Here is a 54,496-nt window from a genome sequence, read left to right as displayed (position 1 = left end):
CCGATCGAGAACTCGGCGTGCGTGTGCGGGGCGTAGACATGCTTGTCGAAGCTGGCCGTCAGCATGTCGACCGGCGGGCCGCAGTGGCCCAGTCGTGCTCTTGTCCACCGTGCCTGTTCGGCCACGTTCGCACCCCCTTGCGCTAAGGGTGCAACGTCCGCAGGCCCCGTTTCCATGCCGCGTCCAGGTCGGCGTCCTCGGGAAAGCGGCCGTGGATCTCCAGGATCACCATGCCGTGCGCGAATGCCCAGGTGGCGCGGGCCAGGTCGAGGTCCCCGCCGCAGGCCCGCAGGAGGGGGAGAGCAGCCCTGTCCTCCAGGCCGGGCGGCAGAGCAGCGCGCGGGAGGGGACGTTCCGTGGCCAGGCAGTACAGGTGAGGGTGGGCCAGGGCATATGTGCGGTACGCCTCGGTCAGCGCCCCCAGTGAGCCGGAGGAGCCGGAGGAGTCGGGGGTGCGGGACTCCGTCGCCTCCAGTGCCTCGGCCGACTCCTCCAGCATCTGCGCGATGAGTTCGACCTCCACGGCGTGCTTGTCGGGGAAGTGCTTGTAGAGCGAGGGGGCCTTGATGCCCAGGCGGTCGGCGAGGGTGCGCATGGTGAGGACGGCGGGGCCGGACTCCTCCAGCAGGTCCCGGGCCGCCGCCGCGATCTCCCGCGCCCTCGGCGTCAGCCGGTCGGTCGCCCGAGTCATGTCGGTCGCTTCGGTCGTGTCGGTCGCTTCGGTCGTGTCGGTCGCGTCAGTCACGCTGGAAGCCCTCCTTCGTCCGCAGTCCGTAGCCGAAGGCGCGATCGTACGAGATGTGCGCCAGCCAGCCGCAGAGGGCGGCGAACGCCGGAGGCCAGGAGAAATAGGGCTGCGCCGCGTACGCCACCAGCAGGACCAGCGGCGCCTGCACCCGGTGCATCGCGTTGTAGTACGGCACCGCGCGCGGCGCCAGCTGCCCCTTCGCCATCCGGGGCGCCTCGTCCAGGGCCACCAGGAAGGTGAGGTCCGGGAGGATCAGGAAGAGCAGGGCGAGGGCGCCGGCGAGCCAGCCGTGGTTCACGCCCTCCAGGACCGCGAACGCCGTCCAGAACAGGGCGGCGGCCAGCCAGGCGGTGCGGCGCGCCACCGTGGTGACGGTACGGCCAGCGGGGGTGACGTTCGTGGTGCCGGTCATGGCTGCCTCCCGAGGGCAATTCAGCTAACACCGTTAGCCACGACGGTAAGGCTAACGGCGTTAGCCGTCAAGGGGGTGCGGTGCGGTCACGACACCATCCGCTCCAGCGCGTCGAACGCCGCCCCCATCCGCTCCCGGTGGTCCTCGACGATCTCCGCGAACCGGTCCCCCGCCAGCTGGCGGCGCACCGAGGTGACGCACACCGAGCGGTACGCGGCGACGGTCACGGCCGCCACCAGTTCCGGGTCGGCGAGCCCGGCCTCGGCCAGCGCGGCGGCCAGCGCCTGCTCCACCTCCTCCACCGCCTCACGGGCCCGGGCCCGCAGCGCCGGGGAGTCGGCGACGACCGGCCAGAAGCCCGCGAAGTTCTCGCCGACGCCGCCCAGCGGATGGCGTGCGTCGATGAACCGGAAGGCCAGACGGCGCAGCGCCGCGAGCGGGGGCTCGCCCGGCGCGCGGTCCCGTACCGCCCCGGCGAAGGCCGCCACGGCCTCCGGGATGCGGTCGAGGAACAGGTCCTCCTTGCGCGGGAAGTAGTTGAAGACGGTCATCGCCGAGACCCCGGCCGCCCGCGCGACCTCCACGACCGTCACCTGCTCGAAGCCGCGCTCCCGGAACATCACCGTCGCGACGTTCGAGATCCGCTGCCGCGTCTCCCGCTTCTTGCGCTCCCGCAGGGACTCCCCCGGCCTGCCCGGCCTGTTCTCATCGATCACGAGAAAACTATAGCCGCTCGAAAGTTTTAGTGACTACAGTGAAGTCATGAGCGAAAGCATGAGGACTGCACACGAGAACGACTACGACGTGGTGGTGGCCGGGGGCGGGCCCGTCGGGCTCTTCCTCGCCTGCGAGCTGCGGCTCGGCGGCGCGGACGTACTGGTCGTGGAGCGGCTCGCCGAGGTGGACGAGACCATCAAGGCGGGCGGGATGAACACGGCCGGCGCCGTGACCCTCTACCGGCGCGGGCTGCTGCCCGACCTCACGGCGGCCTGGGAGCGCAACCGGTGGCGGATGCGGGCCTTCCTCGGGGACCGGGAGCAGGGGCGGGGGCAGGGCGCCGACGCGCCCCGGACTCCCCCGAAGTTCGCCGGGCACTTCGCCGGGATCATGATGCGCGGGGAGCTGTTCGACGACTCCGACCCGGCGTTCGCCGACATCGGCCCCGCCGACGGCGTCGGACTCGGCGTCCCGCAGGTGGAGCTGGAGCGGATCCTGGGCGCCCGCGCCGAGCGGCTCGGCGTCGAGATCCGCCGGGGCGTGGAGCTGACCGGTTTCGACGCCGACGAGGACGCCGACGGCGGCGCCGACGGGGTGGTCGTACACCTCGGTAGCGGCGAAGACGTCCGGACCGGGTGGCTCGTGGGGTGCGACGGCGGGCGGAGCACCGTCCGCAAGCTCGCCGGGTTCGACTTCCCGGGGACCGAGCCGGAGATCACCGGCTATCAGGCGGTCGTCGAGATGAGCGGGGGCGAGCGGCTGGGGGCCGGGTGGAACACCACCGGCGTGGGGACGTACGTCAACGGGCCCTTCCCCGGCCGGATCCTCACCGTCGAGTTCGACGGGCCGCCCGCCGACCGCTCCGCGCCCGTCACCGCCGAGGAGCTGCAAGCCGCCCTGCGCCGGGTGTCGGGGGTGGCCGAGGTGACCATCCACGAGGTGCACTCCTCGACCCGGTTCACCGACAACGCCCGGCAGGCGAGCAGCTATCGCAAGGGGCGGGTGCTGCTCGCCGGGGACGCGGCGCACGTGCACTCGCCGTTCGGCGGGCAGGGGCTCAACCTCGGGCTCGGCGACGCCATGAACCTCGGCTGGAAGCTCGCCGCCGTGGTGCGCGGGACCGCGCCCGAGACCCTGCTCGACAGCTACACGGCCGAACGGCACCCGATCGGCGCCTGGGTGCTCGACTGGACCCGCGCCCAGATCGCCGTGATGCGCCCCGACCGGCACGCCCGCGCCCTGCGCCGGGTGGTCACCGATCTCGCGCTGACGACGACCGGGACGACGTACCTCGTCAAGCAGATCTCCGGCGTCTGGCAGCACTACGACCTCCCCGGCGGCCACCCGCTGACCGGGCAGAGCGCCCCGGACCTGGAACTCTCCGACGGCACCCGGCTCGGCGACCACCTGCACGACGGCCGTGCCGTGCTTCTCGACCTCGCCGACGACCCGAAGCTGCGGGCCCGCGCGGAGGGGTACGGCGACCGGCTGGACGTCGTCACCGCGGCCTGTCCGGGGCGGCCGGGACTGACCGGTCTCCTCGTACGGCCCGACGGGTTCGTGGCCTGGGCCGCGGACGAGAACGACCAAGGGGACGACCTCGACGACGCCCTGACCCGCTGGTTCGTCGCCGCGTGACCGGCACCGCCGCTTGACCCTGCCGCGACGTCAACGTCTCTACTGGTCACATGCGGATCGGAGAACTCGCCGCCACCGTCGGCGTCACCACACGCGCGGTGCGGCACTACCACCACCAGGGCCTGCTGCCCGAGCCCGAGCGGCTCTCCAACGGCTACCGGGACTACACCCTCCGGCACGCCGTCGTCCTCGCCCGGATCCGGCGGCTGACCGAACTGGGGCTCGGCCTCGCCGAGGTGCGGGACGTGCTCGCGGACGACGCCGGCAAGGACCTCGTCGAGGTGCTCACCGAACTCGACGGGGACCTCGCCCGGCAGGAGGCGGAGATCAGGGAGCGGCGGCAGCGGCTGCGGGCCCTGCTGGACACCGGCGAGCTGCCCGCCGAGGGGCCCGTCTCGCCCGAACTGGCCGCCCTGTTCGCCGAGACGGCCCCGCGGCTCGCCGGCTCCCCGATGGCCGCCAAGGACCGTGAGGTGTTCGCCCTGATGGAGACGATCGCCGATCCGGCGGCCCGGGAACGGCTGATGTCCCTCGCCGGTGCCATCGCCGGGTCACCGCAGGCGACGGCGCGGGCGGCGGAGGCCTACGCCCTGCTCGACGCGCTCGCCGACGCGGACCCCGGTGACCCCCGGGTGGCCGAGGCCGCCCGGGTCCTCGCCGGCTGCATCCCCCACGAGGTGCTTCCCGACGACGTCATCGACCACGAGGACGGCTTCCTGCGCGCCCTCTACGCCGACGTCGCCCCGGCCCAGGCCGCGGCGATCCGCCGGGCACTGGACATCGTCGTGACCGGGAAGGCCGGGGAACGGCCGTGAAGGCGGTGTACGCCGTGCTCCGGCACGAGGTGCGACTGCTGGTGAGCGTGGTGCTGTGGGCCGCCCGGCGGACCAGAGGCGCGGGGGTGCGCTTCGGGTACGCCCGGGGTCAGGGCGCCATGATGTTCGGGCTCGCCTTCGTGTGCGTGATCGAGACGATCGGGGTGTCGGTGCTGCTGCGCCACTGGCCGGCCGTGCACCTCGTCGTCCTCGTCCTGGACGTCTACACCGTCCTCTTCGTCGTCGGCCTGCACGCCGCCTCCGTGGTCCACCCCCACCTGCTGACCCCGGACGCGCTGCACGTCCGCAGCGGCGTCCGGCTCGACCTGCGCATACCGCTGGACGCGATCACGGCCGTCCGGCGCGAGACGCGCTACCTGCACGAGAAGAAGGCCGGCGAACTCGACCTGCCAGTCGGCTCCCAGACCTCGGTGACCCTCGAACTCGCAGAGCCGGTCGCCCACCTGAGTCTGCTGGGCCGCCGACGGGAGGTGGGCGTCGTCCGGTTCCACGCCGACGACGCCACCGGTCTCGTACAACAGCTCACGCGGGCGCGAAGCGTACCTTCGTCGTCCCCGGATCGGCCTCCGTCAGCCGGACCGGCAGCCGCTCGCCCAGCGGGAGAGGTTCGGCGGCCTCGATCCGGCCTATGACGGCGGGCTGCTGCAACAGCACCTTCCCCACGGTCGGCTGCCGTGCCTCGACCTCCACCACGCAGCCGTCGAAGACCTCCCCGACCCGGTCCTTGAGCAGCGCCGCCTCGACGATGTCGACGCACTCCCGCTCCACCGTGCCGGCCCGCCGCGCGCCCTCGGCCATCTGCTTCGGGAGCGTGTCCAGCGCCATCAGCACCCAGTCGGGCGGGGCCTCGCCCGCGGCCGCCGCCAGGCACAGTTCCGAGGCGTAGCGGTCGGCCAGGCGGCGCAGCGGGGCGGTGCAGTGGGCGTAGGGGGCGGCGACGGCCGCGTGGGTGGTGACCGCGGGGAGGACGCCGTCGCGGAAGACCGTGTAGCCGGCGCCGCGCAGCAGCGTGGTGCACTCCTGGAGGAAGGCCGCGTGGCGGGGGCGGCGCGGGTTCAGGGAGCGGATCAGCGCGGCGTAGGAGACATGGTGCGGCCACTCGATGCGCAGCGCGTGCGCGGTACGGCGCAGGCGGGCGACCGCGCCGTCGGGAGCGACCGGGAGGGTGCGCAGCACACCGGTGCCGCAGGCCAGCATCAGGTCGGCGGCGGCCATGCCGGTGAGCAGGGAGATCTGGGCGTTCCAGGCGTCGGCGGGCAGCGGGGCGCGGTAGCTGAGCTCGTAGGTGTGGTCGTACTCGACGATCTCCTGCTCCGGCACGCCCAGGGAGATGCCGCCGCGCTCCACCTCGAGGCGTTCGCGGGCCTCGCCGATCTCCCTGAGCAGCGCGAGGGGCTCCTCGGCGGTGCCCTCGTCGATCCGCTTCTGCACGCCCGCGTAGTCGAGCTTGGCCCGGCTGCGGACCAGGGCCCGGCGGACGTCGGCGGTCCGCGTCCGTCCGTCTCCGTCCAGGTCGATGGTCCACAGGACGGCCGGGCAGGTCTGGCCGGGGAGCAGGCTGGCCGCGCCCTCGCTGAGGACGGCGGGGTGCAGCGGGACCTTCTCGTCGGGGAAGTAGAGGGTGTTCACGCGGTGGTGCGCCTCGGAGTCAAGGGCGCCGCCGGGGACCACGAAGGCGGCGACGTCGGCGATGGCGTACCGGACCCGGTAGCCGCCGTCGTGCCGGGACAGGTGCATCGCCTGGTCCAGGTCCTCGGCGGTGGGCGGGTCGACCGTGAAGAAGGGGATGTCGGTCGCGTCGTGGCCGGGCACGGCCGGGAGCCTTGCGACGCCCTCGGCCTCCGCGAGGACCTCGGGCGGGAAGTTCTCGGGGATGTGCAGGTCGGCCCGGAGCGCGGCGAGCGCGGCCCGGAGGGGGGCCTCGGGGGCACCCTTGACGCGGATGTGGCGGCGGGGCATAGGACGAGCGTAGTCACAGCACGCCGGTCCGGCGCTTTACGCTGGCGCGAGGCGTTGATGATGAGACGCCGGTCGTGAACGTCGATGGTGAAGTCGTCGGTGAAGAGGAGTACCTGTGCTGGTCCTGCTGCCGCCCTCGGAGGGCAAGGCGTCCTCGGGGCGCGGTGCCCCGCTGAAGCCGGAGTCGCTGTCCCTGCCGGGGCTCGCGGCGGCGCGCGAGGCCGTGCTCGCCGAACTGGTCGACCTGTGCTCCGGTGACGAGGAGAAGGCCCGCGAGGTGCTCGGGCTGAGCGAGGGACTGCGCGGCGAGGTCGCCAAGAACACGGCGCTGCGGACGGCGGGCGCGCGGCCGGCCGGGGAGATCTACACGGGGGTGCTGTACGACGCCCTCGGCCTGGCCTCCCTGGACGCGGCCGCGAAGAAGCGGGCCGCGCGGTCGCTGCTGGTCTTCTCGGGGCTGTGGGGCGCGGTCCGGGTGACGGACCGGATCCCGTCGTACCGCTGCTCGATGGGTGTGAAGCTGCCGGGGCTGGGTGCGCTGGGTGCGCACTGGCGGGGGCCGATGGCCGAGGTGCTGCCGGCGGCGGCCGGGACGGGGCTGGTGCTGGATCTGCGGTCGGCGGCGTACGCGGCGGCGTGGAAGCCGAAGGGTGAGGTGGCCTCGCGGACGGCGACCGTGCGGGTGCTGCACGCGCCGACGCGGAAGGTGGTCAGCCACTTCAACAAGGCGACGAAGGGGCGGATCGTACGGAGTCTGCTGACCGCCGGGACCGCGCCGGGCGGTCCGGGCGAACTGGTGGAGGCGTTGCGGGAGCTGGGGTACGAGGTGGAGGTGGCGGCGCCCGCGAAGGCGGGGCAGGCGTGGTCGCTGGACGTGCTGGTGACAGAGGTGCACTGAGGCCTCGCACTGAGGCCGCGCACTGAGGCCGCACCGTACGGCGTTGCAGCATACGCAATGGCCTTTGCGTGCTCTGCATCGCCTCGGCAGGATGGCGCCATGCCCACCTCGCTGCTGGACCTCGCGCCCGTCGTGCCCGTCGTCGTCATCGAGGACGCCGCCGATGCCGTGCCGCTGGCGCGGGCGCTGGTGGCGGGCGGGCTGCCCGTCATCGAGGTGACCCTGCGGACGCCGGCCGCGCTCGACGCCGTCCGGGCCGTCGCCGGTGCGGTGCCGGAGGCGGTGGTCGGTGCGGGGACCGTGCTGACGCCGGATCAGGTGACGGAGTGCGTGGCGGCCGGGGCGCGGTTCCTGGTCAGCCCGGGGTGGACGGACGGGCTGCTGGCGGCGATGGCCGCGTCCGGGGTGCCGTACCTGCCGGGGGTGTCCACCGCCTCGGAGGTGGTGGCGCTGCTCGAACGCGGGGTGCGGGAGATGAAGTTCTTCCCGGCGCAGGCGGCGGGCGGCACGGCGTATCTGAGGTCGCTCGCCGGTCCGCTGCCGCAGGCCCGTTTCTGCCCGACGGGAGGGATCGGGCCGGACAACGCGCCGGAGTACCTCGCCCTCCCCAACGTCGGCTGCGTCGGCGGTACCTGGATGGTCCCGGCGGACGCCGTCGCCGCCGGGGACTGGGCCCGGGTCCGGGAGCTGGCCCGGGCGGCGGCGGGGCTCGGGTCCGGGCGATCCGGGCGGCCCGGAGTCAGGGACGCAGGTGGGACGTGTCGTTGAAGAGCCGTACGCTCGCGTTGCCGTCCGCGTAGTACGCCACCGCGGACAGCGAGGCCGCCGACAGTTCCATGCGGAACAGGGACTGGAGCGGGGCGCCGAGGGCGAGTTGCACGAACGTCTTGATGGGCGTGACGTGGGTGACGAGCAGGACCGTGCGGCCCGCGTAGGCCGCGATCAGCTTGTCGCGGGTGGCGGCGATCCGGGTGGCCGTCTCGGCGAAGCTCTCGCCGCCGCCGGTGGGGTGGGCCGACGGGTCGGCCAGCCAGGTGGTCAGGTCGTCGGGGTAGCGCTCGCGGACCTCGCCGAAGGTGAGGCCCTCCCAGGCGCCGAAGTGCGTCTCCTTGATGCCCTCCTCGATCGTGACGTCGAGGCCGAGGCGCTCGGCGACGGCCGCGGCGGTCTGCCGGGTGCGGGTGAGGGGGGAGGCGAGGATCGTCTCGATCGTGCCGCGGCGGGCGAGGGCGTCGGCGGCGCGCTGCGCCTGCTCCAGGCCGACGGGAGACAGTTCCGGATTGGTGCCGCCGCTGCCGGAGAAGCGTTTCTGGGGGGTGAGGGGGGTTTCGCCGTGGCGGAGCAGCACGAAAGTGGCGGGGGCGCCGAGGTCGGGGGCCGAACTCCAGCCGGGGCTCGCTACGGTACGGGCGGCGCGGGTGTCGGCGGGGGTGGTGTCGGTGGTCGTCGCAGTGCCGGCCGGTGGGGGCTGGTCGCGCCCACGCGGCGGAGCCGCACATGTCTCAGCCCCGCGCCCCTTACGGGGCGCTGTGGCGCGGGCGTCGAATTCCGCAGTAGACGCCGAAGCCGACCACTGCTCGCCCCGCTTGCCCGCGTCCATCGCCTCGTTCGCCAATCTGTCCGCGTGTTTGTTGCTCTCGCGTGGGATCCACTCGTACGTCACCTGCGTCGCCGGGAACACCCGGGCCGCCTCCGCCGCGAGGGGCTTCATGTCGGGGTGTTTGATCTTCCAGCGGCCGGACATCTGCTCGATGACCAGCTTGGAGTCCATGCGGACGTGGACCGTGGCGGTCGGGTCCAGGGCGTGGGCCGCGCGCAGGCCCGCCAGCAGGCCGCGGTACTCGGCGACGTTGTTGGTGACGACGCCGAGGTACTCGGCCGCCTCCGTCAGCGTCTCGCCGGTCGCCGCGTCGACGACCACCGCGCCGTAGCCGGCCGGTCCCGGGTTGCCCCGGGATCCGCCGTCCGCCTCGACGATGAACTCCCTTGCCACGTACGCCCCTTAAGTGTTCCTACAGACCCGACTCGGAGGTGCGCACCAGGATGCGGCGGCAGTTCTCGCAGCGCACCACGGTGTCCGGTGCGGCCGAGCGGATCTCGCTCAGCTCGGTGATGGCGAGCTCCTGGCGGCAGCCCTGGCAGGTGCGGGCGTACAGCTTGGCCGCGCCGATGCCGCCCTGCTGCTCGCGCAGCTTGTCGTAGAGCTTGAGGAGGTCCGCCGGGACCGAGGCCGCGATGACCTCGCGCTCCTTGGTCACCGTCGCCACCTCGGCGTCGATCCCCTCGGACGCGGCGTCCCGGCGGGCGGTGGCCTCGTCGATCCGGCCCTGGACCGCGCCGACCCGCTCGGTCAGCTCGGCGACCCGCTCCTGCACGGACTCGCGGCGCTCCATGACCTCCAGGACGACGTCCTCCAGATCGCCCTGGCGCTTGGCGAGGGAGACGATCTCCTTCTGGAGGTTCTCCAGGTCCTTCGGGGAGGTGACCGCGCCGGAGTCCAGGCGCTGCTGGTCGCGGGCGGCGCGCTGGCGCACCTGGTCCACGTCCTGCTCGGCCTTGGTCTGCTCGCGGGCGGTGTCGCTCTCCTCGGTCTGCGCGGCCACGAGCAGGTCGCGCAGCTGGGTGAGGTCCTTGGTCAGCGACTCGATCTCGGCGTGCTCGGGCAGCGACCTGCGCCGGTGCGCCAGCTGCTGGAGACGCACGTCCAGGGCCTGGACGTCGAGGAGTCGGATCTGGTCGGCGGGCGCGGCGTTCAGTTGGGGGCTCCAAGGGACGGTGAGTGGCTGGTCCAGGGGTCGGTGACCGTCCTGGAGACGTGCACGCGCAGGTCCCAGCCGTGGCGGTCGGAGATTTCGTCGAGCTGGGTGGCGGCCAGCTCGCACCAGGGCCATTCGGTGGCCCAGTGCGCCGCGTCGAGCAGCGCGAGGGGGCTGTGGGCGACCGCTTCCGACGCCGGGTGGTGGCGCAGGTCGGCGGTGAGGAAGGCGTCCGCCCCGGCGGCGCGTACGACGTCGAAGAGGCTGTCGCCGGAGCCGCCGCTGACGGCGACCGTGCGGACGAGGGCCTCGGGGTCGCCGGCGACGCGGATGCCCTGTGCGGTGGCGGGGAGGCGGGCGGCGGCCCGCTCGGCGAGCTCGCGGACGGTCACCGGGTGGTCCAGCTCGCAGACCCGGCCGAGGCCCCGGCGGCCCTCCGGGTCGGTCGGGTCCGGGACCAGGGGTCGTACGACGCGCAGGTCCAGGGCGCCGGCGAGGGCGTCGGAGACGCCCGGGTCGGCGGTGTCGGCGTTGGTGTGGGCGACGTGCAGCGCGATGTCGTTCTTGATCAGGGTGTGCACGGCCCGACCCTTGAAGTGGGAGGCCGCGACCGTCGTCGTACCGCGCAGGTAGAGGGGGTGGTGGGTGACGAGCAGGTCGGCGCCGAGCTTCACCGCCTCGTCGACGATGTCCTGGACCGGGTCGACGGCGAAGAGGACGCGCGTGACCTCCTGGCCGGGGTCGCCCACGACCGTACCGACCGCGTCCCAGGACTCGGCCCGCTCGGCGGGCCACAGGTTGTCCAGCGCGGCGATGACTTCTGACAGACGGGGCACGGGGAAAGGCTACCTGCCTGTTCCGCGGGGCCGTACCTGCTCGCCCACGGGAGGCGACGCGCAGCACACCCGTCCCCGTTTCCTCAGGCGAATCGCCGGGCGTGCACCCGTATGTGTGAAGCCATGGGTAGCCGGTCCCCCGCCTGTGCGTACGAAAACTAGCTTCGTGGCCGGAGGTGACCGAACGATGACGGCCTGTGCGATCGAGCCCCCGTCCGCGGACGAGGACGACAGCGCGCCGGGGGCGGGCTGCACCATCACGGTGGACGGGGCGTACGCGGCCCGGCTGGCCCAGCGGGAAGGTTCCTGGTACCCCGAGCGGTGGACGCTGGACGGCCCCGAGCCGTACGCCGTTCCGCTCCCCGGCAACCAGCCGGAGGAGCCGGGCACGGAGGTGCAGCCGATGGGGGACGGGCGGGTGCTCATCCGCCGGCTGGTGGACGGGCGGCACCACTTCGCCCTGCTCTATCCGACCGGGCCGGGCACCGGCGAGCTGCCGCTGGGTGCGGTGGAGTGCCCGGACGAGGGCACGTCGCTATGGCTGCTGCCGCCGGCGCCGGGGGGTGCGCGGGCGTACGCGCTCGCCGTGGGGCCGCGCTCCTCCACCGTCTGGCTGGTGGCGGGCGGCGCCTTCGGGCCGGAACAGCTCGCGATGGTGCCGGGGCGCTGCTCGGGCGGGGTCTGGCTGGACCGGGCCGGGCGGATGCTGGCCCTGGACCGGGAGCTGGGCGGTCGGACCAAGGCGGTCGTGGTCGATCTGGAGCGGGGCGGCGAGGTGTCGCCGCTGCTCCAGATCGCGGCGGACAGCGACGACCGGCTGCTGCTCGCCGACCCGGACAGCGGGCTGATCCTGGTCGGCTCGGACGCGCCCAGCCCCGGGCAGGAACGGTTGGGCTGGGGTGTCCTCGGCAGCACGCTGCCGGTGCGCTTCCCGGAGAGCCTGCGGGTGCCGGAGTGCCCGGACTGCGTGGTGACACCGTTCGCCGTCCAGCCGGAGCAGGTGCTGGTGCCGGAGAGCTGCGGGGTGGCGCTGCGGATCGAGGGTCCGCTCGGCAGCTGGGTGGGGGCCTGGCGGCCCAGAGCGCGCAGGATGTGTCATCTCCCGCCGCCCGAGGGGTGGTTGACGGGCGCCGGGGTGTGGACGCAGAACGGGGTGCTGCGGCTGCCGTACGCCACGGGGGAGGTCCCGTGCGGCGTGGCGGCGGTCGCGGTGCCCTGGGGGGAGACGGGGGAGTACGGGGGGCCGGGGGACGCGGGCCTGGGGGATCCGGTTCATGACGGCGCGGCTGCCGGGGCGTCGGGTACGCCCGGGAAGCCGGCGGAACCGGATCCTCCGGGGCCTGTCGTGGCCCGTCCGGTGCCCTTGCAACAGGCGCCGCTGGCCCGGCTTGTAACGAACTAGCACCGGTCGGCGTGCCCGCCTGGAAGCGCCCCGTGGTGGGCCCGATAAACTCACCGCGCTGTAGAAAGATCATGTTGACGGGGTGAATTCTTCCGATGAGCGACGCCAGCACGTCCCAGCCGCTGTCCGCCGACCTTCAGGAAACGGACGGCCACGGCAAGCACCGCGGTCACGTCTCGGGGCAGGACAGCGAGACGGCCCCCAGCGGCCGGCACCGCAAGCCGGAGCCGGCCGAGACGGTGGCCTGACGGGGTACGCGGGGAGGAGGGGCCCATCAGGTGACTGGTGGGCCCCTTTTCTGTGCCGTCACGGAAGGAGCCGGCACGGTCGCGGCAGACGATCTGCACCTCGATGTGATGCGCGCGGCCACGCGGCGAAGGAAGAACCACTCTTTCTGCCGCCACCCCGACCTTCGGAAGGAGAAGGTCGGCGGGGCGAACCACATCCCCACGGAGACCAGTTCATCTGAGACACGGAGACGCCTGGATGTCCGGCGCGCCGGTGCGTATCGGCGATCACTCGCCCAACGGCATGATGCAACGTCACTTCGTCCCTGCCGTTGGGCCACCAGGGCACGGCGTTGCGTGATTCATCGGCGGTGGCCCACATATCCGCGTTTGGCCCAGCACCGTCATCGAGCCAGGGCAGCGGCTGGCCACCGCTCGTTCCGCGGACTCCGCCCAGGAAAACATGATCGAGTAAACGATATTCATCTTTTTCACCCGGCCTCCGACTATTCTCCGAAGGATTGCCCAGGGCTGTGCACGGCCCGCCGGGCGGAATCCGGTGTTCTCCTTCCCGTCCGCCGATCGTGCCCGACGGCCTTCCCGGATTCTCGAAGGAGCATGAATTGCGAGTGAATGTGCGTGTTCGACGGCGCCCGCAACTGACGGGGTTACGCGCAGTAGCAATGGTTGCGGTGTCCGCAGCCCTCGTCGTGCCCCTCGCTGCGGCCCCGTCGAGTGCGAACACCGTCCGCGAGAGTGCGGCGGTCCGACAGGACGGCACTGCGCAGACACGCGCTCACCTGCGGGAGCTGGCGCGGAAGTTGGTGGAGGAAGGAGTGCCCGGGGTGACCGTGCGGGTGGACGACGGTCACGGCAGGCCCATCGAGATCTCCGAGCAGGCCGCCTGGACGAAGAAGGACCATCGGCTCAGGGCGGACGACGAGGTGCGAGAAGCGTCCAACACCAAGACGGTGATGGCCACCCTCGTCCTGCAACTGGTCACCGAGCACAGACTCGCCCTCACCGACCCGGTCGACAAGTGGCTGCCCGGCCAGGTGCGCAACGGCAGAGCGATCACCCTGCGCATGCTGCTCAACCACACCAGTGGGTTGTTCGACTACACCGACGACCCCGCTCTCGCACCGGCCCTCACCGGCCAGGACCCCCACGTATGGACGTCGACGGAAATCCTGAGCCTGGTGAGCGGACACCCGGCACTGTTCGAGCCCGGCACCGAGTGGTCGTACAGCAACACCAACTACATCGCGATCGGCGCCGTCCTGGAGAAGGCCACCGGCAAGAGCCTCGCGGCGCTGGTGCGGGACCGGATCGCCGGACCCCTGGGGCTCCGGCACACCTTCTACGCCACCGGCTCCGCCTGGCACGACCGGCACGCGCACGGCTACGAACCTGACGCCGCCCACATGCCACCGGACGTCCCCGACGAGTTCAGGAACTACGCCGGACCGCAGCACGACGACCACGTGGACGTCACCGGCGACTACGTCACGGCCGACGGAGCGGATGCCGCGATCGTGTCCACCGCCGGTGACTGGTCCCGTTTCTACGGCGCGCTGATGTCGGGCCGCCTGCTGCCCGCCGCCCAACTGGCCGAGATGCGCACCACCGTGCCGGAGATCGGGCCGGGGGACCCGGACGAGCTCGGCTACGGGCTCGGCATCGAGACGGCGAAGACCGGCTGTGGCACGGTCTGGGACCACGTCGGCATCGTCCCGGGCTACGCGACCTACAACGTCACCGACTCCACCGGCCGTCGCACGGCCGCCTTCTTCTTCGCCACGTCCACTCTTCTCACCAAGCAGGCGCACCAGACCGGCGCGGCCCTGATGGACGCGGTCAACTGCGCCATCTTCGACTGACCAGCGCGTTTCCGGGGGAGCCGCCTCCGGATCACGATCTGAAACGCCTGACTGAGCGGTTTTAGGCCGCTCCCCTACCGCACCCGCCGGCCCTGAAGTCCCGCCGCCTGCGGTGAACCAGAACCGGGACGCCCACAGACAGCGGTGGACCCGGAGCCGATGGGTTCCCGGCGACCGCACAGCGTCCGGCACCGTTGTTGCCCGGCCTTGCCGACCGGGCAAGGCAGTCGGCGGTCAGGCGACGGCCGGCTGCACGGTCAGGGTTCCGGCGGCTGTGTCGATCGTGGCCTGAGTGCCGAGCGGGATGGTCGGAGGGTGCGGGCCGTGTCCGGCAGGGAGTCCGCCGAGGACTGGAACATCCAGGCGGGTCAGCCGGTCGCGCAGGACGTCGGCGATGCCCCAGCCTCCCAGGGCCGGGTCATCGGCATCCTGGTCGAAGCCGGTGAACTGGCCGAGCGCGACCCCGTGCAACCCGTCCAGAGCCCCGCTACGGGTCAGTTGGGTCAGCGCGCGGTCGACCTCCCCCAACCCCGTTCCTCTCTTGTGCTCGAGAAAGAGGATCGCTCCCTTGAGGCTCGGCAGACCGGCGCCGGCCTCGGTGCGCATCGCGTCCAGGTTGCCGCCGACCAGGACACCGATCGCGGTGCCCTCGACGGTGACGGCCGCACTGGCCTGGTCGGTGTCCCGGTGGATGACGACGGGATCCGTGGTCATCAGCGCGCGGCGAACGGCGTCGGCCGATGAGGGCCCGCACCAGTCGTCGCTCGCGTTGGGGAAGGGGCCGTGCAGGCAGGCCAAGCGGCATCGAGTCCACAGGGCGAGGTGGAGGTGGGTGATGTCGCTGAAGCCGACCACCGGTTTCGGGTCACGGCGCAGCGCGTCGGTATCGAGGTCGTCGACGATGCGGTAGGTGCCCTTGCCGCCCATGGCGGCGAACACAGCGCGGACTCCCGGGTCGCCGAACGCGGAGTTCAGGTCGAAGGCGCGATCCTCATCCCGACCGGCCATGTACCCCCATTGGTCGAAGACGTGCTCACCCACCTCGGCCCGAAGCCCCCATGACGTCAGTACCTCAACGCCACGGGCGACATGCTCGCGGCTGGGCGGACAGGCCGGAGCGACGATCCGCACCCGGTCCCCTGGCCGTAACCGCGGCGGTCTCAAGGTCCGGAGACTGTCGAAGGCGTCCATGCCGTTGATCTTCCTGCACTCACCGAACCCGAGCTGATCCCTGCGCATGAATCACGCCGCGTCACGAAGTCGGGCAATCGAGAGCGGGCTGTGCAACGCGGACCAGCGGATCTGCGTATGGGTCGGGGAGAGGTTCTTCGACGGATACGGATACCTCACCGCCGTTTCAGCCCCAGCACCTCCGCCGCCGCGAACGTCTCCCCCGTCGGCCGGCCCGCATAGTGCGGGGTGAGCAGGGCGTCGAGTTCGGCGTGGTCGAAGGTGTCCTGCTTGCTGTCGAACTTGGCCTGGACTCGCGGTCGTTCGACGATCGCGACCATGCCGCCGTGCACGACGAGCAGTTGTCCGTTGATCCGTTCGGCGGCGGGTGCGGCGAGGTAGCCGACGAGCGGGGCGACGTGTTCGGGGGCCAGGGGGTCGAGGCCCTCGGTGGGCTGCTCGAAGCCGGCGAAGACGTCCTCGGTCATCCGGGTGCGGGCGCGCGGGCAGATCACGTTGGCGGTCACGCCGTACTTGGCGAGGGCGAGGGCGGTGGAGGTGGTCAGGCCGACGATGCCGCCTTTCGCCGCCGCGTAGTTGGGCTGGCCCGCGGAGCCGGCGAGGAAGGCCTCGGAGGAGGTGTTGACGATGCGGCCGTAGACCTTCTGGCCCCCCGCCGCCTTCGACCGGTCCCGCCAGTGCGCGGCCGCGAAGTGGGTGGTGTTGAAGTGGCCCTTGAGGTGGACCCTGATCACCGAGTCCCACTCGTCCTCGGTCATGGAGAAGACCATGCGGTCGCGGAGGATGCCCGCGTTGTTGACGAGGATGTCCAGCTTTCCGTAATGGGCTGTCGCCAGTGCGAGAAGGTCTCGCGCCTGCGCGAAGTCCGCGACGTCCCCGGTGTGGGCGACCGCGCGGCCGCCGGCCGCGCGGATCTCCTCGGCGACCTGCTCGGCGGGGGCCGCGGAGGCCGCCCCCGAGCCGTCCCGGCCGGGCTGTCCGAAGTCGTTGACGACGACGGCCGCGCCCAGCCGGGCCAGTTCGAGCGCCTCGGCCCGGCCGAGCCCGCGGCCGGCGCCGGTGACGATCGCGCTGAGCCCGTCGAGTGGCCTCTGCGGCATCGACATACGGCGGCTCCTCCTCAGATCTCTATGCAGGTGCGCAGGGCGGTGCCGGTGCGCATCTGGTCCAGCGCCTCGTTGATGTCGGCCAGCGGCACCCGGTGGGTGATCAGTCCCTCCAGGTCGATCCGGCCGGCCCGCCACAGGGCGATCGTGCGCTCGTAGGAGCGGACCACGTCCCCGCCGCCGTACATGGACGGCAGGATCCGCTTCTCGTCGAAGAACAGCTCGAACATGTTGAGCTGGAGGTAGTCGTCCATGGCGCCCGCGCCGACGACCACGAGGGTGCCGCCGCGCCGGGTGTTCTCGTACGCGGTCCGGGCGGTGGCGGACTTGCCGACGACCTCGAAGACGTAGTCGAAGCCCTCGCCGGCGGTGACCTCCTGCTTGGCGCCGGGCAGTTCGTCGGGCGAGACCGCCCGGGTCGCCCCGAACCTGAGCGCCGACTCGCGCCGCGACTCGACCGGGTCGACGGCGACGATCTCGGCCGCGCCCTTGAGCCGCGCCCCCTGGATCGCCGAGATGCCGACGCCTCCGCAGCCGATGACGGCGACCGACGAACCGGCCTCCACGTCGGCCGTGTTGAGGGCGGCGCCGAGCCCGGTGGTGACCCCGCAGCCGATCAGCGCGGCGATGTCGAAGGGCACGTCGTCCGGGATCGGCACCGCGCACCCGGCGTCGACCACGACCTCCTCGGTGAAGGTGCCGGTGCCCGCGAAGCCGAAGACATCCCCGCCGGGGCGCCGGAAGTTGGGGGTGCCGGCGTTCATGAACCCGGCCAGGCACAGCTCGGTCTGCCCGCGCCTGCACGCGGGACACGCGCCGCAGGCCGGGAGCCAGCAGACCACCACCCGGTCGCCGGGCTTCACCCGGGTGACGCCCTCCCCCACCGCCAGGACCTCGCCCGCGCCCTCGTGGCCCGGTACGAACGGCCCCGGCTGCGGCAGTACCCCGTTCATCGCCGACAGGTCCGAGTGGCACAGCCCCGTGGCGCGTACCCGGATGCGCACCCTGCCGGGCCCGAATCCCACCGCCTCGACGTCGTCGAGGACGTCCAGCTTGTCCTGGCCGATCTCGTGCAGTACGGCTGCGCGCATGGTGCGGCTCCCCTCAACTGCTTACTGGATCAAAGGTGTTCGACGATCGTGTCGGCGAGGACCGGTGCGTCCTCCCGCTCCACCGCGCTGACGGCGACCCGGACCTGCCCGTCGCCCCGCCACATGCGGATCCGCAGCGTCTCCCCCGGGTACACCACGCCCGCGAACCGCGTCCCGTACGACCGCACCCGGCTCACGTCCCCGCCGAGCAGCGTGTCCACGACCGCCTTGAGCGTGATCCCGTAGGTGCACAGCCCGTGCAGGATGGGCCGGTCGAAGCCGGCGCGCTTGGCGAAGTCGGGGTCGGCGTGCAGCGGGTTGTAGTCGCCGGAGAGGCGGTAGAGCAGGGCCTGGTCCTCGCGGACCGCGCGCTCGACGGTCCGGTCGGGCCCGCCCGCGGGTGGGTCGAGTCGGGTCGAGGGGCCGCGGTCGCCGCCCCAGCCGCCCTCCCCGCGTACGAAGATCTGTGCGTCGTTGGTCCACAGCGGTCCTTCGGCGTCCGCGACGTCGGTGCGCATGACGAGGACGGCCGCCTTGCCCTTGTCGTACACGGCGGCGATGCGGCCCGTGGCGGTGGCGGTGCCCGCGGCCGGGATGGGGCGGTGGATCTCCAGCCGCTGGCCGCCGTGCAGCACCTTGGCGAGGTCGACGTCGATGCCGGGCATGGACAGTCCGCTGATCACCCCGGGCGATCCGGCGCCCGCGACGGTGGCGAAGCTGGGCAGGACGTGCAGCCGGGTCTCCAGGGTGTAGCGCAGTTCGTCGGGGTCGGTGGCGGGGCGGCCCGCGCCGATGCCGAGGTGGTAGAGCTGGACGTCCCGGCGCTCCCAGCGGATCTCCCCGGACCGGGGTTCGGCGGCGAGGGCCTTGGCTGCGTCGATGGGCATACGGCTCCTGAGGTGTCTCAAGACCTCGGCACGGCCGTCCGCACCGTCGGCCGCACCGAGGTCGTCCACGGGTGGGTCTAGAACGCGTTCCAGTCCGGCGCCCTCTGTATAGCCCAGCACCCCTGACTTGTGAAGGCTCCTGACGGCGTGTCAGTTCGCGTGGCACCCGGGACATTTGTCCTGCCGGAGTCCGTACATGCGCATCTGCCGGACGGGCGGGCCGGATTCGTAGCGTCGTACCCATGACGCAGACGCATAGTGCCGCCGTGTCCTTCGCGGGAGCGGTCAAGAGCTTCGGTGCCGTACGTGCCGTGGACGGCGTCGACCTGACCGTGACGCCCGGCGAGACGGTCGCCCTGCTCGGCCGCAACGGCGCGGGCAAGTCGACGACGATCTCGCTGCTGCTCGGCCTCATCGAGCCCGACGAGGGCACGGTCCGGCTCTTCGGGGCGCCGCCCGAGCGGTCGGTGCGGGCGGGCCGGGTCGGCGCGATGCTCCAGGAGGCACGGACCGTGCCCAGGGTCACGGTGCGGGAGCTGGTCGGCTTCGTCGCCGGGCGCCATCCGGAGCCGCTGCCGGTCGCGCGGGCCCTGGCCCTGGCCGGGATCGCCGAACTGGCGGACCGGCGCGTGGACCGGCTGTCCGGCGGCCAGGCCCAGCGGGTCCGGTTCGCCGTGGCCCTCGCCGGGAACCCCGCGCTGCTGGTGCTGGACGAGCCGACCGCCGCGCTGGACGTGGAGGCCCGGCACGCGTTCTGGGCGTCCATGCGGAGCTTCGCGCGCCGCGGCCACACGGTGCTGTTCTCCACGCACCACCTGGAGGAGGCCGACCGGTACGCCGACCGCATCCTCGTCATCGACCGCGGCCGGATCGTCGCGGACGGCACCGGCGAGCAGCTCAAGCGCTCGGTCGGCGGCGGCCTGGTCGCCGTCGACCTCGCCGGCCGTGCGACGGACGGCCTGGAGCGGCTGGCGGGGGTGCGCTCGCTGGAGGTCCGCGGCGACCGGGTCCGGCTGCGCACCGACGACCCGGACGCCACGGTGCTCGCACTCGCCGCGCTCGGCGCGATACGCGGCCTGGAGGTGGCCCCGGCCTCGCTGGACGACGCGTTCCTGGCGCTGACGGCGCACGAGCCGGAGCCGGCGCCCCTCACCTCATCCGTGACGGAGGCCGTGTGATGCTGGACTATCTGCGCCTTGAGGTGCGCCGTACCCTGCGGGACGCCGGGTTCGTCATAGGCGGGATCGCGATGCCCGTGCTCATGTACCTGCTGTTCACCAATCTCGGTGCGGACGACGGCAGCTGGAAGACCGGGGCGATGGTCGGGATGGCCGGGTACGGGGCGGTCGGCTCCGCGCTGAACACCGGGGGCGGCGTCGCCGAGGACCGGGCGATCGGATGGCTGCGGCAGCTGCGGGTGACGCCGATGACGTCGCGCCAGGTCGTCGTCGGCCGGGCCCTGACCGGTTCGGTGACGGTGCTGCCGGCGATCGTGGCGGTGCTCGCGGCGGGCGGTCTGCTCAACGGCGTACGGCTGGCCGCCTGGCAGTGGGCGGCGATCGCGGTGCTGCTGTGGCTGGGCTCGGTGCCGTTCACCCTGCTGGGCCTCGGCAACGGCTACCGGCTGACCGGGCAGACCACCGGCGTGGCGAACATGGCCTGCAACCTCGGCCTCGCGGTGCTCGGCGGGCTGTGGTTCCCGGTCGCCCTGTTCCCCGCCTGGCTGCGCTCGGTGTCGGCGTACACGCCCACCTACCGCTTCGCCCAGCTCGGCACCTCGGTGGCGGAGGGCCGCGCACCCGCGTTCGGGGCGGTCGCGGTGCTGGTCTTCTGGCTGCTGGTGTTCGGTTCGTACGCTGTGCTGTCGTACCGCCGGTCCGGACGGACCGGCTGACCGGGGGAGCGAGAGATGTACTGGATGCGAGGAGTGCGCAGCGGGCTGCGCGCGTGGCGGGCGGGACAGGAGCAGTGGAGGGCGGACATGCGGGCCTTCCGGGCCGCGCAGAAGGAGGCGCGCCGGACCGGCGGCGCGGTGCCCGAGCCGCCGGGTCCGCCTCCGACCGCCTTCTCCCTGCTGCCCTGGCTGCTGATGGGGCTGGGCGCGTTCTCCAACCTGTTCCAGGGCAAGACCCCGAATCCGTGGGTCGGCGGCCTGGGGCTGCTCGCCTTCAACTCCCTCTACATCTACGTGGCGGTCCGCGCCTTCGTGAAGGAGAAGCGGCAGGAGCCCTCGACGCGGGTGGCGCTGGTCGCGATGGCCGCGATCACCTGCGGACTCGGCGGCGCCTACGGCGGCAACTGGCTGCTGTTCTTCCCGCTCCTCGGCCTGGCGACGGGCGCGTCGCTGCGGGGCGAGCACCTGCGCTGGGCCGGCGTGGCCGTCGCCGTGCTCGCCGGTGCGGTCTCCGCCGCCCACGAGGGCTGGACCGGCCTGAACATCGCGTACGCCACCTGGATCTCGACCATGGTGACAGCGGCGATCCTCGGGCTCTCCGAGGCCGTACGGGAACTGCGCGCCGCCCGTGAGCAGCTGGCGCACCAGGCCGTGGAGAAGGAGCGGCTGCGGTTCTCCCGCGATCTGCACGACCTGCTCGGCCACACCATGTCCGTGATCGTGGTGAAGTCGGAGGCGGCCCGGCGGCTGGCGCCGCGGGACATGGACGCGGCGCTCGCCCAGATCACCGACATCGAGTCGGTGGGCCGGCAGGCGCTCACCGAGATCCGCGAGGCCGTCACCGGCTACCGCGAGGGCAGCCTCGGCACCGAACTGGACCGGGCCCGCTCGGTGCTGGACGCGGCCGGGGTGGAACCGGTGGTCGGCCGCTCGGGCGCCCCGCTCGCCCCGCAGACCGAGGCGCTGCTGGGCTGGGTGGTGCGGGAGGCGGTCACCAATGTCGTACGGCACTCCGGCGCGAGCCGCTGCGAGATCACGGTCGACGGCAACGCCGAACGGGTCCGCCTCACCGTCGCCGACAACGGCACCGGCACCGGCACCGGTGCCGCCGACGACGGGCCCTGCCCGGAGGGCGTCGGCGGCACCGGCCTGAAGGGGCTGACCGAGCGCCTCGCGGCGGCGGGCGGCTCCCTCAGGGCCGGCCCGGCGCCGCGCGGCGGCTTCACGGTCACCGCGGAGCTCCCCACCGAGGCGCTGGAGCTGCTGACCTCGGTGGCCGCTACGGAGCCCAGGGGGTGCTGACGGCCCAGCTCACGTCGTCGGTCCACGAGGTGGCGCTGTCCCAGGCGTTGGAGCCGCCGTCGCTCGCTATGTAGAGGTTGTAGTTGTAGTGGCGGAGGAACTTCGTCGGGTAGTTGTACGAGGCGAAGGACGTGCCCGTGCCGCTCTTGCCGGTCGTCGGACAGAAGGTGGCGTCCTGCCGGTACGTGGTGGTGCCGTCCATGGGCTGCCGGTAGATCTTGAAGTTGTAGTGTCGCAGGTAGTCGCCGGGGTAGTTGCGCGACTCGAAGGAGACGCAGGAGCTGTCGGCGAGGCCGGGGCGGACGATCCAGGTGGCGTCGCTCCTGTCCAGGGCGGAGCTGCTGGAGGTGATGGCGGACAGCACGCCGGCGTTGTTCTGGTGGCGGACGTAGTCGGCGGTGCAGCAGGACGTGGTGGCCTGGAGGGAGATCTCCGAGGCGGAGTTGAGGGTGCCGGTGGAGCCGGTCGCGCCGCCGTAGCCGACGGAGACGATGTCGGACTGCACGGCGTTGTCGGCGGCGTCGGTCGGGATGCCGGAGGTCATCACGCCCTCGAAGAACGAGCCGATGGAGCCGTTGCTGTTGTCGCCGCCGGTGCCGAGGACGATCGCGCCCTCCTGGTGCATCGGCGAGTAACCGCTGCTGGTGCTGGGCTCACTGCCGGAATACGTGGTGGTGAGACCGCCGGATTGCGCGTTTCCCCATTTCAGTGCGAAATGGTCCTGGCCGTTGTTCTTCAGCAAAGCGGTGACGAACGGTATCGCGCCGGTGCCCGTGTTGGACGAGTTGGTGCTGTAGCCGAGGTTGGACTCGAACAGCCCGTTCTCCAGGTCCGCCTGCACCCAGGGGCCGGAGCCGTAGCAGGGCGCGAACCAGCACTCGGTGCCGAAGTTGATGGCGTCCATGTGGCCGTTGCCGGTGTCCTTGTTGTTGGTCTCGGCGTTGCCGTAGTCGAAGCAGCAGCTGCCGTTCACATGGGTGCCGGAGGTGACCATGTACATCCCCTCGGCGGCGCCGTTGGTGGCGACTCCCGAGGTGGCGTCGTTGCGGTAGCCCATGCCGGCCGAGATCTCCAGGCCGTAGACCTGGTGCCCGCCGACGGTCACCGGCAGCGCGTCCGCCGGGGCGCCGACATCGGCCGCACCGGCCCCGCCCGCGCCCTCGACGGTGAGGTCGTTGTGCTTGCTGGACTGGTCGTAGATCCTGGTGATGATGCAGGTCGTACCGGCGCAGAAGGAGTTCTGCGCGGCCGCGTTGGCGTAGCCGCCGGTGGCCAGCAGGCCGATGTTGGCCGTGGCGCCGTCGGAGGCGCGCTGCACCTGGTAGAGGGAGCCGCTGTACGACGAGTACAGCGCCCGGACCATGCTGTGCGCGGCGACGCACGGGGTGCCGGCGGCGGCGTAGACGTCACAGGGCAGCGAACTCGCGGCGGACGCCTCGGGGGCGCCGGCCCCGACGACGAGCGCGGCGACGGTCGCGAACGCCGCGAGCGCGGACAGGACGGCTCTCCTGACGCGCGGCGGACAGGAGCGCAGGGCTCGTACAGGCACTGAGAACACGGTGCACCTCTTCTTGGTTCCTCGTAGGGCGGTGCGGGTTCTTGCCGTCCGGTATCCCGAACATCGTTCGATCGAAATGCCGAACCTATTCAGCTGTCGAAATGCCGACCGTTCGCCGACCATTCAGGGAATTGCAGAGGCGATTGTTTGAGCACGGTCAACAGCCGTCAACCCCTGCGGACCGGAACAATGGCTACTCTTTAATTGCCGGGCCCCGGGCTACGCTTGGGCTGTGTACGAGCCTGCGAACGAGATGCCCCGGGACCACCGGCCGGCCAAGTCCATCAGGGTGCTGCTCGCCGAGGACCAGGGCATGATGCGCGGGGCCCTCGCCTTACTGCTCGGGATGGAGCCGGACATCGAGGTGGTCGCCCAGGTCGGGACAGGCGACGCGATCACGGACGCCGCGCTGGCGCACCGGCCCGACGTGGCGCTCCTCGACATCGAACTGCCGGGCCGCAGCGGCCTGGACGCGGCGGCGGAGCTGCGCGAGCAGGCACCGGACTGCCGGGTGCTGATCCTCACCACCTTCGGCCGGCCCGGCTATCTGCGCCGGGCGATGGAGGCCGGGGCGGCCGGGTTCCTCGTCAAGGACGGGCCCGTGGAGGAACTGGCCCAGGCGATCCGGCGGGTGCTCACCGGGGAGACCGTGGTCGACCCGGCGCTCGCCACCGCCGCGCTCAGCGCCGGGCCGAACCCGCTCACCGCCCGCGAGTGCGATGTGCTGAAGGCGTCGGTGGACGGCGCGACCGTCGCCGACATCGCGGCGAAGCTGCACCTGTCGGAGTCGACGGTCCGCAACTACCTCTCCGCCGCGATCGGCAAGACCGGCACCCGCAACCGCGCGGAGGCGGTACGGGAGGCCCGGCAGCAGGGCTGGCTCTGACCTCCCGGCGAGTTGGCCGAAGGGGTTACTTCGTCACCTCCGCCGACTGGTAGACCGTGCCCTGCGGGGCCACGCAGACGAACCAGTTCGCCGTCGGGAAGCCGTCGACCGTACGGATCGCGTTGCCGTCGTCGTGTGCCGAGAAGCCCACGGCGGGGCGGGCCACGCTGGTCCGCCCGTCCTTCCAGTCGCAGGTGACCTCCTGGGCGGTCTTGGCGACCATGCCGATCACCAGCCGCTCCGAGCTCGCGGGGTCGGACGAGAACCGGGTCGCGATGGACTCCAGGTCCGTGCCGGCGTAGGACTCCAGTGTGCGGACGGTGTTGAACATGAGCGGCTGGACATGCTCCTCACCCCAGACCCGGGTCGCGAAGAACGAGATCTTGCCGATCAGATCGGCGGGCTTGCGGACATCCGCCGGCTTCAGGCCCAGTTCGGTCATGCGGTCGAACTGCCGGGCGGCCTCGCTCTCGTTGCGCGGAGCTCCCCACACCTGGACGTCGGCGCTCCACTCCTTGCCCCGGTAGGTCCCCCGGGACAGCTCGGTCCGCTGCGGCTCGTAGACGTGCCGTGCCTCGGGAGATGCCGGGTGTGCCGCAACCTGCGCCCGGTGCTCCCCGGGCAGCCCGGCGAGGGCCAGCGTGGCTCCCGTGGCCCCCGCCAGCACCACCGCCGTGGCCGCCGCCACCGCCCAGCGCCGGGCCCGGCGGCGCCGGCCGCCGCGCATCACCGCCTGTACGGGGGCTATACCGATCTCGGCCCCGTCCGCGGCGTCCGCGAGGAGGAGGGCGATGTCCGACTCCGTCTGTGTCATGTCGTGGTTCTCCCGGTCCGCGCTCATCAGCTACGCCCTCCCTGCGTCACCATGTCGGCCAGTCCCGGTATGGCACGGAGCTTCGCGATCCCCTTGGCCGCGTTGCTCTTGACCGTGCCGGCCGAGCAGCCCATCGCCTGTGCCGCCTGGGTCTCCGTGAGGTCCTCCCAGTAGCGCAGCACCACCGCCTCCCGCTGCCGTGGCGGCAGTTGGGCCAGTGCCTTGAGCAGGGCGCCGCGGTCGTCGGCCTGGGCGATCCGGTCCCCCGTGTCCGGCACCTCGCGCACCAGGCCCGAGTCGTCCTTCGGCGCGAGGAACTCCTTGAGTTTCCTTCTGTGCCTGCGCGCGTGCGCGTTGATCATCACGCGCCGTACGTACGCCTCCGGATCGTCCGCCGAGCCGACCTTCCGCCAGGCCACGAAGACCTGTTCGAGCGTCGACTGGACCAGGTCCTCGGCGGCGTGCTGCTCCCCCGTGAGGAGAAATGCCGTACGCATCAGCCGCGGCCAGCGGCCGACCATGAAGCTCTGGAACTCCTCGTTCCGAGCGTCCTTCCGCTCCCCCATGGGCACCTCCTAGATGTAAAAAGGAGTCCACGAGCCGCCCGGACCGTTGCCTGCCTCGGCAGAATTTTCCGCGCTACTTCGCGGAGGCCTTCCGGCGCGGCAGCCACAGCAGCATCAGCACCGCCCCGGCCAGCAGCACCCCGGCGCTGGTGCGGAAGGCGGCGGCGTACCCCTCCGTCAGCGCGGCCGCCCCGCTGCTCCCGTCCGTCCGGGACGCCGCGATCGTCGACATCACCGCGAGGCCCAGCGAACCGCCCATCGTGCGCGAGGTGTTGACCAGCCCCGAGAGCAGCCCGGCCTCCGTCGGCGCCGCCCCGGACGTGGCCAGCGCGGCCAGCGGGGTCGCGGCCAGGCCCGCGCCGAGCATCATCAGGATCCCGGGGAACATGATGGCCGTGGCATAGGCGCCGTGCGGGCCCATCGTCGACTGCCAGGCGAACCCGGACACCGCGACCAGCGTGCCGGTCACCGCCACCGTCCGCGTCCCCGCCCGCCGCATCAACCGGGGCGCCGTCTTGGAGCCGACGAGCACCGCGACCGAGCTGGGCACCAGGGCGAGACCGGCCTCCAGCGGGGTGTAGCCGAGGACGTTCTGGGCGTAGAGCGTCATGAAGTACCACATGCAGAACATCGCCGAACCGGACACCAGCATGGCCGCGTTGGCCGATGCCACCGGCCGCCGGGCCAGCAGTCCGAGCGGCATCAGCGGGGCCGCCGTACGCGCCTCGACGTACAGGAACAGAGCGAGCAGCGCGAGCCCGGCGGCGAGCGGGAGCAGGGTCCGGGCCGCCGTCCAGCCGGCCGCCTCGGTCTGCGAGATGCCGTACGCCAGGGTCCCGAGGCCCGCCGTCACCAGCAGGGCGCCGGGCAGGTCGAGCCGCCGTCCGTCCCCGGCCCGGCTCTCCGTGAGCCACAGCACGGACCCGGCGAGGACCAGCGCGCCCACCGGCACGTTGATCAGCAGCACCCAGCGCCACGACAGGACGTCCACCAGTACGCCGCCGACCAGCCCGCCGGCCGCGCCGCCGCCGGCGCCGACCGCCGTCCAGGTGGCGATCGCCCGCGCCCGGGCCGGCCCCTCCGGCACGGCCGCCGTGAGCAAAGTCAGCGTCGAGGGCGCGAGGACCGCCGCGCCCAGCCCCTGCACGGCGCGGGCGAGCAGCAGCTGCCAGCCGTCCTGGGCGAGCCCGCCGCCGAGCGAGGCCAGCGTGAACAGGCCGAGCCCGACCAGGAACATCCGCTTGCGGCCGTACAGGTCGCCGGCCCGCCCGCCGAGCAGCATGAACCCGGCGAAGGCGATGGCGTACGCGTTCACCACCCACTGCAGCCCGGAGGCGCTCAGGTCCAGGTCGGCGCGCATCGACGGGAGCGCCACGTTCACCACGGACACGTCGAGCACGACCAGGAACTGCCCGGCACACGCCAGCGACACCACCAGCCAGGTGGGGGACGCGGTGCGGCGGGATATGAGCGGGGTGTCCGGGGCTTCCAACATGGGTGTCATGCTCTCAAGCCCGTTACGGCCCTTGCATCGGCTTTTCGTCCCACCCGGCCCTCGGTCGTACGGCCTAGATCACCCGCCGGAGACCACCCGCCGGAGACCACTCGCCGGAGATCACTCGCCGGAGGTCACCCGCCGCAGGAGCGTCACCACCGCCGCCCCGCCCAGCCCGATGTTGTGTGCGAGCCCCACCCGGGCGCCGGGCACCTGCCGGTCACCGGCCGCGCCGCGCAGCTGCCACACCAGTTCGGCGGTCTGGGCCAGCCCGGTCGCGCCCAGCGGATGCCCCTTGGAGATGAGCCCGCCGGAGGGGTTCACCACCCAGCGCCCGCCGTACGTGGTCGCGCCGGACTCGACGAGTTTGCCCGACTCGCCGACGGCGCACATGCCGAGCGCCTCGTAGGTCAGCAGCTCGTTGACCGAGAAGCAGTCGTGCAGTTCCACGACGTCGACGTCCTCGATGCCGAGGCCGGAGCGGTCGTACACCTGGCGGGCCGCCGCCTTGGACATCGGCTGTCCGACGACGTCGATGCACGAGCCCGACGCGAAGGACTCCTCGGTGTCGGTCGTCATCGCCTGCGCGACGATCTCGACGAGCCCGGTGAGCCCGCGCCGTTCGGCGAACCGCTCGGAGACGACCACGGCCGCCGCCGCGCCGTCGGAGGTGGGCGAGCACTGGAGTTTGGTGAGCGGGCGGTGGACGGTGCGCGCGGCGAGGATGTCGGCGACCTCGTACACGTCCTGGAACTGGGCGTACGGGTTGAGGGCCGAGTGCCGGTGGTTCTTGGCGGCCACGGCGGCGAGCTGTGCCTCGGTCGTGCCGTACCGCTCCATGTGCTCGCGGGCCGCGTCGCCGAAGATCTGCGCGGTGGGCGGGGTCATCTCGAAGCCGTGCCGGGCGGCCATGACGCCGTAGTGCCGGGCGACCGGCGACGTGGCGAAGTCGCCGCCGTCGGCGCCGCTCCCCAGCGCGCCCCTCTTCATCTTCTCGAAGCCGAGGGCCAGGACGCAGTCGGCCGTGCCGCCCTCGACCAGCTGGCGGGCGAGCATCAGGGCGGTCGCGCCGGTGGCGCAGTTGTTGTTGACGTTGTAGACGGGGACACCGGTGAGACCCAGCTCATAGGCGGCGCGCTGACCGGCGGTGGAGGGCTGGAAGCAGTAGCCGACGGGAACCTGTTCCACCTCGCCGTAGGTGATCCCCGCGTCGGCGAGCGCGGAGCCGCCGGCCTCCCGGACCATGTCCCAGTACTGCCAGTCCCGGCTCTCGGGCTTCTCGAACCTGGTCATCCCGACCCCGGCGACATACGCCTTCACAGCAGCCATGACGCGGGAGATTAGAACACGTTCCACCAATAGACCAGACCCTGACGGCGGATCAGAAACCCATGGGACGGTCAAGGATTCGTTAGCAGCTCGAAGCAACGGAATAGTTGCCTGTGCATACGAGGTTTACCTACCACTTATCCACTGATCGCTGCGGCACCCTTCCGTCACTCTCTCGGCCCGGAGGCCCCACTCAATGACGCACACGACGACCGACCAGCCCGCCCGGGGCGCGAGCGGGGCCGTGGTCCCGGTCCTCGCCTTCGCGGGCATCGTGGTCGCGGTGATGCAGACCCTGCTCGTTCCGGTCATCAAGGACCTTCCGCAGCTGCTGGGCACCGAGCCCAGCAACGCCACCTGGGTCCTGACCTCGACACTGCTGTCGGGCGCCGTGGCCACCCCGATCATGGGCCGCCTCGGCGACCTCTACGGCAAGCGGCGGATGCTGATCCTGAGCCTCGCCGTGATGGTGGTCGGCGCGCTGGTCAGCGCGCTCACCAGCGACCTGCTCACGATGATCGCGGGCCGCACCCTCCAGGGCTTCGCGATGGGCGCGATCCCGCTGGGCATCGGTCTGATGCGGGACATGCTGCCGCGCGAGAAGCTCGGCTCCGCGATGGCCCTGATGAGCTCCTCGATCGGCGTCGGCGGCGGCCTCGCGCTGCCCGCCGCGGCCCTGGTCGCGCAGCACATGGACTGGCACGCCCTGTTCTACGGCGCCGCCGGCCTCGGTGTGCTCTCCATAGCCCTGACCCTCCTGGTCGTACCGGAGTCCCCGATGCGCGCGGAGGGTTCCTTCGACGTGGTCGGCGCGCTGGGCCTGTCCGTCGGCCTGGTGCTGCTCCTGCTGCCCATCACCAAGGGCAGCGACTGGGGCTGGTCGTCCGGCACCACGCTCGGCCTGTTCGCCGCCTCCGTCGCCGTCCTCCTCCTCTGGGGCGTCTTCGAACTGCGCCACTCGGCCCCGCTGGTCGACCTGCGCACCACCGCCCGCCCGGCGGTGCTCTTCACCAACCTGGCCTCGATCATGGTCGGCGTCAGCTTCTACGTCGTCTCGCTGGTCCTGCCGCAGTTGCTCCAGCTCCCGAAGGCCACCGGCTACGGCCTCGGCCAGTCCATGGTCACCGCCGGTCTGCTGGTCGCCCCGCTGGGCCTGACGATGATGTTCACGGCCCCGGTGTACGCCCGCCTCTCCGCCAAGTACGGCCCCAAGACCACCCTCATCCTCGGCATGCTGATCATCGCGATCGGCTACGGCTCCGGCCTCGGCCTGATGAGCGCGCCCTGGCAGAGCCTGGTCATCGCGGTCGTCCTCGGCGCCGGCATCGGCCTCGCCTACTCCTCGCTGCCCGCCCTGATCGTCGGCGCGGTCCCGGCGTCCGAGACGGGCGCGGCGAACGGTCTCAACACGCTGATGCGGTCCATCGGCACGTCCGTCTCCAGCGCCGTCATCGGCATGGTGCTGGCGAACACGGCCAACAACGTGGGCGGCGTCGCCGTCCCGACGATGCACGGCTTCCGGGTCTCGTTCCTGATCGCCACGGGAGCGGTGGCGGTGGGCCTGGTGCTCGCCCTGTTCCTGCCGAAGCGGAGCCTGCCGGTCCAGCACACGCAGCTGCGGGTCAGCAGCGAGGAGGAGGCCGCGATCGCCCACGCCGAGGAGGCGCTGCGGGGCTTCCGCGGCCGCGTCCTGGACGCCGAGGGCGTGCCGGTGGCCCGCGCCAAGGTCACCCTGATCGACCGGCGGGGCCGGCAGGCGGGGGCGACGCTGTCCGCCGAGGACGGCACGTACGCGCTCGCGGTCCCGGCCGAGGGCGCCTACGTACTGGCCGCGAAGGCGGCGGGCCACGGCCCGCTCGCCTCGTCGGCCACCCACGCCGGCGACGACCGCGCGATCGCCCTGGACCTGGCCCTGCCCGGGGAGACGGTCAGCGCGTGACACTCCGTGGGGGCGGCCGCGAGTAGGACGCGGTCGCCCCCCACTTGCTACGGGACCGAGCGCCCCACTGGAAGTGCCGCGATGCGCCGTCTGCCGACTGCGGCGCCGTCGTGGCTGGTCGCGCCCGCGCGGCGGAGCCGCACATGGATACGGCCCCGCGCCCCTTGGGGCGCTCCCCTTCAGGGCGCTCGTCAGCCCGCGGCCGCGCGGTCCCCGGACGCGCGCCGGCGGGCGGCGGGGTCGGTGAGGGACGGCGGCTGCCAGACGCCGTCGGCCCGGTAGAGGTCGGTGCCGGGGGGCACGATCTCGTCGATACGGTCGAGCACCTCGTCGTCGAGGACCAGCTCGGCCCCCTTGAGCAGCGCGGTGAGCTGGTCCATCGTGCGCGGGCCGATGATCACCGACGTCACGGCCGGGTGCACCAGCGGGAAGGCGACGGCCAGCTCCGGCAGGGTGCAGCCCACCTCCTCGGTGAGCGCGACGAGCCGCTCGACGACCGCGTACTTGGCCGCGTTGCCGGGGACCGCGGGGTCGAAGCGCTGCGGAAAGCGCTTGGCCCGGCCGGTGGTGAGGTCGACGGGCCGGCCCTCGCGGTGGGCGCCGGAGAGGAAGCCGGAGGCGAGCGGCGACCAGGTCAGCACGCCCATGCCCAGGCGCTGCGCGGTGGGCAGCACGGCCCGCTCGATGCCGCGGGCGAGAACCGAGTACGGCGGCTGTTCCGTGCGCATCCGCATCAGCCCGCGCCGCTCCGCCACATGGTGCGCCTCGACGAGGTCCTCGGCGGGGAACGTGGAGCAGCCGAACGCCCGGATCTTTCCCGCCGTCACCAGGTCGCCGAGGACGGAGAGCGTCTCCTCGATGTCGGTGGTGTGGTCGGGCCGGTGCACCTGGTAGAGGTCGATCCAGTCGGTGTCCAGCCGCCGCAGGCTGTCCTCGACGGCCTTGAGGATCCAGCGGCGCGAGTTGCCGCTGCGGTTGCGGCCCTCCCCCAGCGGAAAGTGCACCTTCGTGGCGAGCACCACGTCGTCGCGCCGGCCCTTGAGCGCCTTGCCGACGATCTCCTCGCACTCACCGGCCGAGTACATGTCGGCGGTGTCCACGAAGTTGATGCCGGCGTCGAGGGCGGTGTTGATGATGCGGGCGCCGTCCTCGTGGTCGGGGTTGCCGGAGCCTCCGAACATCATCGTGCCGAGGCAGTGGGTGCTGACCTCGATGCCGGTCCTGCCGAGGACTCGATAGCGCATACCGGTTGCTCCGTCACAGGTAGAGGCGGGTTGGCGGCGTCAGTGTAGGTCTTGGAGCTCACTTGAAAGGCCGGTCCCCGGCCACCCGGAAGCTCCGCAGGTGCTCCCGCAACCCCCCTGGAACGCGGCTCACTTGGGGAGCGCACCGCCCGTGCGGCGACCTGCGGACACCCGAACCGCTTTGGCTGATTCACGCCGGGGCACCGGTGCGCCCCGGTGCGGCGGCCACCACGTCGACACCCCGCCGGGGAGTCGTCCGCACCCCCGGCCGGGTGACCGGCGCGGCGGGTGCGGCAGCATGGACGTCCGCACAGTCGTACGAGTGAAAGGACCCCCATGACCGCGGCAGCCCCCGAGCCCGAGATCCTGGCCGCGTTCGAGGCCGCGAAGGGGTTCATGCCCGTCGGGGAGGGACTCGCGCTGTACGCGGCCGCCGTCGAGGCGGGGCGGCTCGGCCTCCCGTTGCTGGAGGTCGGGACGTACTGCGGGCGCTCGACGATCCTGCTCGCCGACGCGGCCCGCGCGGCCGGGGTCACCGCGCTCACCGTCGACCACCACCGGGGCAGCGAGGAGCAGCAGCCGGGCTGGGACTACCACGACCCGGAGACGGTCGATCCGGAGATCGGGCTGATGGACACCCTGCCGGCCTTCCGGCGCACCCTGTACCGGGCGGGCCTGGAGGACCACGTCGTCGCCGTCGTCGGCCGTTCCCCGCAGGTCGCCGCGTTCTGGAACGCCCCGCTCGGCTTCGTCTTCATCGACGGCGGCCACACCGACGAGCACGCCACCGCCGACTACGAGGGCTGGGCCCCCCATGTGGCCCCGGGCGGGCTGCTCCTCATCCACGACGTCTTCCCCGACCCGAAGGACGAGTTCACCGGCCAGGCCCCCTACCGCGTCTACCTCCGCGCCCTGGAGTCGGGCGCCTTCACGGAGGTCTCGGCCCACGACTCACTGCGCGTCCTGCGGCGCACGGGGGCGGGGATCCCCGACGCGTCATCCCGACGGCCCTCTTGAACGCTACGGACGCCGTGGACGGCGGCTAGGGTGGCAGATGTGTCGTACACAGGCCCGGAATTCGATCCCCCGCAGCAGCGCCGGTTCCGGCGGGCGCCGCTCGCTGTCGGTCTCGCCGCGCTGGTTCCCGGTGCACTGCTCGGATGGGTGGTGTACGAGGGGGTGGGCAGGCCCGGCGGGAGCGGTGCCGGGCAGGCGGACGCGGCGACGCCCAAGTCGGCGGCCGAGTCGCCGACCGACGACGCCAAGGTGCCGGCTGCCGGCCCGAGCGCGGGCCGCCCGCTGCAGGGCAAGGTCGTCGTCATCGACCCGGGGCACAACCCGGGGAACTTCCAGCACACGTCCGAGATCAACCAGAAGGTGAACATCGGGACGAACTGGAAGGAGTGCGACACGACGGGTACGTCCACCAACGCCGGGTACAGCGAGGCCCGCTTCACCCTCGACGTCGCGCACCGGCTGCGGACCCTGCTGGAGCGGCAGGGCGCCACGGTGAAGCTGACGCACGACGGGGACCGGCCGGCCTGGGGGCCGTGCGTGACGAAGCGCGCCGAGATCGGCAACGCCGCGCACGCCGACGCGGCCATCTCCATCCACGCCGACGGAGCGCCCGAGGGCGACCGCGGCTTCCATGTCATCCTGCCCGCGTCCGTGCACTCGGGCGCCGCCGACACCCGCCCCATCGTCGCCTCCTCCCGCACCCTCGGCGAGCGCATCGAGAGCGACTTCACGAAGGTCACGGGCAGCGCGCCGTCCAACTACGTCGGCAACGGCACCGGTCTCGACGTACGCAAGGATCTCGGCGGTCTCAATCTGTCAACGGTTCCCAAGGTGTTCATCGAGTGCGGCAACATGCGCGATAGCAAGGACTCGGCACTGCTGACCAGCGGGGCCTGGCGGCAGAAGGCGGCACAGGGAATGTCTGAGGGAATCGTGAGTTTCCTGCGGGGGTAGGCATCGGCGGGCCCCCGCGGGCGGACACCCTGATCGTTCGGACGATAGTGTCCTTCCTACGATTCCCACGATCGGTTCCCAACGATGAGGGGCACACCCCCGCGACGCCTCCTCCGCCGACGAGACGACCCACGAAGGACCTGAAGTGAATATCCGCTCCCTCACTAGAGGCGACGGCGCGGTGACCGGAGCAGCGGTATTGCTGTTCGTCGCGTCGTTCCTCGACACGTTCGACAAGTCCGGTCCGAACGCCTGGGACAACCTCGGCCTGGTGATGAGCATGTACGTCGGCGGCATCGCCGGCGCGGTCCTGATCGTCCTCGCCCGCGCACTGCCGCAGCCGCTGAAGTTCGTCGGCCTCGACCTGGGCCAGCTCGGCGTCGGCCTCACGGTGTTCTCCGTGTGGACCGCGTTCTGGTCGACCATCGACCCGCTGGGCGCGTTCTCCGACCAGTTCAACGGCACCGACGTCGGCGCGGGCTCCGGTCTGATCCTCGGCCTGATCGCGGCCCTGGTGCTGGCCGCGGCCGCCGTCGCCACCCCGCTGGTCCCGGCCCTCCAGGCGGCCCTGATCCCGGCCCCCAAGCCGCAGGCCCCGCAGCCCTACGGCGCCCAGCCCCCCGGCGGCTACGGCTACCCGGGGGCCGCCGCCCCGCAGCCCGGCCAGCCCTACGGCGCCCAGCCGCAGCCGGGCCAGCCGTTCGGCCAGCAGCAGCCCCCGGCCGCCGCGCAGCAGCCGCCGGCCCCGGACTTCTCGCCGTTCTGGTTCGCCGTCCCGGTGTCGCGGCCGCTGTTCTCGGAGGACGGCTCGACCGCGCCGATCGCCGAACTGGCGCCCGGCACCTGGTACTTGGCGGTCGAGCAGCGGGGCGTCGCCCTGGTGGCACAGACCCAGGACGGCCGCCGTGGTGTGCTGCAGGACACCTCCGGGATCCAGCGCGGCTGAACAGCCCAGCTCCTACGGCCCCTTGCCCTTCCGGGTGAGGGGCCGTTGTCGTACAGTCGGCCGGCGATTTGTCTGACGTGACGTCAGGAGGCGGTCATGCGGCTCGGGTTGGCACTCGGCTACTGGGGGCGCGGGCCCTCCCCGGACCATGTGCCGCTGGCGCAGGAGGCGGAGCGGCTCGGATACGACTCGGTGTGGACGGCGGAGTCCTGGGGCTCGGACGCCTTCACCCCGCTCACCTGGATCGCCGCCCAGACGTCGACGATCAAGCTGGGTACGGCCGTTGCCCAGATGGCGGCCAGGTCGCCGACCACCACCGCGATGCACGCGCTGACCCTGGACCATCTCTCCGGCGGCCGGGTGCTGCTCGGGCTCGGGCTGTCCGGGCCGCAGGTCGTGGAGGGCTGGTACGGCCGCCCGTTCCCGAAGTCGCCGCTGACCGCGACGCGGGAGTACGTGGACGTCGTACGGCAGGTGCTGCGCCGGGAGGGACCGGTGGCGGTGGACGGGCGTTTCCACTCCCACCCGTACCGGGGCCCGGACGCGACCGGTCTCGGCAAACCGCTGAAGCCGATCACCCACCCGCTCCGCGCCCGCCTGCCCGTCCTGCTCGGCGCCGAGGGACCGAAGAACGTCGCCCAGACGGTCCGGATCGCCGACGGCTGGCTGCCGCTGTACTGGGCGCCGAGCCGCCCCGAGGTGTACGGCCCGGCGGTCGCCGGTCTCCCGGAGGGCTTCCTGGTCGCCCCCATGGCCCAGGTCAGGGTCTGCGACGACGTGGCGGCCGGGCTGCTGCCGGTGAAGGCCATGCTCGGCTTCTACATCGGCGGGATGGGCCACGCGGCCCGCAACTTCCACGCCGACCTCATGGCCCGCATGGGGTACGAGCAGGAGGCACGGCGGATCCAGGAGCTGTTCCTCGCGGGACGGCGCGAGGAGGCGGTGCTGGCGGTGCCGGACGCGTTCGCCGACGAGATCTCGCTGGTCGGCCCGCGCGAACGCATCGCCGAGCGGCTGGAGTTGTGGCGCAAGGGCCCGGTGACCGACCTGCTGGCCCTGTCACCGGACCCTCACACGCTGCGGGTGCTCGCCGAGCTGAACTCCTAGCCCCCGGTGAGCTGACCGGCAGAGGGCACCTGGTTGTGCACCGGGGCGCCGGCGCTCTGCCCCGCCGCCTTGACCTGGTTGATGATGTCGTTGAACGAGCTCGCCGCGTCCCCGTCGCCCTTGCGGAGCTTGGACGGCAGGCCCTTCAGCGAGGCGATCCCGGCGGAGAGCGGTGCGATGGCCCTGGACAGCAGCGGGTCGCCCTGGGCGTTCCGCTTGGCGGCCTGGAGCCGGTTGTAGGCGAACCCGCCCGCCGCGGCGGCCTTGATCAGGGCGAAGGTGCGGCCGTGGGCGCCCTTCTTGAACTTGCCGGCCTTCCACGGCTTCACGATCCACTGGTAGGTCGCGCCGGCGGCGAGACCGGCGTTGGCGACGAACCGGGTCTTGGCGAGCCTCTGTTTCTGCGCGGACGTGCTCGGACTGGGCGTGTCGGCCACCGGGGCCGCCACGATGCCGGTGTCGACGGACTTGCTCCGGGTGCTGCCGGCGCAGGCGGTGACACCGGCGACCAGGGCACAGCAGAGGGTGAGCGCGACGACGAGGCGCCGTATCGGTACGGGCACGGGGTCCTCCCGTGAGTCTCGATGTCCTCCCCGAGCGAGTACTTCCTCCGGCAGCCTCACCCAGATGGCGGCACCTCGCCACTCGGGGAGAACGCCGTTCAGGTTTCAAGGACCGTTCCGCGGCAACCCGGACCGTATGTCCCCTGCTTATCGGAACGGCCCCAATCAGGCCGGCAACGTCGTAGCGATCGTCGCCGACGTGATGGCCCTCATCCTGGGCCTGTGGATCCTGATGTACCTGCTGGACGCGAACCGGGCGAACAGCCTGGTCCAGTTCGTCCATGACGCGGCCAACTGGCTGGCCGGCTGGTCACGCGACCTCTTCACCTTCGACGAGACCTGGGCGAGGGTGGTGGCCGGCTACGGCCTGGCAGCGGTGGTCTACCTCTTCATCGGCCACGCCGTGGCCAACCGCATGCACCGCCACTGACATCAGTGCAAGCGCCCCTTGGGGGCGCGGGGAACTGCGCGACCAGCCCCCACGGCGCCGCACCCGCCGTACCGCAGAACCCCCCGCCCCTCAGGCGCAACAATCCACCTCAAGCCCAGAAGGAAGCTCCCCGCCCCCGAAGACCGCACACGTCGCGTCATGCCCGCCCAGCGCAGCCACCGCGAGCAACAACGACCCCGCCGTCCACGTCGTGAGCTCCCGCGGCCACACAGCGTCGTCCTCGAACACGTACCCGGTCCAGTACAGCCCCGACTCCGCGTCCCGCAGATGCTGGATGGACTGCAGGATCTCCAGCGCCCGGTCGGACTCCCCCACCGCCCACAGCGCCAGCGCCAGCTCGGCCGACTCCCCGCCGGTCACCCACGGATTGGGTACGACGCACCGCACCCCGAAACCGGGCACCACGAACCGGTCCCAGTCCTTCTCGATCCGCGCCCCCGCCTCCGCACCGGTCAACGCCCCGCCCAGCACCGGGTAGTACCAGTCCATCGAGTACCGGTCCTTGTCGAGGAACCGCTCGGGGTGGCGCCGTATCGCGTGCCGCAGCGCGCCCACCGCCAACTCCCAGTCCGGCTGCGCCTCTTCCCGCTGCTCGGCGATGGCGAGCGCACAGCGCAGCGCGTGGTGGACGGACGAACTCCCGGTCAGCAGCGCGTCGTCGGCGGCCGTGCCGTCGTCCTCGCGCCGCCAGCCGATCTCGCCGCCCGGCTGCTGCAGCCGCAGCACCCACTCGACGGCCGCGTAGACGGCGGGCCACATCCGGTCGAGGAAGGTGTCGTCGCCGGTGGACAGGTAGTGGTGCCAGACGCCCACGGCGATGTACGCGACGAAGTTGGACTCGCGGGCGCGGTCGGTGACGTCGTCGTGCGCGCCGTCGGCGTAGGCCGCGTACCAGGAGCCGTCCTCGTTCTGGTGCCGGGCGAGCCAGCTGTACGCCCGTTCGGCGGCCGCGTGCTCCCCGGCCGCGTCCAGTGCCATCGCGGCCTCGGTGTGGTCCCACGGGTCGAGGTGGTGCCCCCGGAACCACGGGATCGCGCCGTCCTCCCGCTGCACGGCGAGGATGCCGCGGACGGTCGCGGCGGCCTGCTCGGCGGTGAGGACCCCGGGCAGGACGAGGTGTTCTGTCCGGGGGGTGGTCACTTGGCGGCCACCTCGGCGTCCGACGGGACCTTCGGACCGGCCTCGGCGGCGGGCAGGTGCGGCTTGGTGGCGTAGACGACGAAGCTCTTGCCCAGGACCGGGTTGAGCGCCTGCTCGGCGATCCGGGTGGCCAGCGGCTTCTTCATGATGTCCCAGACCAGCAGCTTGTGGTACGCCCGCACCGGCAGCGCCTTGTCGTTGTCGACGCCGAACGCGCACTTCAGCCACCAGTACGGCGAGTGCAGCGCGTGCGCGTGGTGGCTGCCGTAGGGCCGCAGACCGGCTTCCTTGATCTTCCCGACCAGCTCGTCGGCCTTGTAGATGCGGATGTGGCCGCCCTCGACCTCGTGGTAGGCGTCGGAGAGCGCCCAGCAGACCTTCTCGGGGCCGTAGCGGGGCACGGTGACGGCGATCCGGCCGCCCGGCTTCAGCACCCGCACCATCTCGGCGAGCACGCCCTTGTCGTCGGGGATGTGCTCCATCACCTCGGAGATGATGACGACGTCGAAGGAGTCGTCGGGGAAGGGCAGGGCCAGGGCGTCGCCCTCCATGGCGGTCGCGGTCGCGCCTGCCGGAGCCTCGCCGGCCTCCTTCATCGCCGCGAACCACTTGGCGACCTCGCGGATTTCCTCGGCGTTCTGGTCGAGGGCCACGACCTGGGCGCCGCGCCGGTAGCACTCGAAGGCGTGCCGGCCGGCCCCGCAGCCGAGGTCCAGGACGCGGTCGCCCGGCGCGAGCGGGAACCGGGAGAAGTCGACGGTCAGCACGTGGCCCTGCTTTCACTCTCGTGACGAACACCAGCTGAGGCCGCGGAGCGGCCGGGACTGCGGGGTGCGGAGGGGGCGCCGGCCTCGGCCGCGGAGCGGGCGATCGCCTCGCGGTAGCGGGCCACCGTGCCCTGCGCGGCACGCGCCCAGGTGTAGTGCCGCAGCACCCGCTCACGGCCCGCACGGCCGAGCCGCAGCCGCAGCTCCGCGTCGCCCAGCAGCCGGTTCAGCGCGGCGGCCAGCGCGCCCGGGTCGCCCGGCGGTACGGCCAGGCAGGTCTCCCCGTCGCGCCCGGCGACCTCGGGGATCGCGCCGCCGGTCGTCGCGACCAGCGGGGTGCCGGTCGCCATGGCCTCGGCGGCGGGCAGCGAGAAGCCCTCGTAGAGCGACGGCACGCAGGCGACCTCGGCCGAACGGACCAGGTCGACGAGTTCGGCGTCGGAGATGCCCTTCACGAACTCGACGGCGCCGTCCAGACCGTAACGTTCCATCGCCTGCGCGACGGGCCCCTCGGTGGGCCGCTTGCCGACGACGACGAGATGGGCGCCGGGGTGCTCGGTCCGTACCTTGGCGAGCGCCTCGACGAGGAAGACGAGCCCCTTGAGCGGGACGTCCGCGCTGGAGGTGGTGACGATCCGGCCGGGCACCTGGGGGACCGCGGGATTCGGCGCGAAGAGGTCGGTGTCGGCGCCGATGTGGACGACGTGGACGCGGTCCTCGCGGACGCCGAGGTGGTCGACGATCTCCTGGCGGGAGGTGCCGGAGACGGTGAGCACGGAGGGCAGCCGGCGGGCCACCCGCTTCTGCATCCGGGTGAAGGCGTACCAGCGCCGTACCGAGTACCGCCGCTTCCATCCCTCGGCGGCGTCCAGCTCCAACTGCCGGTCGACGGTGATGGGATGGTGGATGGTGGTGACGAGGGGGGCGCCGATGTCCCCCAACAGGCCGTATCCCAGGGTCTGGTTGTCGTGGACGACGTCGAACTGCCCGGCGCGGGCGCGCAGATGGCGGCGGGCGCGCAGGGAGAAGGTCAGCGGTTCGGGGAAGCCGCCGGTCCACATGGTGGCCACCTCGAGGGCGTCGACCCAGTCCCGGTACTCGTCCCGCTTCGGCGTCCGGAAGGGGTCCGGGGAGCGGTACAGGTCGAGGCTGGGCAGCTCGGTGAGGGTGAGGCCCGGGTATCCCTCGTCGAGGACGGGGTACGGCTGCGAGCCGATGACCTCGACCCGGTGTCCGAGCCGGGCCAGCTCGCGCGACAGGTGCCGTACGTAGACACCCTGGCCGCCGCAGAACGGGTTCCCTTTATAGGTGAGGAGCGCGATGTCGAGCGGTCGCTCGCCGTCGGCGGCGGGTTCCTCGTCGGCACCCGCCCGACTGGCCTCAGCGGTCACTCCGGGCCCCCTTCTCCCTGCACTTTCCCGTGAGGTTACGCCGGGACGCTAATCTAGAACAAGTTTCAGAGTTGATCGTTCAGGAGGCTCTGAATCTACCGGCAGGTAGGGGCGGAGTGAGCAGTGGATCAGGTGATTCGCGCCACGGCGGGAACCCCTGCCATGCTGTCTGATCACTCGCCCTGAGCACTGCCCTCACCGACTGTCACGGACGGGACCCATGCCTGTGGAAGCCAAGGTGGACATCGGCGCCAGATCGGCCACCCCGCCGCTCACCGAGCGGCAGGAGGCCCGGCGCCGCCGGATCCTGCACGCGAGCGCCCAGCTGGCCAGCCGGGGCGGTTTCGACGCCGTGCAGATGCGTGAGGTGGCGGAGTCCTCCCAGGTGGCCCTGGGGACCCTGTACCGGTACTTCCCGTCCAAGGTGCATCTGCTGGTCGCGACCATGCAGGACCAGCTGGAGCACATGCACGGCACGCTGCGCAAGAAGCCGCCGGCGGGCGAGACGGCGTCCGAGCGGGTCGCCGAGACCCTGATGCGGGCCTTCCGCGCCCTCCAGCGGGAGCCGCACCTGGCCGACGCGATGGTCCGGGCCCTGACCTTCGCCGACCGCAGCGTCTCCCCCGAGGTGGACCAGGTGTCCCGGCAGACGACGGCGATCATCCTGGACGCGATGGGCCTGACCGACCCCACGCCCGCCCAGCTGTCCGCCGTCCGGGTGATCGAGCACACCTGGCACTCGGCGCTGATCACCTGGCTCTCGGGCCGCGCCTCCATCGCCCAGGTGAAGATCGACATCGAGACGGTGTGCCGCCTGATCGACCTGACCGAGCCGGACCGGAAGCAGGACGAGAAGAAGTAGGCGAAGCGGGCACACGAAGACCTACGAGACGGGTTCCCTTCGCCGGCATGGTCCGGATCAGGTGATGGGGGTCGCCGTCCGGCCCGACTGCTGCCTTCCGGCCTCTCAGCCCGACCGTCGACGTCGGCACCGGCGGATGCTTCTGCATCTGCGTCACGCCAGAGTCGGCTACTCCGCTCGGACTCCCTCACTCGCCTCGTAGGCTGCTTCCAGGATAGAACGCCTGAAGCAGAAGAGAACCCCTAAATGTGGATTTTCTGGACTTTTCCTGATAGGGGCAGGCTGCCGGGCGGAAACCACCTGGCGAGGCGTCCCGGCCCGGCACCAGAATCCCCCCATGGCACTCATCCACCGCACCACCCTCAAGCCCACCAAGGTCGAACTCCTCGCCGCCTGGCTCCCGACCCGCTCCTGGTACCACGGCTCCGCCGCACCGGAGCCGGCGAGGGCCGGCGGATTCCGGCTGGACGATCCGGAGGGCGAGGTCGGGATCGAGTTCATGGTCGTCACCGAGGAGTCGGGGGCGTACCTCGTGCCGCTCACCTACCGCGGCGCCCCGCTCGGCGGCGCCGAGCACGCCCTCGTCGGCACCACGGAGCACGGCGTACTCGGTCCGCGCTGGGTCTACGACGGCTGCCACGACCCGGTACTGACGGCGGAGTTGCTCGCCCTGATCGAGGGGCGGGCCGAGGCGCAGGCGCAGAGCATCACCGACACCCCCGACCGTGAGGTCGCCCGTTCCTACGCCGGAGAGGGCCCCGTCACCGGCCTCGGTGCCCCCGTCGACACCGACGAGAGCACCGAGTTCGCCGTATCGGACGCCGGCCTGGTGCTGCGGCTGCAGCGGGTGCTGACCCCTGGTTCGACGCCGCCCGACGGCGCGGTCGGGCATGTCAGCGGGGCCTGGGAGCAGCCGGACGGCAACCGCACCCGCGCCCTGTTCGCCGCCCTCCGGTCCCGCTAGTCCTCCGGCGGGAACACCGGCTCCCCGCTGCCCAGCAGGGTGATCGTGATCGCCTCCACCGGGCAGTTCTCCGCCGCGTCGAGGACCTTCCCGTTGGCGTCCGTCTCCGGGTCCACGGGGTGGGACTGCATGGCGGAGTCCAGGCGGAAGGAGCCGGTGGCCCGGTGGACGCACTGGGCCGAGCCGATGCAGAGGGCGCGGTCGACCTCGACGTGCCAGCGGTCGCCCATGGCGGTCCCTCACCCCTCCCAGCCGGCCGGCAGGTGGATCATCTTGTGTTCGAGGAACTCGCCGTACCCCTCCGGGCCGAACTCCCGCCCCAGACCGGAGTTCTTGTAGCCGCCGAAGGGGCCCAGCATGTCGAGGCTGAAGGTGTTCACGGAGTAGGTCCCGGTGCGCACCTGCCGCGCGACCTCGATGCCGTGCGCCACGTCCGCCGTCCAGACGCTTCCGCTCAGGCCGTAGTCCGAGTCGTTCGCGATCTTCAGCGCCTCGGACTCGTCGCCGTAGGGAAGCAGGCAGATCACCGGGCCGAAGATCTCCTCGCGCGCGATCCGCATGGAGTTGTCGACGTCGCCGAAGAGGGTGGGTTCGACGTACCAGCCCTTGTCCAGGCCCGGCGGCCGTCCGCCGCCGGTGAGGATCTTGGCCCCCTCCTCCTGGCCGATCCGGATGTAGTCCAGGTTCCGCTGCTGCTGGCGGCGCGCGACCAGCGGGCCCACCTGGGTGGCCGGGTCCAGCGGGTCGCCGACCTTCAGGGCACTCGCCGCGGCCGCGAAGGCGTCGGCGAACTCGTCGTAACGGGACCGCGGGACGAGGATGCGGGTCTGGGCGACGCACGCCTGGCCGTTGTTCATCCAGGCCGCCGGGACGATCCCGGCGACGGCGGCGGCCACGTCCGCGTCGGGCAGCACGACGGCCGCCGACTTGCCGCCGAGTTCCAGGGTCACCCGGGTGAGGTTCTTCGCGGCGACCTCCATCACACGCTTGCCGGCCGCGACCGAGCCGGTGAAGGAGACCTTGTCGACGCCCGGGTGGGAGACCAGGTACTCGCTCACCTCGCGGTCCGCCGGCAGGATGGAGAGGACTCCGTCGGGCAGCCCGGCCTCCTTGGTGATCTCGCCGAGGATGTAGGCGTCCAGCGGCGACTCCGGGGACGGCTTCAGCACCACCGTGCAGCCGGTGAGCAGCGCCGGGGCGAGCTTGGCGGCCGCCACGAACTGGGGCACGTTCCACGGCACCACGGCCGCCACCACCCCGACCGGCTCCCGCCGCACCAGGATCTTCCCCAGCACCCCGTCGCGCGCCTGTTCGTACGTGAAGTCACGCGCGACCCTGATCGCCGCGTCCCACACCATCATCGCGCCGAGCGCCTGCGCGAGGACGCTCCAGGAGTACGGCGAACCGTTCTCGGAGGAGATCACCCGGGCGATCTCCTCGTGCCGCACGGCGATCGCGTCCTTGATGCGGGTGACGACCTCGATCCGCTCGTCGAGCGTCATCCGCGGCCAGGGCCCCTCGTCGAAGGCCCGCCGCGCCACCGCCACCGCCTGGTCCACGTCCTCCCGCGAGGCATGCGGCACCCGCCCGAAGACCTCCTCGGTATGCGGAGAGACCACCTCGATGACGTCCTTGCCCAGGGGGTCGGTCAACTCCCCGCCGATGAACAGCTGTCCGTGTTCCAGGAACTCGGTCATGGCGCCCCGCCACCCTTCCTGACGATGTATCAGAACTGATACCAGTTCTAGTTGAACTAAGCCAGGGATGGGACCGAATGGGTCCCCACCAGCGGTTTTGCAGCTGGTGGGGAGTGCCGTCAAGCCGCGCGGCCGCCAGGGGCCGTCATTACCTCCTCATGCCGCCCGGCACACACCGTCGGCCGCCCTCCGGGTGCGGCTCACGAAGAACCCCCGTCGCGTCGGCGAGAATTGGCCCAAGTTGTCATGTTTTCGCAGCCGGCAGCAAAGTTGTTCGCGAGAATTGCGGATTCAGGGGCTCGCGCAATACCCGCGCAGTTGCAGTCGACCCGAGGCCGACTCCTGCCCTGTCCACGAGGAACACCCATGAGTATCCTCGCTCGCCCGAACACGCGTCGCACACGGCGCACAACGGCCGTCGCCGCGACGGCGATCGCCGCAGTCGGCCTCGGTACCCCCGGTGCGACATCGGCGCCCTTCATCGCCGGCGGCGCGATCATCGTCGACACCGGCCTCCTCGCCCCCTGCACCGGCGGCCCGAACGGATACGCACGCGCCTACGACTCGACCACGGACAAGTGGTCCCCGCGAGTTCCCGTGACGGTCTGCAACCGCTACGACTGACAGGCGGCCGAAGGGCCCCTTCCCGCTCTCGGACCTAGGACTTCGGGCCGGGCCGCCACTCCCGGGCGAGCAGCCCGAGCAGCACCTCGTCCAGGAACTCGCCCATCACCCAGGCCGAGGAGCGCAGCACGCCCTCGCGGCTGAAGCCGTTGCGCTCGGCGGCGCGGAGCATCGCGGTGTTGTCCGACAGGGTCTCGATCTGCAACCGGTGCAGGCCGCGCACGACGAAGCCGTAGTGGCACAGCACCGCGACCACGTCGGTGCCGTAGCCCTTGCCGCGGGCGGACGGCAGCAGCCCCAGCCCGATGTGCGCGAAGCGGTTGTGGGTGTCGATGCCCCACAGCGCGGCGGTGCCGACCAGTGTGCCGCCCGCCAGTTCGACCACGGAGAACCTGACGCTGTCCTCGTCCTCGTCGTCCACCGCGAGCCGCGAGTCCTTCGAGTCGGGCGAGATCGGCCGCCATGGCCGGCTCTCGGCCCGCGAGCCGTTGACCACGTCGTCGTAGAGCTCGGCCCGCAGAACCGGGACGTCCTCGTCGTGCCGGGCCCTGAGCCCGACCGTGCTGCCTCTGAGCATGCGAGTTTCCTATCCGCCCGGACCGGCGGGCGGCAAACCGATTTACGGCGCCGTGGGGCGCGGCGCCGCCGGGTGAACTTCGCCGGGGGCAACCATCTGACGTGTCATCAGTTCTCGTTATAGTGGTCAACGGCCGTGCGGCCGACGGGATCTGGCGGGGGCGGAGGAAGGCTGATGACGGACGGGCTGGGCGAGTCGGCAAAGGTGCGGGCGGGGACGGTGGTGCGGGATCTCGGCGGGGGTGTGCGGTCGGTCGCCGTGCCCATCCCGGACAATCCGCTCGGCCACACGCTGGTGTACGTGATGGACACCGACCAGGGGCCGGTGCTGGTCGACACCGGGTGGGACGATCCCGCGTCGTGGGACGTGCTGGTGGCGGGCCTGGAGGCGTGCGGTACGGGCGTCGGCGAGGTGCACGGGGTCGTCATCACGCATCACCATCCCGACCATCACGGCCTGTCGGGGCGGGTGCGCGAGGCGTCCGGGGCCTGGGTCGCGATGCACGCGGCCGACGCGGCGATCGTGCGGCGGGCGCGGGAGACCCGCCCGGAGCGGTGGTTCACCTACATGGCCGCGAAGCTGACGGCCGCCGGGGCACCGGACGAGCACGTGGCGCCGCTGCGCGACGGACCCCGCCGCCGCACCCCGCCGGGCCTGGCCCCCGCCCTCCCCGACCGGGAGATCCTCCCCGGCGAACTCCTCGGCCTCCCCGGCCGCCGGCTGCGGGCCGTCTGGACGCCCGGGCACACCCCCGGCCATGTCTGCCTGCACCTGGAGGAGGAGCATCCCGCTCACCTCCCCGGCCACGGCCGCCTGTTCTCCGGCGACCACCTGCTGCCCGAGATCACCCCGCACATCGGCCTCTACGAGGACCCCGACGACGCGACCGTCACCGACCCCCTCGGCGACTACCTCGACTCCCTCGAACGCATCGGCCGGCTCGCCCCCGCCGAGGTGCTCCCGTCCCACCAGCACACCTTCACCGACGCACCGGGACGGGTACGAGAACTGCTGGCCCATCACGAGGAGCGCCTCGCCGGCCTGCTCACCCTGCTCCAGCAGCCGCTCACGCCCTGGCAGTTGGCGGTGCGGATGGAGTGGAACCGCCCCTGGGAGCAGATCCCGTACGGCTCCCGGAACATCGCCGTCTCGGAGGCCGAGGCCCACCTGCGGCGCCTGGTGAAGCTGGGACGGGCGGAGGCGGTGCCGGGGAGCGAACCGGTCAGGTACGTGGCGGTGTAGACGGTCCGGCTCAGTTGACGGCGGTCTCGGCGGTGATGAGCATCTCCGCCAGGTCGGCGAGGGTGGCCAGTTGGCGGGCGTTCATCTGCGGTGCGCGGGCCGCCAGGCGGACCAGGCCGCTGTCGCGGAGGCGGGAGAGCGGGTCGGCCCGGGCCTCCAGGCTCTGGAGCACCGGCTGGAGCGCCTCGTACAGCGCCTCGGGCTCGTCGGCGGTGAAGAAGCCGGCCGGCAGACCGAAGAACCGCCGCAGCCGGTCGGTGTGTTCGAGGCTCGGCAGCCCGCTCTTGCGCCACTCGCTCAGCCACTGCCTGCTGGTGCCGGCGATCGCCGCGAGCTCGCCCAGCGAGTACCGCTTGCCGTCGGGGCGGCGCCGGTTCTCGCGGATGAAGTCCAGGCGCTGCCGCACCCGTTCGGCGAGTCCGGTCTCGGGCGCGGCCCCGCCCGCGAGGAGTTCGGCGACCACCGCGACCGGGATCCCGGTGCGGTACGACAGGTCGGCCACGTCCAGCACCTCGGGCAGCCGTCCCGGGCGTCCGGTCAGCTCCCCGAGCCGTTGCAGCACGACGGTCAGCGGGGCATGGGTGTCACTCACCAAGGTCCCCCTGGACGCGCGTGGTTGGTCGGTCGGCCGAGCAGACGCGAGGCTACCGAATCACCGGTCCCGCCCACCAGACATGACAAGGACCACTGCACAAGAGGGCAGTAATCGTTGACATGTGACGGACCCACAGGAAAGGATCACGTCACCAGGCCACGGTCGTACCGACCCGCCCCGGGTGCCGCATATGGGGGAGCGGCATCCGGGGCGACCAGCCGCCCCACCTCCTCCCCGGAAGGTGAGGCGAACCGATGTCACACCCCGTCCTGCTCCTGGGCGCCGGCCGTCGGCGCGCGTACGACGAGTTCGTGCTGACGCGTATCGCCGCGGCCCGCCCGGTCCTGCTGGTGGACGCCGCGCCGCCCGCCTGGGCACAGCCGTGCCTGGCCGGTCACCTCGCGGCGGACCCCGGCAAGGGCGGCGCGACGGCGTCGGCGGTGCTGCGGTTCGCGGCCCGGCACCGGGTCCGCGGCGTGCTGACCCACTCGGACGAGTACGCGGTCGCCGCCGCCACGATCGCCGGGCAGTTGGGGCTGCCCGGCCCCTCCCTCGCCGCGGCCGCCGCGTGCAGCGACCCGCCCGCGCTGCACGCGCTGCTGGCGGGCCGCGCGGTCCCCACCGGCGGCCTCGCCTGGGACCCCGGCACGCCCCGCGTCTCGGCCGAGACGGTCGTCCTGGACGGCGAGATCCGCATCGCCGCCATCACCCGTACGGCCCTGGGCCCGGCGCCCGCCCGGCAGCCGCTGCGGCACACCGTGCACGCCCACGACGGCCTGCTGCACAACCGTTTCCTGCGGCTGGCCGTCGACCGCACCGTGCACGCCCTCGGAGTCGACCGGGGCGTCCTGCACATCGGCCTCGCCCTCACCGACCGCGGCCCCCGGGTCACCGACGTCGTCCCGCATCTCCCGGGCGACCTGATCCCGCTCCTCGTCAAGCGGGCCACCGGCGTGGACCTTGCCCAGGCCGCGGCCGCCCTCGCCGCCGGCGAGGTGCCCGACACGACGCCCACCCGGCAGCGGGCGGCCGCGATCCAGTTCGCCTACCCGGCCGCCACCGGCCGCCTCGACCACCTGGAGCTCTCCCCCGACGCCGCCCACGAGCCCGGCGCCGACCGCATGCTCCTCACCCGGCACACCGGCAGCCACGTCACCGCCGGCCCGCACGCCACCGTCGCCGACCGGCTGGCCCTCTGGGTGGCGGTGGGCGAGACCCCGGCCGACTGCGAGGACGCCCTGCGCCGCATGGCCCGCCACCTGTCGGCGGACATCGCCCCGCTCGCGCACGCGGCCTGAAGGTTGTCCCGTGGCTGTGAGTCCGGCCTGGTCCGAGCCAGTCACCGGGTACCGACCTCGTGGAGGCTGAGACTGCTCCCATGGACATGTCCCTGCACGTGCTCGAGGACGGCGACCTGCCGGCTTTCTGGCAGCAGTTGACGGATCCCGAGTTGCAGCGAATGGCAACTGTGACCAGGAAGTACCACTACGCCCGTGGCTACTTCGACCTGCACGGGGCAAGGGTGCGCGCGGACCCGTCCGTGATCTTGCGAAGCGTTCTCGCCGACGGTGCCGTGGCGGGACATGCCGCTGTCTTCGGGCCGCCGTCGGAGCGTGAGGTCACGTACGTCATCGGGTGAGCGCATCGGGGCCGGGGCATCGCCACCGCGGCCCTTGCCGAACTGATCGAGCCGGAGCCCACGCGGCCGCTGCACACCGACGCCGCCGCCGGCATTGCCGGCTCCATCCGCGTGCTGCGGAAGTGCGGCTTCGTCATCACCGGGAGGAGCCGGTGCTTCGCCCGGGCTCGTGACGAGGAGATCGACCTGGTGCACTTGACGCTGAGGTGAGCGCGGCACCGCCGCCGTGGCCGCTGCCGCCGGGACAACCCGAAGAAAGAGATCAATTGATGCCGGCGATCCCGATCATTCGCCGTCGGCGCTGATGACCGAAACGCCACTGGTGCGGTTGAGGAAGGTGCGGGAGAGTTCACTCCCCAATTCGAATTCGGCATACCGCAAGGGGGATGCGTATGCATTTACGGCGCGCGGTGACGGTCATACTGGTGGCCCTGGGGCTGTTCGCGTTTTCAGCACCCGGCGCGTCCGCGGCTTCCGGGTACTACCTGGTCAACGTGAACAGTGCGAGATGTCTTGCCATTGGCAGCGCGAGCACAACACAGGGCGCGCACGCGATCCAGTGGACCTGCGAGTCCGGACACGCCGAACAGCAATGGGCGTTCACCGGGGTGGCTACGTATACGTACACCATCAAGAACGTCAACTCCGGCCAGTGTCTGGCGATCGGAAATGCCAGCAACACCAACGGTGCCGCAGCTATTCAGTGGCCCTGCGAAACAGGTCACGCCGAACAGCAATGGGTTCTCTACAACGACGGGCACCTGCAGAACGTATCGAGCGGTCTGTGCCTGGCCATTGGTTCCGCCAACACCGCCAACGGCGCCGGCGCCATCCAGTGGAACTGTGAAGGATGGGCGGACGGAACCCACCCGGAACAGGAGTGGGCGTTGACCACCTGAGGAACTGCGCCGCCGACCGACGGTGCACACGAAGACCGGGAGACGCCGAGCGGGCGCCTCCCGGTCGGAGTCGACGGCGAGTAAGGCGAAGGAACTCGTTTCCGCAAAGGAAGTCGAGAAGGAAGCCGCTTCATGGCCGTGCCGTGGGCAGCGCCGGCGCTCAGCTGGGGATCTAGAACGCGATCGCCCGTATCAACTCGCCCGCCTCGCCCAGCACTTCGACTTCCGCCCGGCTCATCGTCGGATTGGCCGCCCGCCGCCGCAGGGCCTCCGCCAGCCCCTCCGCGGTCAGTTCGGCCGGATCGGCGAGCAGGGCCGTCAGCAGGTCGTGGGCCAACGGGTAGGCACCCAGGGCCACTTGGGCGAGGATCACCGCGGACATGCCCCAGTCGAGTCCGGGCGGCCCGTCCTCGGCGTTGGTCCAGTCGATGACCCGGGGGCCGTCCGGGGTCAGCATCACGTTGTCCGGATGCAGGTCGAGGTGGAGGACCCGGGCGCCCGGGTCGGCAGGGTCCCGGCCGGGCACCGCGTGCAGCCGCCGCAGCAGCGAGGCGAGCAGCGCACCGCCCTCCGCCGCGTCCGTCTCCCCCGCCAGCAGCGCCGCCAGCATGGTCGGCCCGGACAGCCGCTCCATGACCAGTTCGGTACGGGACGCGGACGGCCGCACCCGGGGCGCCGGGTAGCCGTGCTCCCGTACGTACGCCATCACCGCGCCCTCGGCGGCCGCGTCCCCCCAGCCGTCCCGGTCCCGGCGCAGCACCCACGCCTCGTCGATCTCGTACACATCGGCCGAACGCCCCGAGCCGAGCAGTCTCCCCGTCATGGCCCGACCATAACGAAACGGTCCCCGCACAGCCCCCTCTCAGCTTCCCCGCGGCGGCCGGTAAGGTAGCCGGGTCGTCATCACCCGTACGGGGGGAAGCCGGTGCAATTCCGGCGCTGACCCGCAACCGTGAGCCACAACAGGTGGCAAGCCGGACCGCCGCGCCCGGGACGTTGATCGGCTCATGTGCGTCGGCGCCCGTCGTCGCACGGCACCGTCGAGGTTTACGGAGCCGAGCCGCCGGGGTGTCCCGTGCTGCCCGGCTCCCCGCAGGGAGAGGCACCCGCCGACCATGACCGTCCTCCGCCGCACCGCCGGGGTGCTGGCCGCCACCGCCGTCATCGGTACCGCCGCGCCCGTGACGACGGCGCTGGCGTCCGACGCCCCGTCCCCGTCCGCGTCGGCGGCCCTCCCCGCAGGGCTGTACGGCAGCTCGGACCCCACGTACGACGGCGTCTGGCGCCAGTCCCTCGCCCTGCTCGCCCAGCGCGCGGTGGGCGTGACCCCGGCCGTGCAGGCGGTGGACTGGCTGGCCGGGCAGCAGTGCGCGAACGGCTCGTACGCGATGTTCCGCGCCGAACCGACGGCGTCCTGTGACGCCAAGGTGTCGGTCGACACGAACAGCACGGCGGCCGCCGTACAGGCACTGGAGGCGGCCGGCGGCCATGAGGACGCCGTGGAGAAGGCCGTGAGCTGGCTGAAGTCGCAGCAGAACAAGGACGGCGGCTGGGGCTACGCCCCGGGCTCGCCCAGCGACACCAACTCCACCGGCGTGGTCATCGGCGCGCTCGCGGCGGCCGGCGAGAACGCGGACAGGTCGCCGTACGACCTCCTCTCCAAGTGGTCCGTCCCCTGCGCCGAGAAGGGTGGCGGCGCCCTCGCTTACCAGCCGGACAAGAAGACGGCGAAGCTGACCGCCAACGCGGACGCCACGGCGGCGGGGGTGCTGGGCGCGCTCGGCAAGGGCTTCGCGGCGACGGCGGGGAAGGCCCCGGCGGAGGGGTACGTCTGCGCCGGCTCCGGCAAGGCCCTCACCCGGGTGGAGGTGGCCCGCAACGGCGCCGCCTACCTGGCGGGCGCCACCTCCGCCAAGGGCTACCTCGTCTCCACGCTGCCCGGCGCCAAGCCCCAGCCGGACTACGGCAACACCGCCGACGCGGTGGTCGCCATGGCCGCGCAGGGCTGGACGAAGCCCGCGAAGAAGCCGTACGCCTGGCTGGAGGCGCACGCCGCGCCGTGGGCGAAGCAGAGCGGGCCGGCGGCGTACGCCGAACTGATCCTCGCGGCGCACGCGATGGGCGCGGATCCGCGTGACTTCGGCGGTACGGACCTGGTGACGGCGCTGAACGCGACGGGCCCGGCCCCGCGGGCGGCTGCCGCGCGGCACACCGGGAAGAAGAAGTCGGGCAGCAGCGTGTGGTGGATCGTCGGCACCGGTCTCGTCGCCGGTGTCGGCATCGGTTTCCTGTTCAGCGGCCGCCGGAAGCAGCAGCAGCTGTGACCGCGGTCCGCCGTGCGGCGCTGCTGCTCCTGGCGGCGGTGGCGCTGTGCGCGACGAGTGCGGGGCCGGCGGCGGCCACCGGGTACCGCTACTGGTCCTTCTGGGAGCGGGACGGCGCACGCTGGACGTACGCCACGCAGGGGCCCTCGACCGCGCGGCCCGCCGACGGTTCGGTGGAGGGGTTCCGCTTCGCGGTGAGCGAGGACTCGGCGGACGCGTCGCAGCCGCGCGGCACGGCGGACTTCGGGACGATCTGTGCCGGTACGGCCGCCGTCGGTGGCAGGAAGCGGGTGGGGCTGGTCGTCGACTTCGGTACGACGGCGGACGCGCCGTCGGGAGCGGAGCCGCCGGCGCGGCGGACGGCCTGCGCGGTGGTGCCCGAGGACGCGACGACGGCGGAGGCACTGGCGACGGTGGCGAAGCCGCTGCGGTACGACACGAACGCGCTGCTGTGCGCGATCGGGGGGTATCCGGAGCGGGGCTGCGGGGAGAAGGTGGCGGCGGGGGGTACGCCGGACAGCGGGCCGTCGCTGGGGCTGGTGGCCGGGGTGGGAGTTGTCGTGGTCCTGGCCGCGGGGGCTTTCTGGCAGGCACGGCGGCGCAGGAATGGGTGACCGCGGCAGTCGCTTCACCGCGGGCCGGTGGGGGCTGATCGCGCAGTTCCCCGCGCCCCTTACGGGGCGCTGCAGTCACGCCGGCTACCTGGCTGCGGGCAGTCATGCCGCAGGGGCAGAACACGTCCCAGCCACAGACAGTCGCACCACCCGCGCAGAACACCTCCCAGCCGCGGGCAGTCGCACCACCCGCGCAGAACACCTCCCAGCCACAGACAGTCGCACCACCCAGGCAGAGCACCCCCCAGCCACAGACAGTCGTGCCACCCGGACAGAACACCCCCCAGCCACAGACAGTCGTGCCACCCGGACAGAACACCCCCCAGCCACAGACAGTCGTGCCACCCGCGCAGAACACCCCCCAGCTGCGGGCAGTCGTGCCGCTGGGGCGGCACGGGTGGGCGCGGCGGCACCCCGCCAGCGCGGGCGAGTGAAACCCCCCGTGCCCCGGCTGCAGCGCCGCTCCCCCGTGCACCCCGGCGCCTGGTGGCTCTGGTCCCTCGCCCTCGGGGTCGCCGCGTCGCGTACCACCAACCCCCTCCTCCTCGCCCTTCTCGTCACGGTCACCGCCTACGTCGTGGCCGCCTGCCGCACCCGCACCGCGCCCTGGTCCCGCTCCTACGCCGCGTTCGCCAGACTCGCCCTCGCCGTCCTCCTCGTCCGGCTCGTCTTCACCGTCGTCCTCGGCTCCCCCGTCCCCGGCGCGCACACCCTCGTCACCCTCCCCGAAGTGCCGCTCCCGCACTGGGCCCAGGGCATCCGCCTCGGCGGCCGGGTCACCGCCGAGGCGCTCGCCTTCTCCCTCTACGACGGCCTCAGGATCGCCACTCTCCTCGTCTGCGTCGGCGCCGCGAACGCGCTCGCCAGTCCGGCCCGGCTGCTGAAGTCCCTCCCCGGCGCCCTGTACGAGCTGGGCGTGGCCGTCGTCGTCGCCCTCACCTTCGCGCCGCACCTGGTCGCCGACGTGCAGCGGCTGCGGGCCGCCCGCCGGCTGCGCGGCCGGCCCGACTCCGGCATCCGCGGCCTGCTGCAGGTCGGACTCCCGGTCCTGGAGGGCGCGTTGGAGCGTTCGGTCGCCCTCGCCGCCGCCATGGACGCGCGCGGGTACGGCCGTGGCGCCGACGTCCCGGACCGGGTCCGCCGTATGACGGCCGCGCTCACCCTCGGCGGTCTGCTCGGCGTCTGCGCGGGGCTGTACGGGCTGCTCACCACCGAGGGCGGCGGCTACGGGCTGCCCGTGCTGGCGGCCGGGGTGGCCGCCGCGCTGGCGGGGCTGCGGCTCGGCGGCCGGCGTTCGCCGCGCACCCGGTACCGGCCGGACCCGTGGGACGCGCGGGCCTGGCTGGTGTCCGGGGCGGGCGCCGCCGTCGCCGCGCTGCTCACCCTGGCGTCCGTGCGCGATCCGGACGCCCTGCATCCCGGGGTCGTACCGCTGGTCGCCCCCACGCTTCCGCTGTGGCCCGCGGCCGCCGTGCTGCTCGGTCTGCTGCCCGCCCTCGTCGTGCCGAAGGAGCCGTCGTGATCCGGTTCGAGGATGTCTCCGTGACGTACGAGGGCGCGGCCCGACCCGCCGTCCAGGGCGTCGACTTCGAGGTGCCGGAGGGTGAACTCGTCCTGCTGGTGGGCCCGTCCGGCACCGGGAAGTCGACGGTCCTGAACTCCGTGAGCGGGCTCGTGCCGCACTTCACCGGCGGCACCCTGCGCGGCCGGGTGACGGTCGCCGGCCGGGACACCCGCACCCACCGGCCGCGCGAACTCGCCGACGTCGTCGGCACGGTGGGCCAGGATCCGCTCGCCCACTTCGTGACCGACACGGTGGAGGACGAACTCGCCTACGGGATGGAGTCGTTGGGGATCGCCCCGGCCGTGATGCGACGGCGGGTGGAGGAGACCCTCGATCTGCTGGGGCTCGCCGAGCTGCGGGACCGGGCGATCGCCACGCTCTCGGGCGGGCAGCGGCAGCGGGTCGCGATCGGATCGGTGCTCACCCCGCATCCCGCGGTCCTGGTGCTGGACGAGCCGACCTCCGCGCTCGACCCGGCCGCCGCCGAGGAGGTGCTGGCCGTGCTCCAGCGGCTGGTGCACGACCTGGGGACGACGGTGCTGCTGGCCGAGCACCGGCTGGAGCGGGTCGTGCAGTACGCCGACCGGGTCGTGCTGCTCCCGGGGGACGGGGCCGCTCCGGTGTGCGGGACGCCCGCCGAGGTGATGGCCGTGTCGCCGGTGTGTCCGCCGGTGGTGGAGCTGGGGCGGCTGGCCGGGTGGTCGCCGCTGCCGATGACCGTCCGGGACGCCCGGCGCCGGGCGACGGCGGCCGGGCTCCGGGAGCGCCTCGCGGGGCGGGCCCCGGAGCGGCGGCCCACGCCCGGTCCTGCGGCCGGTCCCGCGCCCGGTCCTGCGCCCGCTCTCGCCGAGGTCCGCTCCCTCGCCGTCCGCCGGGGCCGGGTCGACGCGCTGCGCGGCGTCGATCTCACGGTCTCCCCCCGGCGGGCAGCCGCAGCTCGTTGATCTC

General features: G+C 72.4%; 55 protein-coding genes, 2 pseudogenes and 1 riboswitch (1 of these 58 cut by a window edge). Of the genes and pseudogenes, 29 read left to right on the top strand and 28 right to left on the bottom strand.

The window, feature by feature from the left end; translation table 11 throughout:
* From ACWGKQ_RS08175 to ACWGKQ_RS08160, 4 genes are all read right to left on the bottom strand, one after another.
* On the bottom strand, window positions 1–176 hold the beginning of the coding sequence (locus ACWGKQ_RS08175) for a helix-turn-helix domain-containing protein (protein WP_453291055.1). The gene continues 703 nt to the left of window position 1, outside the view; only the first 176 of its 879 coding nucleotides appear in the window; its start codon is at window positions 174–176; the stop codon falls past the left edge of the window.
* Window positions 143–691 carry a TetR/AcrR family transcriptional regulator gene (locus ACWGKQ_RS08170; RefSeq protein WP_453291202.1) on the bottom strand — a complete coding sequence of 183 codons (549 nt, stop codon included), beginning with the start codon at window positions 689–691 and terminating at the stop codon, window positions 143–145. The genes ACWGKQ_RS08175 and ACWGKQ_RS08170 overlap by 34 nt, the downstream gene beginning before the upstream one ends.
* Window positions 692–737: 46 nt before the next feature.
* Entirely contained in the window at window positions 738–1,160 is a 423-nt protein-coding gene (locus ACWGKQ_RS08165; RefSeq protein ID WP_453291054.1) for a DUF4260 family protein, read from the bottom strand.
* An 86-nt stretch (window positions 1,161–1,246) separates the two neighbouring features.
* A complete protein-coding gene (locus ACWGKQ_RS08160; RefSeq protein WP_453291053.1) occupies window positions 1,247–1,876 on the bottom strand; it encodes a TetR/AcrR family transcriptional regulator in 630 nt (209 codons plus the stop codon).
* Window positions 1,877–1,922: 46 nt separating this feature from the next.
* On the opposite strand from ACWGKQ_RS08160, the gene ACWGKQ_RS08155 reads away from it, so the two are divergent.
* The 3 genes from ACWGKQ_RS08155 to ACWGKQ_RS08145 are packed head-to-tail and all read left to right on the top strand — an operon-like array spanning window position 1,923 to window position 4,983.
* Window positions 1,923–3,515, top strand: a complete 1,593-nt coding sequence (locus ACWGKQ_RS08155; protein WP_453291052.1) for an FAD-dependent monooxygenase — start codon at window positions 1,923–1,925, stop codon at window positions 3,513–3,515.
* Between the two features lie 50 nt (window positions 3,516–3,565).
* Window positions 3,566–4,330, top strand: coding sequence for a MerR family transcriptional regulator (locus ACWGKQ_RS08150; RefSeq protein ID WP_453291051.1), 765 nt, complete (start codon window positions 3,566–3,568; stop codon window positions 4,328–4,330).
* Complete coding sequence (locus ACWGKQ_RS08145; RefSeq protein ID WP_453291050.1) at window positions 4,327–4,983, top strand: hypothetical protein; 657 nt, start codon at window positions 4,327–4,329, stop codon at window positions 4,981–4,983. The genes ACWGKQ_RS08150 and ACWGKQ_RS08145 overlap by 4 nt, the downstream gene beginning before the upstream one ends.
* Here the strand turns inward: ACWGKQ_RS08145 and ACWGKQ_RS08140 are convergent.
* A complete protein-coding gene (locus tag ACWGKQ_RS08140; RefSeq protein ID WP_453291049.1) occupies window positions 4,874–6,310 on the bottom strand; it encodes an RNB domain-containing ribonuclease in 1,437 nt (478 codons plus the stop codon). The two genes, ACWGKQ_RS08145 and ACWGKQ_RS08140, sit on opposite strands and share 110 nt — an antisense overlap.
* A gap of 115 nt (window positions 6,311–6,425) precedes the next feature.
* Between ACWGKQ_RS08140 and yaaA the strand changes: the two genes are divergently transcribed.
* Both yaaA and ACWGKQ_RS08130 read left to right on the top strand, forming a co-directional pair.
* Window positions 6,426–7,208: a peroxide stress protein YaaA gene (yaaA, locus tag ACWGKQ_RS08135; RefSeq protein ID WP_453291048.1), complete on the top strand. Its 783-nt coding sequence runs from the start codon at window positions 6,426–6,428 to the stop codon at window positions 7,206–7,208.
* A 99-nt stretch (window positions 7,209–7,307) separates the two neighbouring features.
* Window positions 7,308–7,976 carry a bifunctional 4-hydroxy-2-oxoglutarate aldolase/2-dehydro-3-deoxy-phosphogluconate aldolase gene (locus tag ACWGKQ_RS08130; protein ID WP_453291047.1) on the top strand — a complete coding sequence of 223 codons (669 nt, stop codon included), beginning with the start codon at window positions 7,308–7,310 and terminating at the stop codon, window positions 7,974–7,976.
* Here ACWGKQ_RS08130 and ACWGKQ_RS08125 read toward each other — a convergent pair.
* From ACWGKQ_RS08125 to ACWGKQ_RS08115, 3 genes are read right to left on the bottom strand one after another with little or no spacing between them, the layout of a single operon-like run.
* A complete protein-coding gene (locus ACWGKQ_RS08125) occupies window positions 7,948–9,201 on the bottom strand; it encodes a bifunctional RNase H/acid phosphatase (protein ID WP_453291046.1) in 1,254 nt (417 codons plus the stop codon). The two genes, ACWGKQ_RS08130 and ACWGKQ_RS08125, sit on opposite strands and share 29 nt — an antisense overlap.
* Before the next feature lie 19 nt (window positions 9,202–9,220).
* Window positions 9,221–9,964: a zinc ribbon domain-containing protein gene (locus ACWGKQ_RS08120; protein ID WP_453291201.1), complete on the bottom strand. Its 744-nt coding sequence runs from the start codon at window positions 9,962–9,964 to the stop codon at window positions 9,221–9,223.
* Window positions 9,961–10,800, bottom strand: coding sequence for a Nif3-like dinuclear metal center hexameric protein (locus ACWGKQ_RS08115; protein WP_453291045.1), 840 nt, complete (start codon window positions 10,798–10,800; stop codon window positions 9,961–9,963). The genes ACWGKQ_RS08120 and ACWGKQ_RS08115 overlap by 4 nt, the downstream gene beginning before the upstream one ends.
* A gap of 187 nt (window positions 10,801–10,987) precedes the next feature.
* Between ACWGKQ_RS08115 and ACWGKQ_RS08110 the strand changes: the two genes are divergently transcribed.
* Complete coding sequence (locus ACWGKQ_RS08110; RefSeq protein ID WP_453291044.1) at window positions 10,988–12,202, top strand: hypothetical protein; 1,215 nt, start codon at window positions 10,988–10,990, stop codon at window positions 12,200–12,202.
* Window positions 12,203–12,297: 95 nt separating this feature from the next.
* A complete protein-coding gene (locus tag ACWGKQ_RS08105) occupies window positions 12,298–12,450 on the top strand; it encodes a hypothetical protein (RefSeq protein WP_453291043.1) in 153 nt (50 codons plus the stop codon).
* Window positions 12,451–12,679: 229 nt separating this feature from the next.
* Here ACWGKQ_RS08105 and ACWGKQ_RS08100 read toward each other — a convergent pair.
* Window positions 12,680–12,889 (bottom strand): annotated as a pseudogene (locus ACWGKQ_RS08100) (hypothetical protein); the annotation flags it as partial.
* Between the two features lie 385 nt (window positions 12,890–13,274).
* On the opposite strand from ACWGKQ_RS08100, the gene ACWGKQ_RS08095 reads away from it, so the two are divergent.
* Window positions 13,275–14,309 (top strand): serine hydrolase domain-containing protein, encoded by a 1,035-nt coding sequence (locus tag ACWGKQ_RS08095; protein ID WP_453291042.1) that lies wholly within the window; start codon window positions 13,275–13,277, stop codon window positions 14,307–14,309.
* 234 nt (window positions 14,310–14,543) lie between these two features.
* On the opposite strand, the gene ACWGKQ_RS08090 is transcribed toward ACWGKQ_RS08095, so the two are convergent.
* From ACWGKQ_RS08090 to ACWGKQ_RS08075, 4 genes are all read right to left on the bottom strand, one after another.
* The gene (locus tag ACWGKQ_RS08090) at window positions 14,544–15,500 is read right to left on the bottom strand and encodes a S66 peptidase family protein (protein ID WP_453291200.1); all 957 of its coding nucleotides are present in this window, start codon (window positions 15,498–15,500) and stop codon (window positions 14,544–14,546) included.
* Between the two features lie 155 nt (window positions 15,501–15,655).
* The gene (locus tag ACWGKQ_RS08085) at window positions 15,656–16,606 is read right to left on the bottom strand and encodes a 3-oxoacyl-ACP reductase (protein ID WP_453291041.1); all 951 of its coding nucleotides are present in this window, start codon (window positions 16,604–16,606) and stop codon (window positions 15,656–15,658) included.
* 14 nt (window positions 16,607–16,620) lie between these two features.
* Window positions 16,621–17,697, bottom strand: a complete 1,077-nt coding sequence (locus ACWGKQ_RS08080; protein WP_453291040.1) for a Zn-dependent alcohol dehydrogenase — start codon at window positions 17,695–17,697, stop codon at window positions 16,621–16,623.
* A gap of 29 nt (window positions 17,698–17,726) precedes the next feature.
* Window positions 17,727–18,584, bottom strand: coding sequence for a MaoC/PaaZ C-terminal domain-containing protein (locus ACWGKQ_RS08075; protein ID WP_453291039.1), 858 nt, complete (start codon window positions 18,582–18,584; stop codon window positions 17,727–17,729).
* Between the two features lie 242 nt (window positions 18,585–18,826).
* Between ACWGKQ_RS08075 and ACWGKQ_RS08070 the strand changes: the two genes are divergently transcribed.
* The 3 genes from ACWGKQ_RS08070 to ACWGKQ_RS08060 are packed head-to-tail and all read left to right on the top strand — an operon-like array spanning window position 18,827 to window position 21,780.
* A complete protein-coding gene (locus ACWGKQ_RS08070; RefSeq protein WP_453291038.1) occupies window positions 18,827–19,762 on the top strand; it encodes an ABC transporter ATP-binding protein in 936 nt (311 codons plus the stop codon).
* A complete protein-coding gene (locus tag ACWGKQ_RS08065; protein WP_453291037.1) occupies window positions 19,762–20,478 on the top strand; it encodes an ABC transporter permease in 717 nt (238 codons plus the stop codon). The genes ACWGKQ_RS08070 and ACWGKQ_RS08065 overlap by 1 nt, the downstream gene beginning before the upstream one ends.
* Before the next feature lie 15 nt (window positions 20,479–20,493).
* Window positions 20,494–21,780 carry a sensor histidine kinase gene (locus ACWGKQ_RS08060; protein ID WP_453291036.1) on the top strand — a complete coding sequence of 429 codons (1,287 nt, stop codon included), beginning with the start codon at window positions 20,494–20,496 and terminating at the stop codon, window positions 21,778–21,780.
* Here ACWGKQ_RS08060 and ACWGKQ_RS08055 read toward each other — a convergent pair.
* A complete protein-coding gene (locus tag ACWGKQ_RS08055; protein ID WP_453291035.1) occupies window positions 21,758–23,329 on the bottom strand; it encodes an alpha-L-arabinofuranosidase B in 1,572 nt (523 codons plus the stop codon). The two genes, ACWGKQ_RS08060 and ACWGKQ_RS08055, sit on opposite strands and share 23 nt — an antisense overlap.
* Window positions 23,330–23,591: 262 nt before the next feature.
* Here ACWGKQ_RS08055 and ACWGKQ_RS08050 point away from each other — a divergent pair, with 262 nt between their 5' ends.
* Window positions 23,592–24,224, top strand: a complete 633-nt coding sequence (locus tag ACWGKQ_RS08050) for a response regulator (RefSeq protein ID WP_453291199.1) — start codon at window positions 23,592–23,594, stop codon at window positions 24,222–24,224.
* Window positions 24,225–24,249: 25 nt separating this feature from the next.
* On the opposite strand, the gene ACWGKQ_RS08045 is transcribed toward ACWGKQ_RS08050, so the two are convergent.
* From ACWGKQ_RS08045 to ACWGKQ_RS08030, 4 genes are all read right to left on the bottom strand, one after another.
* On the bottom strand, window positions 24,250–25,065 hold the full coding sequence (locus ACWGKQ_RS08045) for a hypothetical protein (RefSeq protein ID WP_453291034.1): 816 nt from the start codon (window positions 25,063–25,065) through the stop codon (window positions 24,250–24,252).
* Window positions 25,065–25,604: a SigE family RNA polymerase sigma factor gene (locus tag ACWGKQ_RS08040; protein WP_453291033.1), complete on the bottom strand. Its 540-nt coding sequence runs from the start codon at window positions 25,602–25,604 to the stop codon at window positions 25,065–25,067. Before ACWGKQ_RS08040 ends, ACWGKQ_RS08045 begins: the two co-directional genes overlap by 1 nt.
* Window positions 25,605–25,677: 73 nt before the next feature.
* Window positions 25,678–27,108 carry an MFS transporter gene (locus tag ACWGKQ_RS08035; protein WP_453291032.1) on the bottom strand — a complete coding sequence of 477 codons (1,431 nt, stop codon included), beginning with the start codon at window positions 27,106–27,108 and terminating at the stop codon, window positions 25,678–25,680.
* A gap of 111 nt (window positions 27,109–27,219) precedes the next feature.
* Entirely contained in the window at window positions 27,220–28,428 is a 1,209-nt protein-coding gene (locus ACWGKQ_RS08030; RefSeq protein WP_453291031.1) for a lipid-transfer protein, read from the bottom strand.
* Window positions 28,429–28,624: 196 nt separating this feature from the next.
* Here ACWGKQ_RS08030 and ACWGKQ_RS08025 point away from each other — a divergent pair, with 196 nt between their 5' ends.
* Complete coding sequence (locus ACWGKQ_RS08025; RefSeq protein WP_453291030.1) at window positions 28,625–30,367, top strand: MFS transporter; 1,743 nt, start codon at window positions 28,625–28,627, stop codon at window positions 30,365–30,367.
* 191 nt (window positions 30,368–30,558) lie between these two features.
* On the opposite strand, the gene ACWGKQ_RS08020 is transcribed toward ACWGKQ_RS08025, so the two are convergent.
* On the bottom strand, window positions 30,559–31,611 hold the full coding sequence (locus ACWGKQ_RS08020; protein WP_453291029.1) for an aldo/keto reductase: 1,053 nt from the start codon (window positions 31,609–31,611) through the stop codon (window positions 30,559–30,561).
* 336 nt (window positions 31,612–31,947) lie between these two features.
* Between ACWGKQ_RS08020 and ACWGKQ_RS08015 the strand changes: the two genes are divergently transcribed.
* From ACWGKQ_RS08015 to ACWGKQ_RS08000, 4 genes are all read left to right on the top strand, one after another.
* Window positions 31,948–32,628 carry a class I SAM-dependent methyltransferase gene (locus tag ACWGKQ_RS08015; RefSeq protein ID WP_453291028.1) on the top strand — a complete coding sequence of 227 codons (681 nt, stop codon included), beginning with the start codon at window positions 31,948–31,950 and terminating at the stop codon, window positions 32,626–32,628.
* Between the two features lie 39 nt (window positions 32,629–32,667).
* On the top strand, window positions 32,668–33,582 hold the full coding sequence (locus tag ACWGKQ_RS08010) for an N-acetylmuramoyl-L-alanine amidase (protein WP_453291027.1): 915 nt from the start codon (window positions 32,668–32,670) through the stop codon (window positions 33,580–33,582).
* Window positions 33,583–33,727: 145 nt separating this feature from the next.
* Complete coding sequence (locus ACWGKQ_RS08005) at window positions 33,728–34,528, top strand: hypothetical protein (protein ID WP_453291026.1); 801 nt, start codon at window positions 33,728–33,730, stop codon at window positions 34,526–34,528.
* Between the two features lie 96 nt (window positions 34,529–34,624).
* Window positions 34,625–35,635 (top strand): LLM class F420-dependent oxidoreductase, encoded by a 1,011-nt coding sequence (locus ACWGKQ_RS08000; RefSeq protein ID WP_453291025.1) that lies wholly within the window; start codon window positions 34,625–34,627, stop codon window positions 35,633–35,635.
* Here ACWGKQ_RS08000 and ACWGKQ_RS07995 read toward each other — a convergent pair.
* Entirely contained in the window at window positions 35,632–36,198 is a 567-nt protein-coding gene (locus tag ACWGKQ_RS07995; protein WP_453291024.1) for a hypothetical protein, read from the bottom strand. The two genes, ACWGKQ_RS08000 and ACWGKQ_RS07995, sit on opposite strands and share 4 nt — an antisense overlap.
* A 136-nt stretch (window positions 36,199–36,334) precedes the next feature.
* Here ACWGKQ_RS07995 and ACWGKQ_RS07990 point away from each other — a divergent pair, with 136 nt between their 5' ends.
* On the top strand, window positions 36,335–36,628 hold the full coding sequence (locus ACWGKQ_RS07990) for a hypothetical protein (RefSeq protein WP_453291023.1): 294 nt from the start codon (window positions 36,335–36,337) through the stop codon (window positions 36,626–36,628).
* A gap of 90 nt (window positions 36,629–36,718) precedes the next feature.
* Here ACWGKQ_RS07990 and ACWGKQ_RS07985 read toward each other — a convergent pair whose 3' ends face one another.
* Genes ACWGKQ_RS07985 through ACWGKQ_RS07975 form a run of 3 tightly spaced genes read right to left on the bottom strand, consistent with a single transcriptional unit; the run spans window position 36,719 to window position 39,947 of the window.
* Window positions 36,719–37,789 (bottom strand): prenyltransferase, encoded by a 1,071-nt coding sequence (locus tag ACWGKQ_RS07985; protein WP_453291022.1) that lies wholly within the window; start codon window positions 37,787–37,789, stop codon window positions 36,719–36,721.
* Window positions 37,786–38,556, bottom strand: a complete 771-nt coding sequence (locus ACWGKQ_RS07980; protein ID WP_453291021.1) for a class I SAM-dependent methyltransferase — start codon at window positions 38,554–38,556, stop codon at window positions 37,786–37,788. The genes ACWGKQ_RS07985 and ACWGKQ_RS07980 overlap by 4 nt, the downstream gene beginning before the upstream one ends.
* A complete protein-coding gene (locus ACWGKQ_RS07975; protein ID WP_453291020.1) occupies window positions 38,550–39,947 on the bottom strand; it encodes a glycosyltransferase family 4 protein in 1,398 nt (465 codons plus the stop codon). Before ACWGKQ_RS07975 ends, ACWGKQ_RS07980 begins: the two co-directional genes overlap by 7 nt.
* A 220-nt stretch (window positions 39,948–40,167) precedes the next feature.
* Here ACWGKQ_RS07975 and ACWGKQ_RS07970 point away from each other — a divergent pair, with 220 nt between their 5' ends.
* Complete coding sequence (locus ACWGKQ_RS07970; RefSeq protein WP_453291019.1) at window positions 40,168–40,809, top strand: TetR family transcriptional regulator; 642 nt, start codon at window positions 40,168–40,170, stop codon at window positions 40,807–40,809.
* A gap of 337 nt (window positions 40,810–41,146) precedes the next feature.
* Window positions 41,147–41,773, top strand: a complete 627-nt coding sequence (locus ACWGKQ_RS07965) for a maltokinase N-terminal cap-like domain-containing protein (RefSeq protein ID WP_453291018.1) — start codon at window positions 41,147–41,149, stop codon at window positions 41,771–41,773.
* Here the strand turns inward: ACWGKQ_RS07965 and ACWGKQ_RS07960 are convergent.
* Both ACWGKQ_RS07960 and ACWGKQ_RS07955 read right to left on the bottom strand, forming a co-directional pair.
* Window positions 41,770–42,003: a ferredoxin gene (locus ACWGKQ_RS07960; RefSeq protein WP_406435441.1), complete on the bottom strand. Its 234-nt coding sequence runs from the start codon at window positions 42,001–42,003 to the stop codon at window positions 41,770–41,772. The two genes, ACWGKQ_RS07965 and ACWGKQ_RS07960, sit on opposite strands and share 4 nt — an antisense overlap.
* A 9-nt stretch (window positions 42,004–42,012) precedes the next feature.
* The gene (locus ACWGKQ_RS07955; RefSeq protein WP_453291017.1) at window positions 42,013–43,470 is read right to left on the bottom strand and encodes an aldehyde dehydrogenase; all 1,458 of its coding nucleotides are present in this window, start codon (window positions 43,468–43,470) and stop codon (window positions 42,013–42,015) included.
* Window positions 43,471–43,836: 366 nt separating this feature from the next.
* Between ACWGKQ_RS07955 and ACWGKQ_RS07950 the strand changes: the two genes are divergently transcribed.
* On the top strand, window positions 43,837–44,094 hold the full coding sequence (locus ACWGKQ_RS07950) for a hypothetical protein (protein WP_453291016.1): 258 nt from the start codon (window positions 43,837–43,839) through the stop codon (window positions 44,092–44,094).
* Between the two features lie 34 nt (window positions 44,095–44,128).
* On the opposite strand, the gene ACWGKQ_RS07945 is transcribed toward ACWGKQ_RS07950, so the two are convergent.
* Window positions 44,129–44,671, bottom strand: coding sequence for a GNAT family N-acetyltransferase (locus ACWGKQ_RS07945; protein ID WP_453291015.1), 543 nt, complete (start codon window positions 44,669–44,671; stop codon window positions 44,129–44,131).
* Between the two features lie 174 nt (window positions 44,672–44,845).
* Here ACWGKQ_RS07945 and ACWGKQ_RS07940 point away from each other — a divergent pair, with 174 nt between their 5' ends.
* On the top strand, window positions 44,846–45,913 hold the full coding sequence (locus ACWGKQ_RS07940; RefSeq protein ID WP_453291014.1) for an MBL fold metallo-hydrolase: 1,068 nt from the start codon (window positions 44,846–44,848) through the stop codon (window positions 45,911–45,913).
* 10 nt (window positions 45,914–45,923) lie between these two features.
* On the opposite strand, the gene ACWGKQ_RS07935 is transcribed toward ACWGKQ_RS07940, so the two are convergent.
* Window positions 45,924–46,505, bottom strand: coding sequence for an XRE family transcriptional regulator (locus tag ACWGKQ_RS07935; RefSeq protein ID WP_453291013.1), 582 nt, complete (start codon window positions 46,503–46,505; stop codon window positions 45,924–45,926).
* A gap of 257 nt (window positions 46,506–46,762) precedes the next feature.
* On the opposite strand from ACWGKQ_RS07935, the gene ACWGKQ_RS07930 reads away from it, so the two are divergent.
* From ACWGKQ_RS07930 to ACWGKQ_RS07920, 3 genes are all read left to right on the top strand, one after another.
* Complete coding sequence (locus ACWGKQ_RS07930) at window positions 46,763–47,806, top strand: hypothetical protein (protein WP_453291012.1); 1,044 nt, start codon at window positions 46,763–46,765, stop codon at window positions 47,804–47,806.
* An 80-nt stretch (window positions 47,807–47,886) separates the two neighbouring features.
* Complete coding sequence (locus ACWGKQ_RS07925; RefSeq protein WP_453291011.1) at window positions 47,887–48,147, top strand: hypothetical protein; 261 nt, start codon at window positions 47,887–47,889, stop codon at window positions 48,145–48,147.
* A gap of 410 nt (window positions 48,148–48,557) precedes the next feature.
* Window positions 48,558–49,046 (top strand): RICIN domain-containing protein, encoded by a 489-nt coding sequence (locus ACWGKQ_RS07920; protein WP_453291010.1) that lies wholly within the window; start codon window positions 48,558–48,560, stop codon window positions 49,044–49,046.
* Window positions 49,047–49,218: 172 nt separating this feature from the next.
* Here the strand turns inward: ACWGKQ_RS07920 and ACWGKQ_RS07915 are convergent, their stop codons facing one another.
* Window positions 49,219–49,869, bottom strand: a complete 651-nt coding sequence (locus ACWGKQ_RS07915) for a phosphotransferase (RefSeq protein ID WP_453291009.1) — start codon at window positions 49,867–49,869, stop codon at window positions 49,219–49,221.
* Window positions 49,870–49,906: 37 nt separating this feature from the next.
* Window positions 49,907–50,047: riboswitch (cobalamin riboswitch) on the top strand.
* 114 nt (window positions 50,048–50,161) lie between these two features.
* Here ACWGKQ_RS07915 and ACWGKQ_RS07910 point away from each other — a divergent pair.
* The 4 genes and pseudogenes from ACWGKQ_RS07910 to ACWGKQ_RS07895 all read left to right on the top strand — a co-directional run.
* Window positions 50,162–51,370 carry a prenyltransferase/squalene oxidase repeat-containing protein gene (locus ACWGKQ_RS07910; protein ID WP_453291008.1) on the top strand — a complete coding sequence of 403 codons (1,209 nt, stop codon included), beginning with the start codon at window positions 50,162–50,164 and terminating at the stop codon, window positions 51,368–51,370.
* The gene (locus tag ACWGKQ_RS07905; RefSeq protein ID WP_453291007.1) at window positions 51,367–51,984 is read left to right on the top strand and encodes an SCO2322 family protein; all 618 of its coding nucleotides are present in this window, start codon (window positions 51,367–51,369) and stop codon (window positions 51,982–51,984) included. The genes ACWGKQ_RS07910 and ACWGKQ_RS07905 overlap by 4 nt, the downstream gene beginning before the upstream one ends.
* 442 nt (window positions 51,985–52,426) lie before the next feature.
* Entirely contained in the window at window positions 52,427–53,506 is a 1,080-nt protein-coding gene (locus tag ACWGKQ_RS07900; RefSeq protein WP_453291006.1) for a CbiQ family ECF transporter T component, read from the top strand.
* Window positions 53,503–54,483, top strand: a pseudogene (locus tag ACWGKQ_RS07895) (ABC transporter ATP-binding protein); the annotation flags it as partial. The gene ACWGKQ_RS07900 and the pseudogene ACWGKQ_RS07895, both read left to right, overlap by 4 nt.
* Between the last annotated feature and the right edge of the window lie 13 nt (window positions 54,484–54,496).

This window comes from Streptomyces sp. NPDC054770 (assembly GCF_053611985.1).
This window is presented reverse-complemented; position numbering and strand designations above follow the sequence as displayed.

Bases quoted from the DNA above. Each gene is read 5' to 3' on its own strand.
- ACWGKQ_RS08170 (WP_453291202.1), bottom strand. From the start codon at position 691: ATGACTCGGGCGACCGACCGGCTGACGCCGAGGGCGCGGGAGATCGCG.
- ACWGKQ_RS08165 (WP_453291054.1), bottom strand. From the start codon at position 1,160: ATGACCGGCACCACGAACGTCACCCCCGCTGGCCGTACCGTCACCACG.
- ACWGKQ_RS08155 (WP_453291052.1), top strand. From the start codon at position 1,923: ATGAGCGAAAGCATGAGGACTGCACACGAGAACGACTACGACGTGGTG.
- ACWGKQ_RS08150 (WP_453291051.1), top strand. From the start codon at position 3,566: ATGCGGATCGGAGAACTCGCCGCCACCGTCGGCGTCACCACACGCGCG.
- ACWGKQ_RS08140 (WP_453291049.1), bottom strand. From the start codon at position 6,310: ATGCCCCGCCGCCACATCCGCGTCAAGGGTGCCCCCGAGGCCCCCCTC.
- ACWGKQ_RS08130 (WP_453291047.1), top strand. From the start codon at position 7,308: ATGCCCACCTCGCTGCTGGACCTCGCGCCCGTCGTGCCCGTCGTCGTC.
- ACWGKQ_RS08110 (WP_453291044.1), top strand. From the start codon at position 10,988: ATGACGGCCTGTGCGATCGAGCCCCCGTCCGCGGACGAGGACGACAGC.
- ACWGKQ_RS08105 (WP_453291043.1), top strand. From the start codon at position 12,298: ATGAGCGACGCCAGCACGTCCCAGCCGCTGTCCGCCGACCTTCAGGAA.
- ACWGKQ_RS08090 (WP_453291200.1), bottom strand. From the start codon at position 15,500: ATGGACGCCTTCGACAGTCTCCGGACCTTGAGACCGCCGCGGTTACGG.
- ACWGKQ_RS08085 (WP_453291041.1), bottom strand. From the start codon at position 16,606: ATGTCGATGCCGCAGAGGCCACTCGACGGGCTCAGCGCGATCGTCACC.
- ACWGKQ_RS08080 (WP_453291040.1), bottom strand. From the start codon at position 17,697: ATGCGCGCAGCCGTACTGCACGAGATCGGCCAGGACAAGCTGGACGTC.
- ACWGKQ_RS08075 (WP_453291039.1), bottom strand. From the start codon at position 18,584: ATGCCCATCGACGCAGCCAAGGCCCTCGCCGCCGAACCCCGGTCCGGG.
- ACWGKQ_RS08070 (WP_453291038.1), top strand. From the start codon at position 18,827: ATGACGCAGACGCATAGTGCCGCCGTGTCCTTCGCGGGAGCGGTCAAG.
- ACWGKQ_RS08065 (WP_453291037.1), top strand. From the start codon at position 19,762: ATGCTGGACTATCTGCGCCTTGAGGTGCGCCGTACCCTGCGGGACGCC.
- ACWGKQ_RS08060 (WP_453291036.1), top strand. From the start codon at position 20,494: ATGTACTGGATGCGAGGAGTGCGCAGCGGGCTGCGCGCGTGGCGGGCG.
- ACWGKQ_RS08050 (WP_453291199.1), top strand. From the start codon at position 23,592: ATGCCCCGGGACCACCGGCCGGCCAAGTCCATCAGGGTGCTGCTCGCC.
- ACWGKQ_RS08045 (WP_453291034.1), bottom strand. From the start codon at position 25,065: ATGAGCGCGGACCGGGAGAACCACGACATGACACAGACGGAGTCGGAC.
- ACWGKQ_RS08040 (WP_453291033.1), bottom strand. From the start codon at position 25,604: ATGGGGGAGCGGAAGGACGCTCGGAACGAGGAGTTCCAGAGCTTCATG.
- ACWGKQ_RS08035 (WP_453291032.1), bottom strand. From the start codon at position 27,108: ATGACACCCATGTTGGAAGCCCCGGACACCCCGCTCATATCCCGCCGC.
- ACWGKQ_RS08030 (WP_453291031.1), bottom strand. From the start codon at position 28,428: ATGGCTGCTGTGAAGGCGTATGTCGCCGGGGTCGGGATGACCAGGTTC.
- ACWGKQ_RS08025 (WP_453291030.1), top strand. From the start codon at position 28,625: ATGACGCACACGACGACCGACCAGCCCGCCCGGGGCGCGAGCGGGGCC.
- ACWGKQ_RS08020 (WP_453291029.1), bottom strand. From the start codon at position 31,611: ATGCGCTATCGAGTCCTCGGCAGGACCGGCATCGAGGTCAGCACCCAC.
- ACWGKQ_RS08015 (WP_453291028.1), top strand. From the start codon at position 31,948: ATGACCGCGGCAGCCCCCGAGCCCGAGATCCTGGCCGCGTTCGAGGCC.
- ACWGKQ_RS08000 (WP_453291025.1), top strand. From the start codon at position 34,625: ATGCGGCTCGGGTTGGCACTCGGCTACTGGGGGCGCGGGCCCTCCCCG.
- ACWGKQ_RS07990 (WP_453291023.1), top strand. From the start codon at position 36,335: ATGTCCCCTGCTTATCGGAACGGCCCCAATCAGGCCGGCAACGTCGTA.
- ACWGKQ_RS07970 (WP_453291019.1), top strand. From the start codon at position 40,168: ATGCCTGTGGAAGCCAAGGTGGACATCGGCGCCAGATCGGCCACCCCG.
- ACWGKQ_RS07965 (WP_453291018.1), top strand. From the start codon at position 41,147: ATGGCACTCATCCACCGCACCACCCTCAAGCCCACCAAGGTCGAACTC.
- ACWGKQ_RS07960 (WP_406435441.1), bottom strand. From the start codon at position 42,003: ATGGGCGACCGCTGGCACGTCGAGGTCGACCGCGCCCTCTGCATCGGC.
- ACWGKQ_RS07955 (WP_453291017.1), bottom strand. From the start codon at position 43,470: ATGACCGAGTTCCTGGAACACGGACAGCTGTTCATCGGCGGGGAGTTG.
- ACWGKQ_RS07950 (WP_453291016.1), top strand. From the start codon at position 43,837: ATGAGTATCCTCGCTCGCCCGAACACGCGTCGCACACGGCGCACAACG.
- ACWGKQ_RS07945 (WP_453291015.1), bottom strand. From the start codon at position 44,671: ATGCTCAGAGGCAGCACGGTCGGGCTCAGGGCCCGGCACGACGAGGAC.
- ACWGKQ_RS07940 (WP_453291014.1), top strand. From the start codon at position 44,846: ATGACGGACGGGCTGGGCGAGTCGGCAAAGGTGCGGGCGGGGACGGTG.
- ACWGKQ_RS07930 (WP_453291012.1), top strand. From the start codon at position 46,763: ATGTCACACCCCGTCCTGCTCCTGGGCGCCGGCCGTCGGCGCGCGTAC.
- ACWGKQ_RS07925 (WP_453291011.1), top strand. From the start codon at position 47,887: ATGGACATGTCCCTGCACGTGCTCGAGGACGGCGACCTGCCGGCTTTC.
- ACWGKQ_RS07915 (WP_453291009.1), bottom strand. From the start codon at position 49,869: ATGACGGGGAGACTGCTCGGCTCGGGGCGTTCGGCCGATGTGTACGAG.
- ACWGKQ_RS07910 (WP_453291008.1), top strand. From the start codon at position 50,162: ATGACCGTCCTCCGCCGCACCGCCGGGGTGCTGGCCGCCACCGCCGTC.